This is a genomic window from Kocuria sp. HMSC066H03, from assembly GCF_001812045.1.
Classification (GTDB): Bacteria; Actinomycetota; Actinomycetes; order Actinomycetales; family Micrococcaceae; genus Kocuria; species Kocuria rhizophila.
In genome coordinates this window covers 1,186,659-1,227,354 of the sequence record NZ_KV807506.1, presented here as the reverse complement: position 1 = coordinate 1,227,354, position 40,696 = coordinate 1,186,659, and the positions used below count along the sequence as shown (strand labels likewise).

The window sequence follows — 40,696 nt, the reverse complement described above, 5'->3', positions numbered from 1 at the left end:
GACACACTATTGAGTTGACAAACAACACACCACATCTAAACCCTGATCCAGGGCTTCGGATTGGAAGTTTGCGTTGCCGTGATTCGGAAGCTCTCGTGCTGTCCTGTTGGCAACTCGACTAGCTTATCCGTTCCTCATCCGGTCCGCAACTCGACGTTCTCACGCGGTTGGTTCCTGTGGAGGAAGGGGGCTGGTCGACCGTCCAGGCCAGCTCTCGGCTGTCCGTCCTTGCGGCGACTCGGAATACATTACACACGGCCGCTGACCTGTGCAAAACGGCGTTTGCCCTGCCCAGTGGGGCTCCCTCGCTGGGGCGCAACCTCCCCCGCCGGCGCGTGGTCCCGTGCCAGCGGCACTGGGGCCGCCAAGTTCGTCAGTTGCGCAGCAAGTTCTTGCGTACCTTGCCCGTGGCCGTGCGGGGCAGCTCGTCGCTGAAGGTCACGGTGTCCGGCACTTTGAATCCGCTGAGCTGCGAGCGCACGTGCTCACGCAGCTCGTCCTCCGTGACCTGGGAGCCGCCTGCCCGCACCACGTGGGCCACAGGTCGTTCCCCCCACTTCTCGTGGGCCACCCCCACCACGGCCACGTCCAGAACGTCCGGGTGGGAGTAGAGCGCCTGCTCCACCTCGATCGAGGAGATGTTCTCGCCTCCGGAGATGATCACGTCCTTCGCGCGATCCGTGAGCTGGATGTACCCGTTCGGGTGCATCACCCCGAGGTCCCCGGTGTGGAACCAGCCGCCCCGGAACGCCTCGCGTGTGGTCTCTGGATCCCTGTAGTAGCCGATCATCACGTTGTTGCCCCGGAGCACGACCTCCCCGAGCGTCTCCCCGTCTGCGGGGACGTCCTGCATGTCGGGATCCACGATCCGAGCAGATTCCGCCTGGATCATGGCAACTCCCTGCCGGGACATCTGCCGCGCCCGGTCTGACGCGGACAGGGACCGCCACTGCTCCTGGGGCTCGCAGATGGTGATGGGGCCGAACACCTCGGTGAGCCCGTACACGTGGACCACCTCGAAACCGGCGGTCTCCAGGCGCTCGATGATGCTCGGCGCGGGCGGGGCTCCCGCCGTGGTGATGCGGATGGGATGTTCCAGGGGGTGCGCCTGTTCCGCATCCACGATCACCGAGCACACCGCCGGGGCGCCGCACAGGTGGGTGATGCCCTCCTGGTCGAATGCCTGCCAGATGGCGTCCGGGCGCACCGCTCGCAGACACACGTGCGTACCGCCGGCGGCCGTCACGGCCCACGTGGTGCACCACCCGTTGCAGTGGAACATGGGCAGGGTCCACAGGTACCGGGTCTCGCCCGTGAAGCCGTTGTGGAACACCTCACCCAGACTGTTCAGGTACGCCCCCCGGTGGGAGTACAGCACTCCCTTGGGCCTGCCCGTGGTGCCCGAGGTGTAGTTCAGGGTGATGGGCGTGTTCTCGTCCGCCACGGCCCAGCGCACTGCCCCGCCGGCGGTGCCCTCGGTCTGGGGCGGAGCCGATGGCGTGCCGTCCAGGAACTCCTCGAGCGTGGGCACGCCCGCTCCCACCCCGTCCCGCACGGCCGGCAGGCCCGCCTGGTCGTCGGGAATCTGCACCAGTGCGACCCCGGGACGGTTCGCGAGCGCCTCGGCCACGGTCTCCAGCGCTGAGACGTCCGCGAGGACCACGCGGGCCCCGCAGTGCTCGAGGATGTAGTTCAGTTCCCGAGCGCTCAACCGCGGGTTGAGCGGCACCAGCACGGCCCCGGCCGCGGGCACCGCGTAGTGCGCCATGAGCGCGGCAGGCACATTGGGGGCCACCATGGCCACGGTGGGCCAGTCCCGCTCCAGAAGATCCACCCCCTGGAACTCCTCGCTGGTCGACGACGCCGCTCGGGACGTTCCCTCCGCCGGGTCCTCCTCCCGGCGGTACCCCTCGGGTCCGGGGGATTGCGCCCCGGCCACCAGAGGCAGCAGCGCCGTGGCGAAGCGGTGCACGTCCCGTTGGAACTCCCGGTAGGTCCACTCCCGGGACCCGTGCACGACCGCACGGCGATCAGGGAAGACCTCCGCGCTGCGCTCCAGGAAGCGCAGGGGAGTCATGGGCTCGGTGTTGGCGAACATGGTGCTCCTGAGGAGTCGGCGGTCGGGGCACACCCCGCCGGGTCACTTGTAGGCGGAGATCCCCGTGACGGACTTGCCGATGATGAGCGCCTGGACCGTCTCGGTGCCCTCGTACGTGTGGATGGCCTCGATGTCCGCGAAGTGCCGTGCCACACGGTTCTCCATGAGGATGCCGTTGCCGCCCAGCAGGTCCCGGGCGTTCATGGCCACCTGGCGCGCGGTGCGCGTGGCGGTGTACTTGGCCAGCGAGGCCTGCGGACCGCTGAGCGTCCCGGCCTCCTCCTTGCGGGCCATGGCCATCACGAGGGTCTGGATCTGGGTGAGCTCGCTGAGCATGCGGGTGAGCCGTTCCTGCACGATCTGCGATGCGGCCAGCGGGCGCCCGAACTGGTGGCGCTGCTTGGCGTAGTGCACCGCGGTCTCGTAGCACGCCTGGGCGTGGCCCACCGCGGCCCAGGCCACCCCGATGCGGGTGGCGAACAGCACAGCGGAGGTGTCCCGGAAGCTCTTGGCGTGCGGCAGGACGTTCTCCGTGGGCACGAAGACGTTCTCGAGCGTGATCTCAGCCTGGTGGATGGCCCGCAGGGCCAGCTTGGCCTTCATGGTGGTGCCCGTGTAGCCCTCCGACTCCTGGGGGACCACGAACCCGTGGACGGCGCCGTCCTCGTCGCTGCGTGCCCACACCACGGTGATCCCGCCCATGGATCCGTTGCCGATCCACTTCTTGGCGCCGTTGAGGATGTATCCGCCCTCCACCGGGGTGGCCTTGCTCTCGAGCCCGATGGAGTCGGAGCCGTGGGCCGGCTCGGTCAGCGCGAACGCACCGAGGAGCTTGCCAGTGGCCATGTCCGGCAGCCAGCGCTGCTTCTGCTCGTCGCTGCCGCACAGGGCGATCGAGCGCATGGCCAGCCCGCCCTGGACACCGGACACCGTGGAGATGGAGCCGTCACCGCGCGAGAGCTCCATGGCCACCAGGCCGGCGGCCATCTTGGACATGGGGGGCATGCCGGGCACGTCCACGCCGTCGCGGAGCAGGTCGAGCTCGCCCATGCGGCGCACGAGGTCGAGGTTGTACTCGCCGCGGTCCCAGTACTCGGCGATGACGGGCAGGACGTCCTCCTGCACAAAGGTCCTGGCCCGCAGCTGGTGCGCGCGGTCCTCCTCCGTGATGCCCTCGAAGATCCCGGCCTCGTCCGTGGCCAGGGGCTCGTTCAGGTCGTAGTGCGGCTCCAGGGTGCCCGTGGGGAAGTCCTCCGGGTGGCTGATGGTGATGCCAGTGGTCTCCGTGCTGTCCTTGCTCATGGTGACTCCTCAGTCCTTCTGGAAAGTGCTACTGCTGGGCGGCGTCGAACCGGGCGCCCCGGACACGCTCGGCGGCGCCGCAGCGGTCCAGGTACGGGGTGATGCCACCCAGGTGGAACGGGTAGTTGGCCCCCAGGATCATGCAGAGGTCGATGTCCCGGGCGGTGGCGACAACGCCCTCGTCCAACATGTGGCCGATCTCGTCCGCGAGGGCATCCTGCACGCGCGTGAGCAGCTCGCCGTCCGCGCCGTCACCGGACTGTGCGGCGACGCCGCTGTCCCGGCGGGTGCGCTCGAGGGCCTCGTTCGCACCCTCGGAGAGGTAGGTCTCGGACGTCTCGCCGCGCGTCGGCAGGGTGTTCTTGAGGCCGGCGTCCGCCACGGCGTCGAGCCACGGGGAGAGGGTGAACCGGTCCGGGTAGGCGTCGTTCATGGTGTGGGTGATGTGCACCAGCACCGCGGGACCCACGAAGTCCAGCAGCTGCAGCGGGGTCATGGGCAGACCCATGGGATCCAGGGCGTGGTCCACGGCCTGCGGGTCTCCCCCGGCATCCATGGCGCGGCCGATCTCGTCGAACATGCGGGTGAGCACGCGGTTGACCACGAAGCTCGGGGCGTCCTCCACCCGAACCGCGATCCGTCGCAGCTTGGCGGCGAGGTCGAACGCGGTGGCCAGGGTGGAGTCGTCGGTCTTCTCGCCCGCAACGATCTCGAGCAGCGGGGTGACCTCCACCGGATTGAACACGTGGAAGCCCACGAGCCGCTCGGGGTGCTGGAGGTCCCGGCCCATGGCCGTGATGGACAGCGAGGAGGTGTTCGTGGCGAGGATCGCGTCCTCCTTGATGACGGGCTCCCACTGCGCGAAGACCTGGCGCTTGACGTCCAGCTCCTCGAAGACCGCCTCGATGACGAAGTCCGCGTCCGCGAGGTCCTCCGGGCTCCGGGCGCCCGTGATGAGCGCGCCGAGCTGCTCGGCCTGCTCCTCCGTCATGCGACCCTTCTTGGCCTGGGCCGTGAACCGGTCCCGGGTGCGCTGCACACCGGCGGCCAGCCGCTCGTCGTCCAGGTCCGTCATGACCACCGGAATGCGGGCACCCTGCGCGATGAGGGACGCCAGCTGACCCGCCATGAGACCCGCGCCGATCACGGCTGCCTTCTTGATCTCCCGCACGGGAGCGTCCGGGACGTTGGCGGCCTGCTTGCTGCGGGCGCTCACGAGCTCGAACGCGTAGAGAGAGGCACGCGCGGGCTCCGACTGCACGATGGTCTTGAACGCCTCGACCGCGGCCTCCGCGTTCTCCAGGCGGGAGTCGGTGCGGGCGCGGCCCACGAGCTCGATGGCGGCCACGGGGCCGGGAGCGGCGCCGTGCCAGGCCTGCTCCGCCTTGGCGGCCGCCTTCTGCACCGCGGCGTCCCAGGTCTGGGCGTCCTCCGTGGTGCGGCGGGGCTCGTGCTTGCCCTCGAGGACCTCGACCACCCAGTTCTGCCAGGACGTGTCCCACTGCTCCGAGCCGGGAGCGCCCTCGAGCACGGCGTCCACGAGCCCGATCTCCGCGGCCTTGGCCGGGTTGAGGTTCTTGCCGCGCATGGAGTCGGTCACGATGATGTTCAGCGCGGCCTCCGCTCCCACGAGGTGGGGCAGGAGGTGGACACCGCCCCAGCCCGGGAAGAAGCCCAGGTGGCACTCCGGCAGACCCATGGGGGCCTTGCCGGAGATGGAGAGACGGTAGTCGGTGTGCAGCGCGAGCTCCAAGCCGCCACCCAGGGCCACTCCCGTGATGAGGGAGAACGTGGGCACGTCCATCTCCGCGAGCACCCCGAAGGCGTCGTGGCCGGAGCCGACGTACTCGTCCGAGGTGCCGCTCAGCTGCGCCGCACGGATCTCCTTGAGGTTGGCACCGGCCCCGAAGGACTTCTGGTTGCCCGTGACGACCACGGCCTCCACCTGCGTGGTGTCGATCGCGGAGAGCTCCCGCTGCAGATCGCGCATGGCCTGGGAGCCCCAGATCACGAGACCGTTGGGGTCCGTGGAGTCCAGGCTGACCAGGGCGATGGGCTTCTCACGTCCCGGCAGCACCGGGGTGGTCACGGCGATGGTCACGGTGGACGGGAAGGACTGTTCGCTCACGCGGGGCTCCTGTGTCAGGTCGAGGGGTGGTGTGCACCACAGTGTTTGAGTGTCAGTGTGCCCTGAGACGCAGTCTCACGTCAAGACATTTCGTGCCACTCGCACCCACCCCGACACCCCGCCCCTCACAACGTGGGAGAGCCACCCGTGGGGTGGCCGGTCGACCTGGGCTACGCGGTCCCGGGGTTCGCCCACCCTGCGGACTGTCCGCCCAGGGCCTCGTAGACCGAGCGCGCGGTGCGCTCGGCCACGGCGGCCGGGTCCTCGCCCTGCGGTACGACCACGACGACCGGCGCCGGTGCCGGGGGTGGCGGCGCCGCGGCGTCGTCGAACCGCACGGTGAGATCCGGCGGTAGGAAGGTGAGGTCCACGGGATGCGCCACGAAGGCACGACCCACCCCGAACACACCGCACAGCCACGCGATCCGCTGACTCAGGACCCCCACCAGCTGCTCGCCGTGCGCCGGGCGGGGAGCACGCAGCCAGGTGCGCAGGCAGGCGTTGTGCACCGCCACCGTGGCCGCGGCGAGCGCCACCGCGGTGACTCTGCGGTCCGGGGACTGGGGCAGCACCCGGCGCAGGAACGCGTGGAAGACGCGTTCGTAGCGGGAGGACATGGCGATCTCCCGGTCCCGGAGGGATTCCACGCGCTGCAGCAGGTCGTGCCGAGCCACAGCGCGGTCCCGGTGGTCGAGGTGGTGGCGGAACACCAGCTGTGCGCCCTCCGTGAGGCCGGCCTGGAGCGACTGCCCCGGGCGGCGCAGCAGCAGCTCCAGCTGCTGCAGGGTGGCGGCGTGGTCCGCGAAGACCATGTCCTCCTTGCTGCCGTACTTGCGGAAGAACGTGGCCCGGCTGATGCCCGCCGCTTGGGCAAGCTGCTCCACGGTGGTCTCCGTGTACCCGTGATCCGCCAGCATGCGGATGGAGCGCGTGACCACATCCACCCCCGCTCCGTGCGTCTCGCTCATCTGGGCCTCCTCGGCAGCACCATGGGTCTTCTGGCACGAGACTAGCGGCAATGAGACGGAGTCGCACGGGAGCACGACGCCGCACGGCCGGCTCCGGCGCGCACCGGACCCCGGCCGCATGACACCTTCTGCCTGCCCCGGCCCCGCGAGGAGTGGGTGAGGAGCCCTGACCTCAGCAGCGGTGCTCTCGACCCATCCGCGCCCTGCCGCGACCCTGCTCCCGCCACGCCGCCGCGGCAGGTGCGGGACGCGCGCGGTGGCCCGACACGCCGGGGCCGCGCGCGGATCCGTCGCGCCCCGTCCAGCCTGGGCGCCGGGCCGGGGGGCACGGCCGCGACACCCGTGGGGTGCGAACCCCCTGGAACGTCCCGCGTGGCGAGTGACCTGGGCTATACTTCCGAGTGTTCCGAGCCACAAGATCGGCAACCTGACCACCGGACGTCGGCACATCCATCCGTACTCCCGGAAGCTGGTTTCATCGGCTCTCGTCTTGTTCTATTTCGCTTTCGAGGAGGCGAGATGCGCATCTCCCGCATTTCCAAAACTCTCGGTGTCGCCGCAGCTGCGACCCTGGCCCTGACCGCCTGCGGCGGCGGCGGCGACTCCAACAGCTCCGGCGAGGCCGGCGACGGCAACGCGATCATCACCGCGGACTCCGTGGAGCCCCAGAACCCGCTGGTTCCCACCAACACCACCGAGACCGGCGGTGGCGTGGTCGTCCAGCAGATCTTCAACGGCCTGGTGACCTACGACTCCGAGGGCAAGACCCAGAACGACCTCGCCGAGTCCATCGAGTCCGAGGACAAGCAGACCTGGACCATCAAGATCAAGCCGGACATGAAGTTCACCAACGGTGAGGCCATCACTGCCCAGAGCTTCGTGGACTCCTGGAACTACGGCGCCGCGGCCAAGAACGCCCAGGGCACCTCGAGCTTCTTCGAGCCGATCGAGGGCTACGAGAAGGTCTCCGCCGAGGGCAGCAAGGACGACAAGATGTCCGGGCTGAAGGTCGTGGACGACACCACCTTCACCGTCAAGCTGGTCTCCCCGCAGTCGGACTTCGAGCAGCGCCTGGGTTACACCGCCTTCGCCCCGATGCCCTCCTCCGCCTTCAAGGACATGAAGGCCTTCGGCGAGAACCCCGTGGGCTACGGCCCGTACAAGATGGCCAAGGACGGCGCCTGGCAGCACAACTCCGCCATCGAGCTGGTGAAGAACGAGGACTACAAGGGCCCGGAGGCCGCCAAGAACGGCGGCATCACCTTCAAGCTCTACCAGAACCCGGACACGGCCTACCAGGACCTGATCTCCAACAACCTGGACGTGCTGCAGCAGGTGCCCACCGGGGCACTGGGCAACTACAAGTCCGACCTGGGCGACCGCTACTCCGACAAGCCCTACGCCGGCATCCAGACCATCGCCGTTCCGGAGTACCAGGACAACTGGAAGGGCGAGGCCGGCAAGCTGCGCCGCCAGGCCCTCTCCATGTCCATCAACCGTGAAGAGATCACCAAGGTGATCTTCAACGAGACGCGCCTGCCCGCCACCGACTTCACCGCCCCCACCATCGAGGGCTACCAGGAGGACCTGCCGAACTCGGAGAACACCAAGTTCGACGCGGAGAAGGCCAAGGAGCTCTGGGCCAAGGCCGAGAAGATCCAGCCCTACAACAAGTCCCAGAAGCTGACCATCGCCTACAACGCCGATGCCGGCGGACACAAGGAGTGGGTTGACGCGGTCGCCAACCAGATCAAGAACAACCTGGGCATCGAGGTGGAGGGCAAGTCCTACTCCACCTTCAAGGAGCTGCGCACGGACGCCAAGGCCGGGAAGCTGACCGGCGCCACCCGCTCGGGCTGGCAGGCCGACTACCCGTCCATGTACAACTTCATGGGCCCCACCTTCTCCAAGGGCGCATCCTCCAACGACTCCCGCTACGACAACCCGGAGTTCGAGGCCAAGCTGAACGAGGGTCTCGAGGCCAAGAGCACCGAGGACGGGGTGAAGAAGTTCCAGGAGGCCGACTCCATGCTGCTGGAGGACCTCCCCTCGATCCCGCTCTGGTACAACCAGGCCAACACCGCGTGGTCCGAGAACGTCTCGGGCGTGGGCACCGGCTGGGACGGCGTTCCCGAGTACTACAAGGTCGAGAAGACCGCGAACTGATCTTCTGACCCCCTAAAGCACACGGAGCAGGGAGGCGCGTGACCTTGGCGCCTCCCTGTCCCCGTGTTCCAGAGAGGAGCGACTCTTGGCCTGGTATCTGGTCAAAAGACTTCTGCAGCTGATCCCCGTGTTCTTCGGAGCCACGCTGCTGGTCTACTTCCTGGTCTTCATGACCCCCGGTGATCCGCTGGACGCGCTGTGCGGGGACAAGGGCTGCACGCCCGGTGTCGCCGCCGCGCTGACCGAGCAGTACCACCTGAACGACCCGTTCTTCGTCCAGTACTTCAGCTACATCGGCGGTCTGCTGACCGGTGACCTGGGCGTGAACTTCTCCGGACGCGAGATCAGTGAGGTGCTCGCGGACGCGTTCCCGGCGACCGTCCGACTCGCGATCATCGCGCTGGTCTTCGAGGCCATCTTCGGCATCACCTTCGGCCTCTACGCCGGACTGAAGAAGGGCGGCTGGTTCGACTCGACCGTCCTGGTGGTCTCGCTGATCGTCATCGCCGTCCCGATCTTCGTGCTCGGCTTCGTGATGCAGTACTTCGTGGGCGTCAAGTGGGGGCTCGCGAAACCCACGGTCTCCGGCGCCGCGGACTGGAGCGACCTGATCTTGCCGGGCATCGTGCTGGGCCTGGTCTCCTTCGCCCAGGTGCTGCGCCTGACCCGCACCGCCGTGGCGGAGAACGCCAGCGCGGACTACGTGCGCACCGCAACGGCCAAGGGCCTGACCCGCGGCCGTGTGATCCGGGTGCACATCCTGCGCAACTCGATGATCCCCGTGGCCACCTTCCTGGGCATGGACCTGGGAGCTCTGATGGGCGGCGCGATCGTCACCGAGGGCATCTTCAACGTCCCCGGCATCGGCAATCAGCTGTACAAGGCCCTGACCCTCGGGGACGCACCCATGGTCGTCTCCGTGGTGTCCGTGATGGTCATCATCTTCTGCGTGGCCAATCTGCTGGTTGACCTCCTCTACGCCTGGCTCGACCCGAGGATCCGTTATGCCTGAGAACAACTTCGAGAACAACGACTCCGCGGGCCGGGACCTGAACCCCGAGGCCCGCTCCCACGAGGCCGCCGCCCGGGAGATCCGGGAGACCGCCGACGCCCCGGCCGGCTCCCACCAGAAGGACCTGGGTGGGCTGAGCACCGGCGTCATGATGGAGCACTTCGTCGCGGACGTGGCACAGACTCCCGTGGCGGCCACGGACTCCCGCTCGGCCGAGGGCGCGCCCGTGAGCCTGTGGCGCGATGCCTGGCGGCAGCTGCGGAAGAAGCCCACCTTCATCATCGCGGCGCTGCTGATCGTCCTGGTGATCGTGGTGGCCCTCTTCCCGCAGCTGTTCTGGACCGAGGACCCCTCCGCGGCCTCGACCCAGTGCCTGCTCGAGAACTCCAACGGCAAGGCCACCCCGGGACACCCCATGGGCTTCACCGCCCAGGGCTGCGACGTGTACTCGCGCGTGATCGCCGGAACCCGGGCCTCGCTGATGGTGGGCCTGTTCACGACCATCGGTGTGGTCATCATCGGCGGCATCATCGGTGCCCTGGCCGGCTACTTCGGCGGCTGGCTCGACGCGATCCTCGCGCGACTGGGTGACATCTTCTTCGCCCTGCCCCTGATCCTGGGGGCACTCGTGGTCATGCAGCTGCCGTTCTTCAAGGCCAACCGCGGGGTCTGGACCCTGGTGGTGGTGCTGGTGCTCTTCGGCTGGCCACAGATCGCGCGCATCATGCGCGGGGCGGTGGTCGAGGTGCGCAACGCGGACTACGTGGTCAGCGCCCGCTCCCTGGGCGTCTCCTCGTTCGGCATCCTGGTGCGCCACATCATCCCGAACGCCATGGCACCGGTGATCGTGATCGCCACGATCTCGCTGGGCACGTTCATCGTGGCCGAGTCCACCCTGTCCTACCTCGGCATCGGCCTCCCGGCCAGCACCATGAGCTGGGGCAACGACATCTCGGACGCGAAGGACGCCTTCCGCTCGAACCCGATGCCCGTATTTTGGCCCGGCCTGGCACTCTCGCTGACCGTCCTGAGCTTCATCATGCTCGGGGACGCGCTGCGTGACGCGCTGGATCCCAAGGCCCGGAAGAAGTGATGAACATGTCTGAGGAGAAGAACCGTCCCCTGCTGGAGGTCCGCGATCTCGGGATCGCGTTCACCACCGCCACGGGCGAGGTGCAGGCCGTCGAGGACTCGAACTTCACCGTGATGCCCGGGGAGACCGTGGCCATCGTGGGTGAGTCCGGCTCGGGCAAGTCCACGTCGGCCCTGGCCGCGATCGGGCTGCTGCCCGCCAACGGCCGCGTGAACTCGGGTCAGATCATCTTCGACGGCGAGGACATCACGCACGCCAGCGAGAAGCGCAAGGTCAAGCTGCGCGGCAGCCAGATCGGCATGGTCCCGCAGGATCCGATGTCCAACCTCAACCCCGTGTGGAAGGTGGGCTTCCAGGTCCGGGAGACGCTCAAGGCCAACGGGCTGCCCGCGAAGGACGAGGACGTCGCCCGGGTGCTGAGCCAGGCCGGTCTGCCGGACGCGGAGAAGCGCGCGAAGCAGTACCCGCACGAGTTCTCCGGTGGCATGCGCCAGCGAGCCCTGATCTCGATCGGGCTCTCGTGCCAGCCGAGGCTGCTGATCGCGGACGAGCCCACCTCGGCCCTGGACGTCACGGTGCAGCGCACCATCCTGGACCACCTCCAGACCATGACGGACAAGCTGGGCACCGCGGTGCTGCTGATCACCCACGACCTGGGCCTCGCCGCGGAGCGCGCCCAGAAGGTCGTGGTGATGTACAAGGGCCGCGTGGTGGAGGCGGGCCCGGCGCTGCAGCTGCTGCGCACCCCGCGCCACCCCTACACCCAGAAGCTCGTGGACTCCGCGCCCTCGCTGGCGTCCCGGCGCATCGAGGTGGCCCGCACCCGCGGGGAGGAGTCCGAGGACCTGCTCGCGGAGCGCCCGCAGACGGCCATGCAGACCGCGCTGCGACAGGACTTCGTCCAGGTCAAGGATCTGACGAAGGTCTACAAGCTGCGCGGGTCCTGGGGCCGGTCCGAGGACTTCACGGCGGTGGACAAGGTGTCCTTCGACATTCCCCGCGGCACCACCACCGCGGTGGTGGGTGAATCCGGTTCCGGCAAGTCCACCGTGGCCAAGATGATGCTCGGCCTGGAGCCGATCACCTCCGGGTCGATCGTCTTCGACGGCCAGGACGTGGCGCGACTCAAGGGCAAGGAGATGTTCGCTTTCCGGCGCCGGGTGCAGCCGATCTTCCAGGACCCCTACGGTTCCCTGGACCCGATGTACAACATCTACCGCACGATCGAGGAGCCGCTGAAGGTCCACGGCGTGGGGACGTCCAAGGAACGGGAGAACAAGGTCCGGGAGCTCATGGACCAGGTCTCCCTGCCCCAGTCCATGCTCGCCCGGTACCCCAACGAGCTCTCGGGTGGCCAGCGCCAGCGCGTGGCGATCGCCCGCGCCCTCGCGCTCAACCCGGAGCTCGTGGTCTGCGACGAGGCCGTCTCCGCCCTGGACGTGCTGGTGCAGGCGCAGATCCTCAACCTGCTGGCCGAGCTGCAGCACGAGCTGGGTCTCACGTACCTGTTCATCACGCACGACCTCGCGGTGGTCCGCCAGATCGCGGACAACGTGTGCGTCATGCAGAAGGGTTCACTGGTCGAGCGGGGTTCCACCGACTCCGTGTTCGAGAATCCCCAGACGGAGTACACCCGCCAGCTGCTGGCGGCGATCCCCGGAGCGGGTCTGCTCACGGCCGGCTGAGCGGGGACCGGTCCCGCGGGCAGCTCCGCAGGGCCGGACGGAACGGACGAGCGCCCGGTGCCACGATCCACGTGGCACCGGGCGCTTCGTCATTCGGGGCGCCGTCTCGAGCGGGGCACCCCACACGGTGCGGCTGGGAGACCCGGCACCGGGATGACAGCTCGGAACCGCCGTCCTCCCTTCGCCCGGCGCCACAGTGCCCCGCCGAGCCGCGGGGCACGTGACAGGGGGCTCAGCCCCCGAACGCCGCGGTGACCTGCCCGGGGACGGCCACGCGCACGGCGTAGAGCGAGCCCGCAGTGGGCTGGACGTGGTCCGGGAGGTTCTCACGCGACGTCGTGATGTAGAGCGTGCGCAGGTCCTCGCCGCCCAGGGCGCACGCGGTGGTCTGCTTGGCGCCCACCGTGACCACGGTGTCCAGGGTGCCGTCCGGGAGGTAGCGGTGCACCTGGCCCGCGCCGTTGAGGGCCACCCACACGGCGCCCTCGGAGTCCACGGTGAGACCGTCCGGGCTCACGGACACGCTGCCCGGCTCGTAGGTCTCCTCCGGGTCCGTGGCGGCCGCGGCCGCGTGCTCGTCCAGCACGGGAGCCACGAACGTGCGACGGTTGCGCAGCCCGCCCTCAGCGCTCCAGTCGAACACGGAGACCTCGTGGGTGGGGGTGTCGTTGTAGTAGGCCAGCGTGCCGTCCGGGGACCACGCGATCCCGTTGGAGATGCTCACGCCCTCGAGCACGGGCTCCCACGTGAGGTCCGTGGCCACGCGGTACAGGGTGGCGGCGCCCTCGGCCTGGTCGTACGCCATGGAGCCCACGTAGAAGGAGCCGTCCGGGGCCACACCGCCCTCGTTCATGCGGATGTCCGGGGTCTCCCACAGGCCGATCTCGCGCTCCACCGTTGCGGTGGCATCCGTGAGGACGATCCCCCGTTCCACGGCGACGATCTGCCCGCCGCCCGCCCGGGGACGCACGCACGCGGCCACGTCCCCCACGTGCTGCCGGCGCGGCTGGTCCTCCGGGGTGAACGTCATGACGTCCCCGGCGAGCATGTCCACCCAGGCCAGCCCGCCCCACGTCCGGCTCCAGCACGGCCCCTCGGCGTGGTGCATCCAGGACGGGGTGATCCTCTGCGCTGTCAGCTGGTTCACGGTTGCGGCCTCCTCGGGCTGGTGGGTGCGGGAATACGGTCACGGTCGTAGGTGATCTCCGTGTAGCCGTGCGGCACGGGCTCGCCGTTCTCGTCCAGGCTCACGAACACGATCTTGTCGATGCTCAGGATCAGCTCGCGCGTGATCATGTTGCGCACCTGAGCGCGCATGGTCAGGGACGTGCGCCCGAACCGGGTGGCCGTGAGGCCCATCTCGATGAGGTCCCCCTCCACGGCGGAGGACACGAACTCGATCTCCGACATGTACTTGGTGACCGCCCGCCGGTTGCCCAGCTGCACGATCGCGTAGATCGCAGCCTCCTCGTCGATCCACCGCAGCAGCGAACCCCCGAACAGGGTGCCGTTGGCGTTGAGGTCCTCGGGCTTGACCCACTTGCGTGTGCGGAACGAGATGTCGCCGGGCTGTCTCATGCGCCCCAGCCTATGCGGGCGGGCTCGGGGCCGCGCAACGACGACGCCGCTCCGCAGCCCCCGCACGCCGCGTACCGGGTCCTGTCCGGCCGTCCGCCCCTGGCAGGAGCGCCGGTCTCCCCCGCACACGCACCAGCCCACCGCAGACACACCAGCCCACCGCACGCGCACCAACCCGCCGCCCGGGCTCCCGCACGCTGCGCACCACTGCCGACGCGCGTCCGGTGCGGGCGGCACGGTGGCGCGCGGCGGCGTCGTCCGCGATGATGCGGTCATGAGTGCCACCACGCGGGCCGCGAGCGCCGAGCGGCAGGACCCCGGGCCGGGATTCCAGCGCCGGGTGCTGACCGTGCTCGCGCTGGGTCAGATCCTGGGCGGGCTCGGCACCGGGGCCACGCTGGCCCTGGGGGCGCTGCTGATCACGGAGGTCTCCGGCAACAGTGCCCTGTCCGGCATGGCGTCCACCATGAACACCCTGGGTGCGGCACTGGAGGCCATCCCGCTGGCGCGGCTCGCGCAGCGCCGGGGCCGCCGGGTGTCGCTGACCACCGGGGCCCTCGTGGCGGTCCTGGGGGCGGCCGTCATCGTGGTGGCCTCGACCCTGAACGTGCTCCCGGCGCTGCTCGTGGGCATGGGGCTGCTGGGTGCGGGCACCGCCCTGAACCTGCAGTCCCGCTTCGCGGCCACGGACGCGGCCGCCCCCCGCACGCGGGCGCGGGACCTCTCCCTGGTGGTGTGGTCCACCACCGTGGGAGCCGTGGTGGGCCCCAACCTCTTCGGTCCCGGCGAGGCGATCGGCCGCGCGCTGGGGCTGCCGCCGTTCACGGGCGGGTTCGTGATCGCCCTGTGCGCGCAGTGCCTGGGTGCCGCGGTGTACTTCGTGGGGCTGCGCCCGGACCCCCTGGCCGTGGCCCTGGCCCGGGGCGGGTCCGTGGCGAACAGGCCGGACCCCGCGGGCGGGTTCACCCTGCTGCGCACCGTGCCCGCCGCGCGGCGAGCCGTGCTGGTGGTCGCACTGTCCCACGCGGTGATGGTGAGCGTGATGTCCATGACCCCGGTGCACCTGACCAGCCACGGCGCCACGCTGTCCGTGGTGGGTCTGACCATCTCCCTGCACGTGGCCGGGATGTACGCGCTCTCGCCGGTGTTCGGATGGCTCGCGGACGCGATCGGGCGTGTGAGCACGGTGCTGCTGGGGCAGGGGCTTCTCGTGGCGGCACTGGTGCTCACCTGGCTGGGCCCGGACCAGCACGGGTTCGTGCTCGCCGCACTCGTCCTGCTGGGGCTCGGCTGGTCCGTGTCCACCGTGGCCGGTTCCACCATGGTCACCGAGTCCGTGGCGACCCACGACCGGCCCGGGCTTCAGGGCACCTCGGACCTCGTGATGAACCTGTGCGGCGCGGCCGGCGGGGCCCTTGCCGGTCCCGTGCTAGCCGCAGTGGGCTTCTCGGGGCTGGGTGTGGCCGCCATGCTGCTCGTGGCCCTCACGACCGCCACGGCGCTGCGGGGCCGGTGAGCGCGTCCCCCGCTGGACCCCACGGATGGCGACGCCGCCCCGGAGCGGCCGGGGCGGCGTCGTCGACCGCGAGGGACGGGGCGGCGTCCTCCGACGAGGGGGACGGGGCGGCTACTGCCGGTCCGCGTCCCCGGGGCGCCCGGTACGACGGGCGGCGCGGCGTCGTTCGCTCTCCGCACCCGGAGTCCCCACGACCACGGGGAACGCGCCCGTGTAGCCCTCGCGCTCGGCCGCGATGGCCCGCACGCGCTTGCGCACCATGAACCAGCCGACGATCAGGATGGGGATCACGAGCGCCATCGAGGCGACCGTGAGGGTGCCCAGCGGGTAGTCGAAGGCCACGAGGACCAGCACGCCCACCAGGAACACCATGGTGAGCCAGTTGGTCCAGGGCGCGAACGGTGAGCGGTAGGCCGGACGCTCGTAGTGGCCCTGCCGGGCGAGGCGCACGAACTTCTGGTGCGGGAGCGTAATGGCCGCCCAGCCCACCAGGATGCCGATCGCGGAGATGTTCAGCACGATGCTGAAGGCGTCCTCCGGGACGTAGTAGTTGAGGATCACACCGAGCGCTCCCACGCCCACCGTGAGCAGGATGCCGCCCGCGGGAACACCCGAGCGCGTCATCCTGCCGGTGAATCTGGGCGCGGAGCCGGCCATGGCCATGGAGTGCACGATGCGCCCCGTGGAGTAGAGCCCCGCGTTGAGGGATGACAGCGCCGCGGTGATGACCACGAGCTGCATGATGGGCGCAATGCCCTGGATCCCGATGGAGTCGAAGAACGTGACGAACGGGGACTCGTCCGCGGAGTACGCCGTGTAGGGCAGCAGCAGCGTGAGCAGCAGGACGGACCCCACGTAGAACAGCGCGATGCGCAGGATCACCGTGTTGATCGCCTTGGGAATGGTCTTGCGCGGGTCCTTGGTCTCACCCGCGGTGATGCCCACGAGCTCGATGCCCGAGTACGCGAAGACCACACCCTGCGAGACCACGAGCGCGGGCAGCAGACCGTTGGGGAGGAAGCCCCCGTTCTCGCTGATCAGGGAGAACCCGGTGGGTGCGCCCGTGGGGGTCCCGAAGAGCACGAAGCAGATGCCCACGATCAGGAACACCACCAGCGCGGAGACCTTCACCACCGCGAACCAGAACTCCATCTCCCCGAAGACCTTCACGGAGATCAGGTTGGTGGCCATGACCACCACGAGCACCACCGCGGCCAGCAGCCACTGCGGCAGGTCCGCGATGAACTGGCTGTACTGCCCGAACCACTTCACGTAGATGGCCATGGCGGTGGCGTCCACCACCGTGGTGGAGGCCCAGGAGAGCCAGTACATCCACCCCACGAAGTACGCGCTCTTCTCCCCGTAGAACTCACGGGTGTAGGACACGAAGGAGCCGGAGGACGGCCGGTGCATCACCAGCTCGCCGAGCTGCCGCAGGATCAGGTAGCCGAAGAACCCGGCCACCGCGTAGAGGATGAACAGGGCGGGACCGGCCGAGGCCAGCCCGCCACCGGCACCCAGGAACAGACCCGTGCCGATCGAGCTGCCGATCGCGATCATGTTGATCTGCCGCGTGGTGAGCCCCTTGCTGTACCCCTCCTGCTCGGCCACGAACTGGGCGCGCGTCTCCGGCCCGCCGGAAGGCTGGGTGTCGGAAGGGTGCGAGGCCATGGATGTACACCTTTTCTCGGTTGCGAGGATGACGCACTCCGCACAGGACCCGCGAGGTGCACAGAGGAAGCCTAAGCGCTGCGCCGCCCGATCGTGTCGTGCGGCTCACCATTTCGCGCCATTCGTCAGCCCCTCGGAGGTGCCGCCCAGGCGGGGACGACGCCGCCCGCGCGCCCGCCTGGAACGGCATCACCGCTGGTCAGCGGGCAGAATGTGCGACGCAGGACCCACTCGGACCCGGCGGCGTCTCGCGCCTGAACCGCAACTGGGGCCGCCGGAACGGACGCCCCGGTGTCAGCGCCCGGTGCGCTCCCGGTGCTTGCAGCCGGGCCAGCAGCACGGGCGGCGCTTGCCCTCGTGCATCTCCTCGCCCGTGCGGCGGATGCGGCGGGCGCGGGTCTCGGGCTTCTTGGCGTCCTCCACCCAGCACACGAACTCGTTGCGGCCCAGGGGCGTCAGCCCGCGCCACAGCTCGGCGGTCTCCGGCTCCGTCAGCAGGACCTCGGCGAGGTCCGCGGGCAGCTCGTGGACCACGCCGCCGGGCAGCTCGGGGGTCTGCTCAGGGGCCGACGCCGCGGCACCGGGCGCGCTGCCGGGCGCGGGCGTCGTCGTCTGCGGTGTTTTGCTCACGGTGCTCTCCCTGCCGTGCTCATGGGTGAGGTTCGTCCTCATCACCGGCAGTGTGCCACGGGGACGGGATGGGGGCCAGACACTCCCCGGTAGTCGCACGAGGTTCTGCACTGCACATCTGCCCCGGGCGCGGTGAGGACAGGCCCCACTCGTCGAGCAGTCCGGCGAGCACTGCACATCTGCCCCGGGGGCAGTGACTTCCCGGCCCATGGCCCGCAACGGTTGGTTCTACAAGAATGGCGCTTAGTGGGAAAATGGGGGCGAATTGTCTCACTAAGCGGCTTAATGGGACGATCCGCGGATCTTTTCTGAGAAGGGTCTGTCATGACGTCCTCGAGCTGGCCCGCCGTCGGACGGGAAACCCACCGCTGGCTCCACCGTGATCCCGTGGCATCGCGCCGCACCCTCCTGGAGAACAGAGGAGATTTCACCGCCGCAGTGGTGCCGGAGATCGCCCGTCTCACCCCCGCTCTCTCCGGAGCTGCGGCCGCGAGAGCACAGGAGGCGACGCGTGCCATGACAGCCTTCGGGGTGACGTCCGACCGCATGGCTGCCCTGCCGTTCTCCGCAGTCCTCCTTCGTGGCGAATCCGCCACCAGCTCGCAGATCGAGAACCTCACGGTGCACGCCAGGAAGCTCTCCCTCGCGGCGGTGGGGGCGCACGTGGGCGGCAACGCCGAGCTGGTCGCCCCACGGCCATTGTCGAGTGCTTCTCCGATGCCTCCATGGCCTCACTCGCCAACGCGTCGATCCTGATGGCTGACGTCGAAGCGTTCCACGACAGGGTTCTTGACTCCCGCCGACGAGTGACGGCGTCCTTGCGCGCGGTCGCGCGGTTCTGCTGCTCCGAACCCGCTTTCACCGCGGGGATGCTGGAGAGCATCGGCGGAGTACCCAAGGCCACTGCCTACCGCACCGTGGACGAGCTCACCACGGTGGGACTGATCCGCCACGAGCGGTCGGTCAAGGTGAAGGGGCAAAAAGTCTGGGTGGTTCCAGCGGTCCTCACCGCGCTGGACGAATTCGCCGAGCGCGCGGGCCGCCGTACCTACGGTCCCAGTGAGTGAACACCCCGTCAGCCGGGGCCATGACCGCGCAGCCGGTACGGGGGTTGCGCCCACGGCATCCGTGGCAACATGAGGTCATGGCACTGACCCTGCGACGCCCCGCTCCCGAGGACGAGTCTGCGGTCCGCGCACTGCACGAGCAGCTGCTGCGCGACGACTTCTCGTTCGTCCTGGACGAGGGGACGTGGCCCGAGGTCCTGGCGGCCGTGGACCGCGCGTCCCAGGGAGAGGACCTGGCCCCGGGGTTCGTCCGAGCGGAGTACCTTCTCGCGGAGGTGGATGGCGAGATCGTGGGCCGAACCTCCATCCGCTACGAGCTCAACGACCACCTGCGCCGCGTGGGCGGGCACGTGGGATACGGCGTGGGCCCCGCGTTCCGGCGGCGCGGGTACGCCACGGAAATCCTGCGGCAGTCGGTGGAACGCCTGAGTGCGGCCGGTGTGGAGCGGGTGCTCGTCACGTGCGCCGACGACAACGCGGCCTCCGCCGCAACCATCGAGGCCTGCGGCGGGGTGCTGGAGAACGTGGTTCCGGACGGGAACGGCCGCCCCACCCGCCGCTACTGGATCGGCTGACCGCCGCCACACCGGCACCCGTCCACGGTGACCGCGCCGCCCGTGGTGCTGCGCCGCGCCCGCACTACCGACGTTCCGGAGCGCTCCGCCCCTCCCCCAGCCCCCGCGCCAGGCGAGCCATGATGTCTCCCAGCCGGGCGACGTCGTCCTGCGTGAGCGCGGTGAAGAAGAGCTCCTCCACGTCCCGCGCGTGCTCCGGGCGCAGCCGCCGGAACGCCTGCGCGCCCTCGGCGGTCAGCGCGGCCTCCCAGCCGCGGCCGTCACCGGGCGCACGACGCCGCTGCACCCAGCCTCGCTCCCCCAGCACCTTGACCTGGTAGTTCAGCCGCGACGGCGAGAACACCAGGCGGCGGGCCAGCTCCCCCATGCGCAGGCAGCGCCCGGGGGCCTCGTGGAGCAGCAGGAGCAGCTGGTACTCCATGAGCGAGCAGCCCTGGTCCTTGAGCCGTTCCTCGACCCGGGACGTCAGCAGCGCGGTGGTCTCGAAGTAGAGCCGCCACGTGTCCCAGCGGTCGGACTCCTCCGCGCCGGTGGCCGGCCCCGGGTTGGACGCCCCCGGGGTGGTCGCCCCCGCGGCGCTCGGTTCGGAACGGTCCTCGGGCTGGCGCGGTTCAGGGGACATGGAGCTCATCCTCGCACCGCCGCCAGCAGGTCCTCGAAGTTCGGCACCGCGGCGAACTCGTCCCGTGCAAGACGCTCCAGGCGCGGCGGCGCGTTCCGCCGGGCCCCCACGGACTCCATGGAGGCATCGACTGTGGCGGAACCGCCGTCCCCCGTGGCCCCGGATCCGGTGCCGTCCGCGGGACCCGGCCCGGCGGCGTCGTGCCCCGGCGCCCCGGCTCCGAGCATGCCGGCGAGCGCCGCCCCGGCCCGCTCGATGCGCGCCTGCAGGGACGCGTCCGCCCAGTCCTCGGTGGCCGCGTACACCCCGATGGGCAGGGTGAGCGCCTTGAGGTGGCTGAACAGCGGGCGCAGGGCGGTGTCCAGGACCAGCGAGTGCCGCGGGGAGCCGCCGGTCGCGGCCACCACGGTGGGCAGGTTCTCCAGGGCGCCCTCGTCGAAGAGGTCGAAGAACGCCTTGAACAGCCCGGAGTAGCTCGCCTTGTAGGTGGGCGTGGCCGCGATCAGCCCGTCCGCGGCGAGCACGGCGTCCAGCGCGTCCTGCACCGCGGCGGGAGCCGTCCCGGTCAGCATGGCGTCCGTGATCCCGTGGGCGATCTCCCGCAGGGCCACCACGCGCACCTCGGGCTCCTCACCACCGCGGGCGACGACGCCGCTCGCGGCCCGCGCGATCGCCCGCGCCAGGCGCGTGGTGGACGCGTCCTCGGACAGGCCCGCGGTCACCACGGCAATGCTCTGTCGCTCGGTCATCTCGAGTCTCCTGACTGCTCCGTGTTTCTGACTGCTCGGTGCTTGTGACTGCCCTGGACTTCTCGTCGCTGCGGCGCAGGTGCCGCCCCGCGCGGGGCGGCACCTGCGGGACGGGCTACGCAGTGGGCTCCTGCGCCGCCCCGGCGTTTCCGCGGGTGGCGCCCTCCGCCTTGGCAGCCCGGTCCCTGGCCGCCTGCGAGTCCGGCCCGCCGCCCGGGACAGGATCCTCCCCCGCCGCGCGGCGCGCCACGAGGGACGCGTGGGTGGGGGCCTCCGGCACGTGGGCCGGCCGGGCGGCGTCGAACTCCTTGCGCAGCACCGGGAAGACCTCCTCTCCCAGGAAGTCCATCTGCTCCAGGACGTCCTTGAGCGGCAGGCCCGCGTGGTCCACCAGGAACAGCTGGCGCTGGTAGTCGCCCGCGTACTCCCGGAAGGAGAGGGTGCGCTCGATGACCTGCTGGGGCGAGCCCACGGTCAGCGGCGTCTGCTCCATGAAGGACTCCAGCGAGGGCCCGTGGCCGTACACCGGCGCGTTGTCGAAGTAGGGCCGGAACCGGCGCACCGCGTCCTGCGAGTTCCTGGCCATGAACACCTGCCCGCCCAGGCCCACGATCGCCTGGTCCGCGGAGCCGTGGCCGTAGTACTCGTAGCGCTGGCGGTAGAACGCCACCATGCGCTCGGTGTGCTCCTTGTTCCAGAAGATGTTGTTGTGGAAGAACCCGTCCCCGTAGAACGCCGCCTGCTCCGGGATCTCCGGGGAGCGGATGGAGCCGTGCCACACGAACGGCGGGACGTCGTCCAGGGGCCGCGGAGTGGACGTGAAGCCCTGCAGCGGTGTGCGGAAGCGCCCGGAGAAGTTCACGCCCTCCTCGCGCCACAGCCGGTGCAGCAGCTGGTAGTTCTCCACGGCCAGCGGGATGCCCTGACGGATGTCCTTGCCGAACCACGGGTAGACCGGGCCGGTGTTGCCGCGTCCCATGGTGAGGTCCACGCGGCCGTCCGCGAGGTGCTGCAGGTACGCGTAGTCCTCCGCGATCCGCACGGGGTCCGTGGTGGTGATCAGCGTGGTGGCCGTGGACAGCTGGATCCGCTCGGTCTGCGCCGCCACCGCCGCCAGCAGCACGGGCGGGTTCGCGGGAGCCACGAACGGCGGGTTGTGGTGCTGGCCGGTGGCGAACACGTCCATCCCCAGCTCCTCGGCCTTGCGGGCCATGGCCACCGTGGCCTTGATGCGCTCGTTCTCGGTGGGGGTGCGGCCCGTGGTGGGGTCCCGGGTGACGTCCCCGATGGTGAAGACTCCGAGTTGCATGGTGCCTGCCTCCTTCGCGGCGGGACCGTCCCCGCCCTGATGCTTCAAATTTGAACTACCTCTGTAATGCGGCGTCCCGGAGAAATATTCCGGGGTGGATTGTTGAACAATCTGCGGCCCATCGGGCATGCTGGGGGGTCACACCCGATGAGACGGAGGTCACGCATGACGGTCATGGATCTGAACAGCGACGTGGGCGAGTCGTTCGGCGCCTGGCGCATGGGGGACGACGCCGCCATCTTGCGCTCCGTCTCCAGCGCCAACGTGGCCTGCGGCTTCCACGCCGGAGACCCCTCCGTGATGGCGCAGACCTGCCGGGACGCCGTGGCCGCCGGGGTCACCGTGGGAGCGCACGTGGCCTACCGGGACCTCGCGGGCTTCGGCCGTCGTTTCCTGGACTGCTCCCCCACCGAGCTCGCGGACGACGTCCTGTACCAGATGGGCGCGCTCGAGGCCGTGGCCCGAGCCGCGGGCACCACCGTGCGCTACGTCAAGCCCCACGGCGCCCTCTACAACACGATCGTGCACCACGAGGCCCACGCCCAGGCCGTGGTGGACGCCGTGAAGGCCTTCGGCGGGGACCTCCCCCTCCTCCTGCTGCCCGGCTCCGTGGCCCTGCGCACGGCGGAGAAGGCCGGGCTGCGGGCCGTGCCGGAGGCGTTCGCGGACCGCGGCTACACCCCCGAGGGCACGCTGGTCTCCCGGCGGGACCCGGGTGCGGTGCTGCACGACGCCGCCCAGGTCACCGAGCGCATGGTGCGCCTGGCCGAGGACGGCACGCTCACCGCGGTGGACGGCTCCACCGTGCAGATCCACGCGGAGAGCATCTGCGTGCACGGGGACACCCCCGGCGCCGCCGCGATGGCCGCCGAGGTCCGCGCGGGCCTCGACCGCGCCGGGATCACCGTCCGGTCCTTCGCATGAGCGCGCCCCGCCCCCGGCAGACACCCCGCGCCGCGCAGGGACCGGGCGCCCAGCAGACGGGCCGCCCTGGCACGACGGGAACGGTTCCCTCCTCGTCCGCCGAGGTCCGCCCGGCCCCGGAGCTGCGCTGGGCCGGAACCCACGCGTTCCTGCTCGACTGCGGCGAGCTCGCCGACGTCGTGCGCTGGCACGCGCACCTCACCGCGCACCCGTTCGCCGGGCAGACGGACGTGATTGCCGCCGCCCGCACCGTGCTGGTGACCTTCACGGACGCACGGTCGGCGCGGAAGGCCGCGAGCGGCGTCGCCACCGCCCAACCCCGCGAGAAGCGGGAGGCCGGGGGCAAGACCGTGGAGATCCCCGTGGTCTACGACGGCGCCGACCTCGCCGAGGTCGCCCGGCTCACCGGGCTCAGCGAGCAGGGCGTGGTGAACACCCACACCGGCGCGGAGTGGACCGCCGCGTTCGGCGGCTTCGCCCCCGGCTTCGCGTACCTCAGCGCACCGGGCAACCCCCTGGACGTCCCCCGCCGGGACACCCCCCGCACCGCCGTGCCCGCGGGGTCCGTGGCGCTCGCGGGCGTCTTCTCCGCGATCTACCCCCAGCGCTCACCGGGCGGGTGGCAGCTGATCGGGCGCACGGACGCCGTCCTGTGGGACACCCACCGGGACTCCCCCGCGCTGATCCGCCCCGGGGACACCGTGCGCTTCCGTGCCGTTCGCGACCTCGTCACGGTGACCGACGACACCGCCCCCGAGCTGCGCGGCGACCCGCAGCTCCCCGGGGACTCCGCTCCCGCCATTCAGTCGGGGGACGGCCCGGGCCAGAACACCGCGGGTCCGGGCTGCGACACGTCCGGCCGTGAGCACGCCGACGGTCTGGAACCCATCAGCGCGGCGGATGGCTCCCTCGCTGACCACGGTGGGCACGCCCTGGTGGTCGAGGACCCCGGGATGCAGACCCTGGTCCAGGACCTGGGCCGTCCCGCGCTGGGGGACCTGGGCGTGGTGGCGTCCGGTGCGGCGGACCGCGCCTCCGCGATGCAAGCCAATCGGATCGTGGGCAATGCCAGCTCGGACGCGGTCCTCGAGGTCACCATGGGCGGGCTGCGGCTCACGGCCCGGGGCCACCACGTGCTCGCCCTCACCGGGGCGCCCGTGGGCGCCCGGATCACCGGCGGAGAGACCGAGCGCGCCGCCCCGTTCTGCACGCCGTTCGCCCTGTACGACGGCGAGCAGCTCGCCCTGGACACCCCGAGCGCGGGGCTGCGCAGCTACCTCGCGGTCTCCGGAGGTCTCGACACGACCCCGGTGCTCGGCAGCCGTGCCACGGACGTGATGTCCGGGATCGGGCCCGCTCCCCTGGCCGCTGGTGACATGCTGCCGGTGCTCCCAGCCGCGCCGGGCCGAGCCGTGGGCCACCCCGAGGAACCGGCGGTGCACGTTCCCACCGCGGCGGAGACCACCGTGCTCCGCGTGCTCCCGGGCCCCCGTGAGGACTGGTTCAGCCCCGAGGCCCTCTCCGCGCTGCGCGAGCGGACGTGGCGTGTCAGCAGTGACTCCAACCGCGTGGGCGTGCGCTTCGAGACACCACCGGAGGGCGGTCTCGCGCGCAGCCGAAAGGACGAACTGGCCAGCGAGGGCGTGGTGGCCGGTTCCCTGCAGGTGCCCCACTCCGGTGTGCCGGTGCTCTTCCTCGCGGATCACCCCGTGACCGGGGGCTATCCCGTGATCGCGGTGGTGCTGCCGCAGGACCTGCCGCTCGCGGCGCAGCTGCTCCCCGGTTCTGCGGTGCGGTTCCACCCGGTCCCGCACCCACCCGGGGACGCGGCGCTCGCGAGCCCTCAGGGCGGTGCGCAGAGCCACGGGATGATGCAGCGCACCCGTCCCACCTCGACGCCCCCAGCGGGCATTCGCGGCATCCGGGAACGGGCGACGAGGCCACCGGAGGGCGCACCGCCCCACGGGGCGGCACCGGCACCCAGCACCGCCTCCGCATCCCACACGACCGAGCGCGGAATGCCGCAACCCGCAACGGCGCCCATCCCCACCGCGACCGTCCCCGCGGAGCAGCCCACGTCAGGAGACACCGCATGAAGAAGGTTCTGATCGCCAACCGCGGGGAGATCGCCGTGCGCGTGGCCCGCGCGTGCTCGGACGCCGGGCTCAGCTCGGTGGCCGTGTACTCCGAGCCGGACGCGGACGCGATGCACGTCCACATGGCCGACGAAGCATATGCCCTCCCCGGCTCCGCCTCCGCCGACACCTACCTCAGCATCCCCGCCGTGCTGGCCGTGGCGGAACGCTGCGGGGCGGACGCCGTGCACCCGGGCTACGGGTTCCTGTCGGAGAACGCGGACTTCGCGCGCGCCGTCGTGGCCGCCGGCCTCACGTGGATCGGCCCGAGCGCGGACGTGATCGAGGCGCTCGGCAACAAGGTCACCGCGCGGGAGATCGCCGTGCGCGCCGGGGCCCCGCTCGTGCCGGGCACGGACGGTCCCGTGGCCGACGCCGCCGAGGCCAGCGCGTTCGCGGAGGAGCACGGCCTGCCGATCGCCATCAAGGCGGCCTTCGGCGGGGGCGGACGCGGCATGCGCATTGCCCGGGAGCTCGCGGACGTGGAGTCCGCGTTCGACGCCGCCGTACGCGAGGCCACCACCGCGTTCGGACGCGGGGAGTGCTTCGTGGAGCGGTTCCTGGACCGCCCGCGCCACGTGGAGGCCCAGGTGGTGGCGGACACCCACGGCAACGTGGTGGTCATGGGCACGCGCGACTGCTCGCTGCAGCGCCGTCACCAGAAGCTCGTGGAGGAGGGCCCGGCGCCGTTCCTCACGGACGAGCAGCGCACCACGCTGCACGAGTCTGCCCGGGCCATCTGCCGCGAGGCCGGGTACACCGGTGCCGGCACGGTGGAGTACCTCGTGGCACCGGACGGGCTGATCTCCTTCCTGGAGGTCAACACGCGTCTGCAGGTGGAGCACCCCGTGACCGAGGCGACCGCCGGAGTGGACCTGGTGCGCGAGCAGTTCCGAGTCGCGGAGGGCCTGCCGCTGAGCACCACCGAGGACCCCGCCCCGCACGGCCACGCGATCGAGTTCCGGCTCAACGCGGAGGACCCCGCCCTGGGCTTCCTGCCCACCCCGGGCACCGTGGAGGCGTTCGAGGCCCCCACGGGCGCGGGGGTGCGCGTGGACACCGGTGTGCGCTCCGGCTCCGTGGTCCCCGCCGAGTACGACTCGCTGCTGGCCAAGCTCATCGTGTGGGGCGAGGACCGGGCCCAGACCGTGGTGCGCTCCCGCGCCGCTCTGCGCGAGCTCTCGATCCGCGGGCTGCCCACCGTGGTGCCCTTCCACCGCGCCGTGCTGGACGAGCCCGCGTTCACCTCCCCCGATCAGCTGGGCGTCTACACCACCTGGATCGAGGACGAGTTCGCGCAGGACCTCGAGACCTCCCCCCACCTCGATCCCGAGGCCGCCCAGCGCACCACGTTCACGCTCGAGGTGGACGGGCGCGCAGTGCGGGTGGGCCTGCCCGCGCGCCTTGCCCAGGCCCTGGTCCGCGGCGGCGCCGGGGTTCAGGGCGAGCCGGGGCAGGACGGTGCGGCACCGGCGTCGGACGCGCAGAACGAGACAGCCCTGACCGCGCCCATGAACGGCACGGTGGTCACGTGGCTCGCGCAGGACGGTGAGGAGGTCACGGAGGGTCAGCCCGTGCTGGTGGTGGAGGCCATGAAGATGGAGACCCCCGTGAAGGCCCACCGCGCTGGAACCCTCCGCCGTGGAGACGTGTCCGAGGGCGACGCCGTGCGCACGGGTCAGAAGATCGCGGAGATCGCGTGAGCGGCCCGTCCGCCGCGCCCGAGCCGCAGGAGGAGGCCCAGGCCGGCGCCCACGCCGCCGCCCGGCTGCGGGCCCTGATCGCCGACGGCGCGCTGTCTCCGGGTGCCAAACTGTCCGAGCACGCCGTGGCCGCCGAGCTCGGGATCTCCCGCAACACCCTGCGGGAGTGCTTCGCCATGCTCGCGGCGGAGGGTCTGGTGCTGCGGATCCCCCACCGGGGCGTGTTCGTGGCGCAACCCACCGCAGAGGACGTCCGGGACCTCTATGCCGCTCGGGGCATCCTCGAGTCCGGGGCGGTGCTGTGGGGCGCCGTGGACGCGGGACGGCTGGAGCGGCTCCGCTCGATCGTGGCCGCGGCCCTGACGGCGCGGGACGGCGCGGACGTGGCCGGCATGGCGGACGCGAACCAGCGGTTCCACCGGAGCCTGGTGGAGGCCGTCGGCTCGCGGGCGCTGCTCGCGGACATGGACCGCGCCCTGGCCAGGATGCGCCTGGTGTTCCACGCGATGCTCGAGGACCGGGGGTTCCACGCGCGCTACGCCGTGCGCAACGCCGAGGTGCTCACCGCGCTGGAGTCCGGCGACCGGAGCCGCGCCGTCGAGCTGCTGCGGGACTCCCTGGGTGACGCGCGGGACGAGATCCTCGACCAGCTGGGGTGAGACCGGTGGGGACGAGACCGGCTGCGGTGTCGGACCACGCGCCGGTCTGTGCGCCCGGGGCGGCCGGGGACGACCAGGCGGGCGACCGGGCGTGGTCAGGGCACCTGGTAGTCGGCGTCCCGGGCATCGGTGACGAGCATGTGCCCCGGTGCGTGGGTGATCGCGAACGGCGGAGCCGATTCCATCACCGCGGCCTGCGGCGTGACCCCGCACGCCCAGAACACGGGAATCTCGCCGGGGGCGATCCGCACGGCGTCGCCGAAGTCCGGTGAGCCCAGGTCCGTGATCCCCAGTGCCCCGGGGTCCCCCACGTGCACGGGCGCGCCGTGGACGGCCGGGTAGCGGGAGGTGATCCGCACGGCGTCCGCCACCTGCGACGCCGGAACCGGCCGCATGGAGACCACGAGCGGCCCGGACAGCCGCCCCGCCGGCTCGCAGCGCCGCGAGGTGCGGTACATCGGGACGTTCACGCCCTGGTCGATGTGGGCCAGGCGGATGCCGTGCGCCTGCAGCGCGTCCTCGAACGTGAACGAGCAGCCCAGCATCACCGTGACCAGGTCCTCACGCCAGTACGGGGTGATGTCAGCGGGGCGGGCCACCTCCACGCCGTTCTCCCAGACCACGTACTGCGGCACGTCCGTGCGGATGTCGCCGCCGGCCAGCAGCGGGCCCGTGGTCTCCCCCGCGTCCAGGACACCCAGCACGGGGCACGGCTTGGGGTTGCGCTGTGCGAAGAGCAGCACGTCGAACGCCAGCTCGCGCGGCACGATGACGAGGTTCGCCTGGGCATGCCCGGGAGCCATCCCCGCGGTGGGGCACACGAGCCCCGCACGGAATCGCCGTCGGGCCCGATGCGGCGTCGGCGTGGTCTCGTCCATGGGGTGTCCTTTCGTGGCTGCGCGGGGGCGGGTCGGGAGGCGCCGATGGGAACGTGCCGTGCGACGTCGTCCGCCTGGGGAACGACGCCGCCGCTCGGCTCCCGGCGCACCGGGGCCGAGCGGGCGCTCAGGCCCAGAGCTTGGACAGCCCCGCCAGGGAGTTGACGGCCAGGAACACGGAGAACAGCCACGCGATCACGCCCACCACGAGCAGCCACCCGGGATAGCGGTAGCCCTGGAGCAGGTCCCGGCGGCGCCAACCCACCCAGAGCAGGATCGCGAAGCCGAACGGGAGGATGAGGCCGTTGAACGCGCCCGCGAAGACCAGCAGCGTCTGCGGCGCCTGCCCCAGGACCAGGTAGATCACTCCGCACACCATGATGAAGCCCACCGTGAGCAGGTTGCGCGTGCGGGGACTGCCCGCGGAGGAGGTGACGAAGGAGATGGAGGTGAACGCGGCGCCGATCACGGAGGTCAGAGCGGCGGCCCACAGCACCACTCCGAAGATCCGCACGCCGATCTCCCCGGCGGCGGCCCGGAAGGCGTCCGCGGCCATGGTGTCCCCGGCCAGCGCCACACCGCTCGCGACTACCCCGAAGATCGCCAGGAACAGCAGCGCACGCATGACGCACGTGACCAGGATGCCCAGCACGGACGTGCGGGTGATCTCGCGGACACTGTCCACCCCGGTGACCCCGGAGTCGATCATGCGGTGGGCGCCCGAGTAGGTGATGTACCCGCCCACGGTGCCGCCGATGAGCGTGGTGATGACCAGGAAGTCGACCTCCTCCGGCATCACGGTGTTCTTGAGCGCCTCGCCCACCGGCGGTGCCGCCACGATGGCCACGTACAGCATCATGAGGATCATCACGGCGCCCAGCGCCACCACGATCCGGTCCAGGGCGAGTCCCGCGCGCTTGGACAGGAAGACCAGGATGGCGATCACCGCCGAGATGGCCCCGCCCAGCTTGGGTTCCATGCCCAGCATGGCATTCAGGCCCAGCCCCGTGCCCGCGATGTTGCCGATGTTGAACACCGCGCCACCCAGGAACACGAGCGCCGCCAGGACGTACCCGGCCCCGGGGAGCACCTGGTTCGCCAGCTCCTGGGCCCGCATCCCCGAGACTCCGATGACCCGCCACACGTTCAGCTGCACGGCGATGTCCACCAGGATGGAGACCAGGATCGCGAAGGCGAACGCGGCACCCAGCTGCACCGTGAACACGGTGGTCTGGGTGATGAACCCGGGGCCGATCGCGCTGGTGGCCATGAGGAACATGGCACCCAGCAGGGCGCTGCGGTGGCCGGAGTTCTTGGGGGCACCCTGCGCGGCCGTGGCACCCGGGGCCGTCGTCTCGAGGTCGGGGTGCGACACGGAATCGCGGCGGGGCGCGGAGTCGTGCGGCACGGGGTCGTGCGGCTGTGGTGAGGCAGAGGCCATGGATCCATCCCTGGGTCGGTGTGAGCAGAGCCACACGGCGGCTGACCACTGCACACTACAGGTTGTTCAACAATCTGCCCAGGGGTGGGTTCCACACACGCACGAACCGCCCGGAGAAGCCGTGTCGGCTCCCGCCCGGGCGGTTCGTGGTGGAGGGGACGGTCGCGCCCGGGGTGAGCGGGCGGCGTCGTCGGATCAGCGCAGGATGGGCAGCTGCATGGGGTAGCGGTAGACGTCCCCGCGGCTGGCCTTGACCGCGGCCATGATGTGGCACACGAAGAGCATGACCCAGTAGACCGCGATCAGCAGGATGCCGATCGGCGCCAGGATCACCGTGAACAGCAGGATCCAGCCCACCAGGTTGACGAGCCACATGGTCACGTTGAAGTTGAACGCTCCCGCGGCGGCCGACCGCAGGAACGGGCTCTTGTCCTTGTAGATGAACCACACGATGAGCGGGCCCAGGAAGCCGAGCCAGCCCACGGAGACGATGGCGGCGATCGGGCCCGCGAGGTGGGTCAGCACGGCCACGGTGCGCTCGTCGTCCCGGGGCCCCGAGGAGCCCGTGCGGTAGCCGTCCGGGCCCGGGGCGTACGGCCCGCCCTGGGTGTACGGCCCGCCCTGCGCGTACTGCTGGCCGTGGGGGCCCTGCCCGTAGCCGCCGCCCTGCGGGGGCTGCTGACCGCGGGGGTCGGGCCCACCGCGGCAGGTGGGGCCCTGCGAGCGGTAGTCGGGACGCGGTTGCTGCGGTTCGTAGCTCATGTCATCTCCGTGGTGTTCGAGCCGGGGAGGCTCTCCGGTCGTGTCCTGACTCCAGCCTAGGCGGACGCGCCGTCCGGCACGGAGGGGTTATCCGCAGTCTTGGAGAGGGGTTTCTCCGCGGAGGCCACCGCGACGTCCGCGCTGTGCTTGGCCGGGCCGTCGGCACCGCGCAGCCCCACCCGCTTGTCGTACGCCCAGCCGCCGAGCAGACCCACCAGAAGGGCGACCACCAGCATGATGGACAGCCCGATCACGCCCGTGGTCAGGCCCGCCTCCGGGATCGCGTCGAAGAACAGCGCGGAGCGCACGGACGTGAAGATGTGGTGCAGCGGCTCGAACGGGGCGATGGCCCGGAAGAAGCCCGGCACCGCCTCGAGCGGGACCACGGCGCCCGCGGAGGGCAGGCCCATGAACACCAGGTACACGAGGCACAGCAGCATGCCCACGCTGCCACCCACGGAGATCAGTGCCAGCACGATCGCGGAGACCGTGGACATCGCGAGCCACCCGAGCAGGAACACCAGGAAGCCGTGGGGCACGGGCATGCCCACGGCGGACGCCACCCACATCATGAGCGCGGACGCGGGCAGGGCGGCCACCACGAAGGTCAGCCACTTCATGAGGTAGCCCACCGGACGGGGCAGGACCGCGCGGGGGTAGTCCTTGAAGAAGGGGCCCATCTCGAAGGGCGCCATGCCCATCCGGCCGTCCATGAGCAGGTTCAGCGCCACGGAGCCGGAGAAGCCCACCACCAGGAGCAGGATGGAGTAGTAGAACGCGCTCATGCCCAGGGCCGTGCCGTCCGGGAGGTCGTTGTAGGCCTTGGACACCATGTTCACGGGGTCCTTGAGGGTGTCCTTGGCCACCGAGCTGACGGTGGGGGCGAGCTCCTGGGCGATCTGCTCGGCAGAGCCCTCCTGGGACTTCTGCACCTGCTGCGCGAACTGCTGCACCTCGGGACCACCCTGGGCGGCCTGGCGGGAGAGCTGCTCGGACTGCTCCTTCTGGCTCTGCTGCAGCTGCTGCAGCACCTTGTTGTAGGCCGCGTCCTCGGCGGGAGCCACGGACTCCGTGAGCTGCTCGCCGAGCGCCTTGCTGGCCTCCTGCACCCCGGGTTCGACGGCGCCTGTGGCCAGTCGCGTGCCCAGGGAGCCGGCCTGCGGGTCGGTGTAGACCGTGACCTCGGGGCGCGCGGCGTTGCCCTCGGTGAGGGAGCCCTCGATCAGGCTCACCGTGTCCTCGGAGAAGCTCTCGGGTACCACCACGGCGGCGTAGAGCTCACCGCGGTCCAGCTGCTCCTGGACCTCCTCCATGCTCAGCTCGCGCAGGTCGATCTTGTCGTCCTCCGCGGCCTTGTCCACGAACTCGCTCACGAGATCCGCGCCCAGGTTCTCCTGGGTGGTCTTGCCGTTCGCCTGGGGCACCTCAGCGCCCTGGTCCTGGTTGACCACGGCGATGGGGAACTCCTTGAAGTTCTTGTCGGGGCTGGACAGCCCGCCCAGGTACAGGGCGGTGCCGATCACTCCCACCGCGATGATGGCGAGCATGGGCAGCAGCCAGAACCCGACCTGGCCGAACGGACGGCCGAGCCGAGCCCGGAACGAGTGGGCGGGTGCGTGTTTAGGGGTCACCGGTTTCTCCTGGCACAGAGGGATACACGAATGTCTTGGGATTGGTGAACACGATACACTGATGTATCGAGAAGGGGAGATGAATCGAGGGACACGTGAGCAATCAGACAGAAGAACCCGCCGTACCCGCTGCCGGTCTCGGGCGGGACGGCCAGCCCCTCTTGAGCGAGCCTGTCACACCCGGGGCCGCGCCGGACAGGCGTTCCCGCAGTGCGACACGGCTCAAACTGATCCGCAGCGCCCCGGCCGTGTTTGCCCAGCAGGGCATCGACGGCGCCTCCGTGAGCGACCTGTGCGCGGCCGCTGGGTTCACGCGCGGGGCGTTCTACTCCAACTTCGAGTCCAAGCGGGAGCTCGCGATCCTCGCGTTCGACGACCTCGCCACCCAGCTGGAGGAGACTCTGGGGTCGCAGCTGGACCACTGGCTGGGCTCGGGCCTGGACGTGGACCAGGTGGTCACCCGCATCATCGAGGGCGTCACGGACCAGGTGGCGAACGTGAACCAGCAGGCCCTGCGGGTGGAGCTGTCCATCGCGGCGTTCCGCTCGCCGGAGGCGCGAGAACGCATGGCTCCCATCCGGGACCGGGTGTACCGGGCCATCGAGCAGGCGCTCGTGCGGGTGGCCGACACCCAGCGCCTCGAGTTCACCGTGCCCCCGGGGGACGTGGCCCGCATGCTGCTCACCAGCTACTCCGGCCAGCTCACGGACCACATGGCCATGGGCGGGACGGGGCGCGGTGCCCAGCAGGTCATCCCCACCATGTGGTTGGCCTTCACCCGTCCCGCCTGAGCGCGGCCGTCCCGCGCCACGTCCCGGGGACGACGCCGCCGGGCCACCTCGAGCGGCCGGGCGCGGTCCCGGCGCGGGGCGGGTCCCACCGTGCACCGAGAGGGGGCGAGGGCCGCACCCACCGCAGACCGGCGGCGGGCGTGGAACCCGGACGTGCGGCGTCGTGGTGGCTCAGACCACGTAGGGCAGCACGAAGAGCATGGTCAGGGACCAGATCAGGTGGGTGACGATGCCGGGGACGAGTGAGCGGGTGCGCTCGCGCAGGTAGCCCACGAACGCACCGAGCGCGGCGGCCGCGAGGGCGAGCAGCGGGATGCCCGCGAGCGAGGTCACGGCTGTGTAGGCGATGGTGGTCACGAGGATCCGCCGGCCCCGTGGCAGGATCCGCCACAGCGCCCCGCGGTAGTAGACCTCTTCGGCCACACCGTTGACCGCGGTGGTGAGGGCCACCATGACCAGGCTTCCCACCCGGGCGTGGTTGAGCAGCTCGTGCACCGGTTCGCTCAGGAACGGGATGAAACGGACCATGAAACCGCCGGCGATGAACACCACCGCGAGCACCACACCACCCACCACCGCGTCCCGCATGCCCCGCGGGGTGACCCGCCAGGGCAGACGTTCGCCCGTCATGCGGATCGCGATCGAGCTGCCCGCGATGTAGACCCCCGCGAGGATGAACGTGGCGGGGTAGAACCACGGGTCCCCCGCGGGAATGCGCAGCGACCATGCGAGGCACGCGGCTGCGACCAGGCCGGTGCCGATGACCACCCACACCGTGCGCTTGCGCGTGGCCGCCGTGGTGTCCCCGTAGGGGCTGACCCGATGTTCCGTCACCGAGGTTCCTTTCCGCCCGGCGGTGCGATCCGTCGGGGATGTTCGAGACCCGCCGCCCGGGACTGCCCGGGCCCGTGCGGGCCGCGCGGCAGACCGGGCCGCGGGCTACTTGCGGCGCGGGTTCAGCACGCTGATGGTGGTGGAGAGCACGGAGGCGAACGCGGTCCACCCGGCGTAGGGGCTCAGGACCACACCCTTCTCCGGGGACACCTTGGCGCTGCGGCGCACCAGGTCCGCGCTGCTCACCGCGAGCAGCACGGACTCCACGGCCGCGGCCCGCAGCTTCTTGCGGTGGAAGAACAGGATGCTCCACCCGGCGTTGAGCGCCAGGTTCACGCCGAGCGCGGCGATGTAGGCCCGCTGCTCGTCGGTGCGGCCCTCCTCCCCCAGGTCCGCGATGGACAGCGAACCCATGGCGGCGATGTCCGCGTAGAGCGCGGTCCACGCCACGGGGAACGCCCAGCCCGGGGGCTGGAAGCGCGGCTTGCGCAGCTTCTCGTACCACCGGGAGCCGGGATCGCTCGCGAGCGTGCCCACCGTGGCCGTGGCCGCGACGGCCGCCGTGGTGGACAGGAAGACCCGCCGCCAGCGGTTGAGGTCCAGGTCCGTGACCGCGGCGCGCACCGCGTCCGCGAAGGGGGTGTGCCCGCCCGGGGGCGCCCCGATGTAGTCGTCCAGGTCCCGCTCGTGGATCACGGTGTCGTGCTGCAGGCTGCCCACCAGGGGCCGGGCCAGCTTGGTGTCGATGGGTGTCACGAGCCCGATCCAGTTGGCCGCGAGCTCCGCGGTGGTCACGGGAGCGGTGATCATGAACCGCGGGCCCTTGCCCACGGCGCGGGAGTACTGGTCCAGCATGTCCGCGTACTCGATGGCCTCGGGCCCACCCACATCGAACGTGCGGTTCACGTCCGCGGGCAGGTCCGCCGCTCCCACCAGGTAGTGCACCACGTCCGCCACGGCAATGGGCTGGATGCGGTTGCGCACCCACCGGGGGGCGATGGCACCGGGCAGCCGCTCCGCGAGGTGGCGGATCATGATGAAGGACGAGGACTCGTCCCCGATCACCACGCCGGTCTGCAGGGCCGCGGTGGGCACCCCGGAGTCCATGAGCGCCCGGCCCACCTCCACGCGGGAGCGCAGGTGGTCGGAGAGCTGGTCCACGGGCTCGTCGTCCGGGTGCAGCCCGCCCAGGTAGACGATGCGCTGCACGTGGGCGTCGTGCGCGGCGGTGCCGAAGGTCTCGGCCATCTCCACTTCCTCGCGCACGAAGTCGTCCGAGTCCCCCATGGAGTGCAGCAGGTACCACGCGACGTCCACGTCCCGCAGGGCGCGTGCGACGTCCGCAGCCTCGGAGGCGTTGCCCTCCACCACCTCGGCCTCACCGGGGCCGGCGGAGCGGCCCTCGGCGACGACGCTGTCCCCCCAGGGCAGGTTGCGGACCTTCTCGGCGCTGCGGCTCAGCAGGCGAACCCGCCAGCCGCGGCGCAGCAGCTCCTGGGCCACCTGGCCGCCGATGTAGCCCGTGGCGCCCGTGACTAGTGCCAGCCGTGCGTTCTCACTCATGTGTCGTCCCCGCATCGTCCGTGTCGTGGCCGGGTGGGTGACCCGGAGGCGGTGCCGCACCGCCGTTGTCGGTGCCAGTATGTCAGCGTGCTGAGGGGCTGGGCCACGGACTCCGCTCAGGGCGAGACACCCCCGGGCTCAGCCACCCACGTCCACGTCCTCGAAGATCAGGAACGTCTGGGTGTCCACCACCTCGGGCATGGGCTGGATGCGCTCGAAGATCACGTCCCGCAGCTCCCCTGTGCCCCGGGCCCGCACGAGCAGCATCACGTCGAACGTGCCACCCACGAGCGCCACGTGCTGCACCTGCGGGATCCGGCGGAGCTTGGGCCCCAGGGTGTCCCACGTGTTCTGCTTCAGGCGCAGCGTCACGTAGGCGGAGGCCTCCAGGCCCGCCTTGGCGGGGTCGATCACCGCGGTGTAGCGCAGCACCACGCCCTGCTCGTGCAGCCGGCGGATGCGCTCGTACGCGTGGGCGCGGGAGATGTGCACCGTGGCCGCGAGCGCCGTGACGGACTGCCGTGCGTCCCGCGTGAGCTCGTCCAGGATCCGCCGGTCCGTCTCGTCCAGCTCCACGCGCTTGCTCTGCGCCATCCGCTCCACCTTTCCCGCCGTCTGCGGACCCTGTCTCGGCGCCGCCGTGGCTGGCAGCACCGCACGCCGTCGCCCCCTGCCGCGGTCCTCGCCGCAGCACCCGCCGACGACGCCGCACCACCCGTTCCCGGGGCCGCTCGCGTCGGCCCGCCGCCGCCCCGGGGCCGGTGCGCGCGGGGCGGCACCTCGGGATCGGCAGTCCCGGTGTGACGTGCAAGACATTTCCGCATGGCGCCCGTCACTCACGAGCAATTCGTCCACGGGAAACCCCTTCGAGGAGTCTACCGTCCACGGATTCCCCCCGGTGTGGAGACGGAGTGCCCCGATTGCCCATACTGACCGGACGACGTGTCCGACGCGTTGCCGCTCGATCCTGCCCGCGGCCGTCGCGGCACCACCGAGTTCCACCCAGAGAAGAAAGGGACGCACCATGAGCGAGCCCATCCCCGCCGGTGGCGAGTCCGCCACCCGGGAGCCCACCCCGCCCGTGAATCCGGCGGTGGAGGCCTCCAAGAACTTCGGGATCACGCCCGAGCAGTACATGCTGCCCGCCAGCTCCGAGATCCGTCTGCTCAACCCGGACGGCACCGCCGTCCCCGAGTCCGAGCAGGGCCAGGAGCCCGGCCACGAGTACCCCATGCCGGACACCGAGCGACTGCTCAACGCCTACGAGAAGCTCGTGGTGGGCCGTCGCATCAACGACCAGAACATGGCGCTGGTGCGCCAGGGCCGCATGGCCGTGTACCCGTCCAGCCACGGCCAGGAGGCGTGCCAGGTGGCTGCCGCCCTGTGCCTCGAGGACGACGACTGGCTGTTCCCCACCTACCGCGACTCCGTGGCCGTGATGTCCCGCGGCGTGGACCCGCTGGAGGTCATGAGCACCTACCGCGGTGACTGGCACGGCGGCTACGACCCCAAGCAGTACAAGGTCTCCATCCAGGCCACCCCGCTCACCACGCAGCTGCTGCACGCGGTGGGCGTGGCCCACGCCGCCAAGCTGCGCGGCGAGAACACGGTGACGCTGGCCATGTGCGGTGACGGGGCGACGTCGGAGGGGGACTTCCACGAGGCCCTGAACTTCGCCGCCGTGTTCCAGCTGCCCGTGCTGTTCCTGGTGCAGAACAACGGCTACGCGATCTCCGTGCCGCTGTCCTCCCAGACGCGCGCGCCCTCCCTGGCCCACAAGGGCGTGGGCTACGGCATGGCCAGTGAGCGCGTGGACGGCAACGACCTCGCGGCCATGCTCTCCGTGCTGGGGCGCGGCATCGAGCTGTGCCGCCAGGGCGGCGGTCCGCTGCTCGTGGAGGCCATGACCTACCGCATGCAGGCGCACACCAACGCGGACGACGACACCCGCTACCGCGAGCGCGACGAGGTCAGCGAGTGGGTGGCCAAGGACCCGATCACCCGCATGCAGCGCTACCTGCAGGACCAGGGCGCGCTGGACGAGGACGTCACCGGCAAGATTTCCGAGCACGCCGAGGCCATGGCCAAGCGGCTGCGCGAGGCGATGTCCTCCAAGCCGGAGCTGGACCCGCAGGACCTGTTCCGCTTCGTGTACCACGAACCCACCACCCAGCTGCGCGAGCAGGGCGCCCAGCTCGCGGACGAGCTCTCCCGAGAGGAGGCGTGATGAGCGCTTCGAAAACCAGTTTCGCCAAGGCGCTGAACACCGCACTCGCGGACGCCATGGAGGCCTCCCGGGAGGTCGTGGTCTTCGGTGAGGACGTGGGCACCCTCGGTGGCGTCTTCCGCATCACCGACGGCCTGACCGCGCGCTTCGGCCGCGAGCGCTGCTTCGACACCCCGCTCGCGGAGTCCGGGATCATCGGCACCGCGGTGGGCATGGCCATGAACGGCATGCGCCCCGTGGCCGAGATGCAGTTCGACGCGTTCGCGTACCCGGCGTTCGAGCAGGTGGGCTCCCACGTGGCCAAGATGCACAACCGCACCCGGGGCAAGCTGAGCATGCCCCTGGTCATCCGCATCCCCTACGGCGGCGGCGTGGGCGGCGTGGAGCACCACTGCGACTCCTCCGAGTCCTACTACGCGCACACCCCCGGGCTGAAGGTCTTCACCCCGGCGTCCGTGACGGACGCGTACGTGATGCTGCGCGAGGCCATCGACTCCCCGGACCCCGTGGTGTTCTTCGAGCCCAAGCGGCTGTACTGGTCCACCGCGCAGGTGGACCTGGACGAGCTGCGCGAGCAGTACGAGAACGGGAACCTGCCCAAGCGCGAGGGCCACGCCGTCGTCGCCCGTGAGGGATCCGACGCGACCCTGATCTCCTACGGCCCGTCCGTGCCGGTGTGCCTGGCCGCGGCCGAGGAGGCCGCGAAGGACGGCATGTCCGTGGAGGTCATCGACCTCGGCTCCGTGGTCCCCTACGACGACGAGACCGTGGCCGCCTCCGTGCGCCGCACCGGGCGCGCCGTGGTGGTGGCCGAGTCCCAGGGCTTCGCGTCCGTGGCCTCGGAGATCGCCGCGCGCACCCAGGAGCGCTGCTTCCACTCGCTCGCCGCGCCGGTGCTGCGGGTCACGGGATTCGACATCCCCTACCCCTCACCGTCCTTCGAGCACCACCACATCCCGAGTTCCGAGCGCATCCTGGACGCGCTGGACGACCTGCAGTGGGAGGACTGACCCGTGAGCATCAATGTGTTCAACCTGCCCGACCTGGGCGAAGGGCTCACCGAGGCGGACATCCTCCGCTGGCTCGTGGCCGAGGGTGACACCGTCACCATGGACCAGCCCATCGTGGAGGTGGAGACCGCCAAGTCCGCCGTGGAGGTGCCCACCCCGTTCGAGGGCGTGGTCCACAAGCTGCACGGCGCGGAGGGCGACACCATGCTGGTGGACCAGCCGCTGATCTCCATCTCCGACGGCGTGGAGTCCCCCGAGGCCCCCGCCGGCTCCGGGACGGACGCGGACGCTCCCGGCGCCGAGCACGGCGCGAGCTACCGCGAGGAGGAGCTCGCGGGCACCACACCCTCGGCCGAGCTGTCCGTGGACGAGGCCGATCCCACCGCCGGCGAGGACGAGGAGTCCTCCGGCAACGTGCTGATCGGCTACGGCACCTCCGCCGCATCCTCGTCCCGCCGACGCCGCCGCAAGCGGGGTGCCGGTGCCGACGCCGCCGGGCAGGCCCACGAGGCGCTCGCCGAGGCGCCGCGGCTGGCTCCCACCGTGATCTCCCCGCTCGTGCGCAAGCTCGCCCGGGAGCACGGCGTGGACATCGCCGCCCTGCAGGGCAGCGGCCCCGGTGGTCTGATCATGCGCAAGGACGTCCTCGCGGCCATCGAGCAGGTGGACGACCAGCGGATGCGCGCCGACGCCGCCGGGCCGGCCCCCACGGGCCTGTCCGCCGCGGAGCCCGCGGCCCCCGCCCCCACCGGCCTGGCCGCCACGGGAGGTGCGGCACCCCGGGGTGGTGGCGCGGCGGCGTCGTCCCCGGCGGCCGCCGGGACCGACTCCCGCACCGGGCTGCCGATCGCGTCGCAGGAGCCCGTCAAGGGTGTGCGCAAGACCATTGCGGACGCCATGACCCGCTCCCGCACGGAGATCCCCGAGGCCACCGTGTGGGTGGACGTGGACGCCACCGAGCTGCTGAAGCTGCGCTCCGAGCTCAAGGCCAAGGACCCGGAGAACACGCCGAGCCTGCTCGCGCTGATCGCCCGGTTCACCGTGGCCGGGCTGCGGAAGTTCCCGCAGCTCAACGCCCGCGTGGACACCGCCGAGGACGGCTCCCGGACCATCACGCGCCTGCAGGGCGTGAACCTGGGCCTCGCGGTGGAGTCCGAGCGCGGACTCATGGTGCCGAACCTGCGCAACGCTGACCAGCTCAGCGCCATGGAGCTGACCGGCGCCATGCGGGAGATCATCCAGGTGGCCCGCTCCGGCAAGGCCAGCCCGGCCCAGCTGAGCGGATCCACGTTCACGCTGAACAACTACGGCGTGTTCGGCACGGACGGCGCCACCCCGATCATCAACCACCCCGAGGCCGCGATCCTGGGCATCGGGCGGATCATCGACAAGCCGTGGGTGGTGGACGGTGAACTGGCCGTCCGCAAGGTCACCACCGTGACCATCGCGTTCGACCACCGCGTGTGCGACGGCGGCGCGGCGGGCGGCTTCATCCGCTTCGTGGCGGACTGCATCGAGAACCCGGTGCGGGCGCTCACGCAGATCTGACCCGCACCGGGGCGCTCCGCCCCGGCAGGACCACGACGGCGCTCGGGCTTCGGCCCGGGCGCCGTCGGCGTTCGTAGGGTTCAGCGCTGGGGGGAGCCCAGTTCACGCTCGGCCCACGCCCGCAGGCGCTCCACCAGGGCCGGGGGCAGGTCCCCGCCAGCCATGGCGTGCTCGGAGCGTGTACGGGCGGTGCCCATCATGCGTTCGACGGCGCGCACGGAGCCGGAGCGCTCGAGCAGCTCGTGGGCGTGAGCGGCGTCGTCGTCCGTGAGAGTGCCCGCCGCAGCGCGCTCGCACAGGGAGCGCCACGCGGGGCCGTGGGGGCCGGAGGCCACGAACGTGCCCAGCACCGTGGGGCGGTCCGCGCGCAGCAGCTCACGCGCGCCGTGGCCACGGTCCGTGTGCCCGGCCAGGCGCAGCT

At 70.9% G+C, this 40,696-nt stretch carries 34 protein-coding genes (1 of these 34 running past the window's edge); 15 read left to right on the top strand and 19 right to left on the bottom strand.

Annotated features, from left to right (window positions below):
- Window positions 1-373: 373 nt before the first annotated feature.
- The 4 genes from HMPREF2833_RS08890 to HMPREF2833_RS12545 form a co-directional block, all read right to left on the bottom strand.
- On the bottom strand, window positions 374-2,098 hold the full coding sequence (locus tag HMPREF2833_RS08890; protein WP_019310759.1) for an AMP-binding protein: 1,725 nt from the start codon (window positions 2,096-2,098) through the stop codon (window positions 374-376).
- A gap of 42 nt (window positions 2,099-2,140) precedes the next feature.
- Complete coding sequence (locus HMPREF2833_RS08885) at window positions 2,141-3,400, bottom strand: acyl-CoA dehydrogenase family protein (RefSeq protein ID WP_039100637.1); 1,260 nt, start codon at window positions 3,398-3,400, stop codon at window positions 2,141-2,143.
- 28 nt (window positions 3,401-3,428) lie between these two features.
- Complete coding sequence (locus HMPREF2833_RS08880) at window positions 3,429-5,528, bottom strand: 3-hydroxyacyl-CoA dehydrogenase NAD-binding domain-containing protein (protein WP_070637518.1); 2,100 nt, start codon at window positions 5,526-5,528, stop codon at window positions 3,429-3,431.
- 170 nt (window positions 5,529-5,698) lie between these two features.
- Window positions 5,699-6,496 (bottom strand): TetR/AcrR family transcriptional regulator, encoded by a 798-nt coding sequence (locus HMPREF2833_RS12545; RefSeq protein ID WP_019310762.1) that lies wholly within the window; start codon window positions 6,494-6,496, stop codon window positions 5,699-5,701.
- Window positions 6,497-7,015: 519 nt separating this feature from the next.
- Here HMPREF2833_RS12545 and HMPREF2833_RS08870 point away from each other — a divergent pair.
- The 4 genes from HMPREF2833_RS08870 to HMPREF2833_RS08855 all read left to right on the top strand — a co-directional run bounded on the left by HMPREF2833_RS08870 (window position 7,016) and on the right by HMPREF2833_RS08855 (window position 12,452).
- Window positions 7,016-8,662: a peptide ABC transporter substrate-binding protein gene (locus HMPREF2833_RS08870; protein WP_039100639.1), complete on the top strand. Its 1,647-nt coding sequence runs from the start codon at window positions 7,016-7,018 to the stop codon at window positions 8,660-8,662.
- Between the two features lie 85 nt (window positions 8,663-8,747).
- Window positions 8,748-9,674, top strand: coding sequence for an ABC transporter permease (locus HMPREF2833_RS08865; protein ID WP_070637516.1), 927 nt, complete (start codon window positions 8,748-8,750; stop codon window positions 9,672-9,674).
- The gene (locus HMPREF2833_RS08860; RefSeq protein WP_019310765.1) at window positions 9,667-10,767 is read left to right on the top strand and encodes an ABC transporter permease; all 1,101 of its coding nucleotides are present in this window, start codon (window positions 9,667-9,669) and stop codon (window positions 10,765-10,767) included. Before HMPREF2833_RS08865 ends, HMPREF2833_RS08860 begins: the two co-directional genes overlap by 8 nt.
- Window positions 10,768-10,772: 5 nt before the next feature.
- Window positions 10,773-12,452 carry a dipeptide ABC transporter ATP-binding protein gene (locus tag HMPREF2833_RS08855; RefSeq protein WP_371441075.1) on the top strand — a complete coding sequence of 560 codons (1,680 nt, stop codon included), beginning with the start codon at window positions 10,773-10,775 and terminating at the stop codon, window positions 12,450-12,452.
- Window positions 12,453-12,684: 232 nt separating this feature from the next.
- Here the strand turns inward: HMPREF2833_RS08855 and HMPREF2833_RS08850 are convergent, their stop codons facing one another.
- Both HMPREF2833_RS08850 and HMPREF2833_RS08845 read right to left on the bottom strand, forming a co-directional pair.
- Window positions 12,685-13,599, bottom strand: coding sequence for an SMP-30/gluconolactonase/LRE family protein (locus tag HMPREF2833_RS08850; protein ID WP_070637513.1), 915 nt, complete (start codon window positions 13,597-13,599; stop codon window positions 12,685-12,687).
- Window positions 13,596-14,030 (bottom strand): acyl-CoA thioesterase, encoded by a 435-nt coding sequence (locus HMPREF2833_RS08845; protein WP_082142091.1) that lies wholly within the window; start codon window positions 14,028-14,030, stop codon window positions 13,596-13,598. Before HMPREF2833_RS08845 ends, HMPREF2833_RS08850 begins: the two co-directional genes overlap by 4 nt.
- A 274-nt stretch (window positions 14,031-14,304) precedes the next feature.
- Between HMPREF2833_RS08845 and HMPREF2833_RS08840 the strand changes: the two genes are divergently transcribed.
- Window positions 14,305-15,546, top strand: a complete 1,242-nt coding sequence (locus tag HMPREF2833_RS08840) for an MFS transporter (protein ID WP_070637511.1) — start codon at window positions 14,305-14,307, stop codon at window positions 15,544-15,546.
- Window positions 15,547-15,657: 111 nt separating this feature from the next.
- Here the strand turns inward: HMPREF2833_RS08840 and HMPREF2833_RS08835 are convergent, their stop codons facing one another.
- Together HMPREF2833_RS08835 and HMPREF2833_RS08830 are read right to left on the bottom strand one after the other, a co-directional pair.
- The gene (locus HMPREF2833_RS08835) at window positions 15,658-17,217 is read right to left on the bottom strand and encodes an amino acid permease (protein WP_070637509.1); all 1,560 of its coding nucleotides are present in this window, start codon (window positions 17,215-17,217) and stop codon (window positions 15,658-15,660) included.
- Window positions 17,218-17,511: 294 nt separating this feature from the next.
- A complete protein-coding gene (locus HMPREF2833_RS08830) occupies window positions 17,512-17,847 on the bottom strand; it encodes a YdeI/OmpD-associated family protein (protein ID WP_101888111.1) in 336 nt (111 codons plus the stop codon).
- 725 nt (window positions 17,848-18,572) lie between these two features.
- Between HMPREF2833_RS08830 and HMPREF2833_RS12730 the strand changes: the two genes are divergently transcribed.
- Complete coding sequence (locus HMPREF2833_RS12730; RefSeq protein WP_070637507.1) at window positions 18,573-18,914, top strand: hypothetical protein; 342 nt, start codon at window positions 18,573-18,575, stop codon at window positions 18,912-18,914.
- A gap of 77 nt (window positions 18,915-18,991) precedes the next feature.
- Window positions 18,992-19,489 (top strand): GNAT family N-acetyltransferase, encoded by a 498-nt coding sequence (locus tag HMPREF2833_RS08820; protein ID WP_070637505.1) that lies wholly within the window; start codon window positions 18,992-18,994, stop codon window positions 19,487-19,489.
- Between the two features lie 64 nt (window positions 19,490-19,553).
- Here the strand turns inward: HMPREF2833_RS08820 and HMPREF2833_RS08815 are convergent, their stop codons facing one another.
- The 3 genes from HMPREF2833_RS08815 to HMPREF2833_RS08805 form a co-directional block, all read right to left on the bottom strand.
- Complete coding sequence (locus HMPREF2833_RS08815; RefSeq protein WP_246829105.1) at window positions 19,554-20,111, bottom strand: MarR family winged helix-turn-helix transcriptional regulator; 558 nt, start codon at window positions 20,109-20,111, stop codon at window positions 19,554-19,556.
- A 5-nt stretch (window positions 20,112-20,116) separates the two neighbouring features.
- Complete coding sequence (locus HMPREF2833_RS08810) at window positions 20,117-20,860, bottom strand: CE1759 family FMN reductase (RefSeq protein WP_070637503.1); 744 nt, start codon at window positions 20,858-20,860, stop codon at window positions 20,117-20,119.
- 115 nt (window positions 20,861-20,975) lie between these two features.
- Entirely contained in the window at window positions 20,976-22,169 is a 1,194-nt protein-coding gene (locus tag HMPREF2833_RS08805) for an LLM class flavin-dependent oxidoreductase (protein WP_070637501.1), read from the bottom strand.
- A gap of 165 nt (window positions 22,170-22,334) precedes the next feature.
- Between HMPREF2833_RS08805 and HMPREF2833_RS08800 the strand changes: the two genes are divergently transcribed.
- The 4 genes from HMPREF2833_RS08800 to HMPREF2833_RS08785 are packed head-to-tail and all read left to right on the top strand — an operon-like array spanning window position 22,335 to window position 27,590.
- Entirely contained in the window at window positions 22,335-23,093 is a 759-nt protein-coding gene (locus HMPREF2833_RS08800; protein ID WP_070637499.1) for a LamB/YcsF family protein, read from the top strand.
- On the top strand, window positions 23,090-25,189 hold the full coding sequence (locus HMPREF2833_RS08795) for a 5-oxoprolinase subunit B/C family protein (RefSeq protein ID WP_070637497.1): 2,100 nt from the start codon (window positions 23,090-23,092) through the stop codon (window positions 25,187-25,189). The genes HMPREF2833_RS08800 and HMPREF2833_RS08795 overlap by 4 nt, the downstream gene beginning before the upstream one ends.
- The gene (locus HMPREF2833_RS08790) at window positions 25,186-26,931 is read left to right on the top strand and encodes an acetyl/propionyl/methylcrotonyl-CoA carboxylase subunit alpha (protein WP_070637495.1); all 1,746 of its coding nucleotides are present in this window, start codon (window positions 25,186-25,188) and stop codon (window positions 26,929-26,931) included. The genes HMPREF2833_RS08795 and HMPREF2833_RS08790 overlap by 4 nt, the downstream gene beginning before the upstream one ends.
- Window positions 26,928-27,590, top strand: a complete 663-nt coding sequence (locus HMPREF2833_RS08785; protein ID WP_070637493.1) for a GntR family transcriptional regulator — start codon at window positions 26,928-26,930, stop codon at window positions 27,588-27,590. The genes HMPREF2833_RS08790 and HMPREF2833_RS08785 overlap by 4 nt, the downstream gene beginning before the upstream one ends.
- 95 nt (window positions 27,591-27,685) lie before the next feature.
- Here HMPREF2833_RS08785 and HMPREF2833_RS08780 read toward each other — a convergent pair whose 3' ends face one another.
- The 4 genes from HMPREF2833_RS08780 to HMPREF2833_RS08765 all read right to left on the bottom strand — a co-directional run bounded on the left by HMPREF2833_RS08780 (window position 27,686) and on the right by HMPREF2833_RS08765 (window position 32,302).
- A complete protein-coding gene (locus tag HMPREF2833_RS08780; RefSeq protein WP_070637491.1) occupies window positions 27,686-28,468 on the bottom strand; it encodes a putative hydro-lyase in 783 nt (260 codons plus the stop codon).
- Between the two features lie 127 nt (window positions 28,469-28,595).
- Window positions 28,596-29,909, bottom strand: a complete 1,314-nt coding sequence (locus HMPREF2833_RS08775; RefSeq protein WP_180956142.1) for an NRAMP family divalent metal transporter — start codon at window positions 29,907-29,909, stop codon at window positions 28,596-28,598.
- A gap of 195 nt (window positions 29,910-30,104) precedes the next feature.
- Window positions 30,105-30,671 (bottom strand): DUF4870 domain-containing protein, encoded by a 567-nt coding sequence (locus HMPREF2833_RS08770; protein WP_070637487.1) that lies wholly within the window; start codon window positions 30,669-30,671, stop codon window positions 30,105-30,107.
- A 56-nt stretch (window positions 30,672-30,727) separates the two neighbouring features.
- Entirely contained in the window at window positions 30,728-32,302 is a 1,575-nt protein-coding gene (locus HMPREF2833_RS08765; RefSeq protein ID WP_070637485.1) for a DUF3533 domain-containing protein, read from the bottom strand.
- 161 nt (window positions 32,303-32,463) lie between these two features.
- On the opposite strand from HMPREF2833_RS08765, the gene HMPREF2833_RS08760 reads away from it, so the two are divergent.
- Window positions 32,464-33,093, top strand: coding sequence for a TetR/AcrR family transcriptional regulator (locus HMPREF2833_RS08760; protein WP_244246333.1), 630 nt, complete (start codon window positions 32,464-32,466; stop codon window positions 33,091-33,093).
- A 171-nt stretch (window positions 33,094-33,264) separates the two neighbouring features.
- Here the strand turns inward: HMPREF2833_RS08760 and HMPREF2833_RS08755 are convergent, their stop codons facing one another.
- The 3 genes from HMPREF2833_RS08755 to HMPREF2833_RS08745 form a co-directional block, all read right to left on the bottom strand.
- Window positions 33,265-33,927 carry a CPBP family intramembrane glutamic endopeptidase gene (locus HMPREF2833_RS08755; protein WP_059281568.1) on the bottom strand — a complete coding sequence of 221 codons (663 nt, stop codon included), beginning with the start codon at window positions 33,925-33,927 and terminating at the stop codon, window positions 33,265-33,267.
- Between the two features lie 105 nt (window positions 33,928-34,032).
- Window positions 34,033-35,490 (bottom strand): tryptophan-rich sensory protein, encoded by a 1,458-nt coding sequence (locus HMPREF2833_RS08750; RefSeq protein ID WP_070637480.1) that lies wholly within the window; start codon window positions 35,488-35,490, stop codon window positions 34,033-34,035.
- A gap of 138 nt (window positions 35,491-35,628) precedes the next feature.
- On the bottom strand, window positions 35,629-36,084 hold the full coding sequence (locus HMPREF2833_RS08745; RefSeq protein WP_019310788.1) for an Lrp/AsnC family transcriptional regulator: 456 nt from the start codon (window positions 36,082-36,084) through the stop codon (window positions 35,629-35,631).
- Window positions 36,085-36,514: 430 nt separating this feature from the next.
- Between HMPREF2833_RS08745 and HMPREF2833_RS08740 the strand changes: the two genes are divergently transcribed.
- The 3 genes from HMPREF2833_RS08740 to HMPREF2833_RS08730 are packed head-to-tail and all read left to right on the top strand — an operon-like array spanning window position 36,515 to window position 40,275.
- Complete coding sequence (locus HMPREF2833_RS08740; protein ID WP_070637478.1) at window positions 36,515-37,717, top strand: thiamine pyrophosphate-dependent dehydrogenase E1 component subunit alpha; 1,203 nt, start codon at window positions 36,515-36,517, stop codon at window positions 37,715-37,717.
- Entirely contained in the window at window positions 37,717-38,727 is a 1,011-nt protein-coding gene (locus HMPREF2833_RS08735; protein ID WP_070637475.1) for an alpha-ketoacid dehydrogenase subunit beta, read from the top strand. Before HMPREF2833_RS08740 ends, HMPREF2833_RS08735 begins: the two co-directional genes overlap by 1 nt.
- 3 nt (window positions 38,728-38,730) lie before the next feature.
- Window positions 38,731-40,275: a dihydrolipoamide acetyltransferase family protein gene (locus HMPREF2833_RS08730; protein WP_070637473.1), complete on the top strand. Its 1,545-nt coding sequence runs from the start codon at window positions 38,731-38,733 to the stop codon at window positions 40,273-40,275.
- A gap of 80 nt (window positions 40,276-40,355) precedes the next feature.
- On the opposite strand, the gene HMPREF2833_RS08725 is transcribed toward HMPREF2833_RS08730, so the two are convergent.
- Window positions 40,356-40,696, bottom strand: partial view of a polyprenyl synthetase family protein gene (locus HMPREF2833_RS08725; RefSeq protein ID WP_070637471.1) — the 3' end only. 757 nt of this gene lie beyond the right edge of the window; 341 of the gene's 1,098 nt are visible here — the last part of the coding sequence; its start codon lies beyond the right edge, outside the window; its stop codon occupies window positions 40,356-40,358.

Coding starts and splice junctions, on each gene's coding strand:
- HMPREF2833_RS08745 (WP_019310788.1), bottom strand. CDS start 36,084: ATGGCGCAGAGCAAGCGCGTGGAGCTGGACGAGACGGACCGGCGGATC.
- HMPREF2833_RS08790 (WP_070637495.1), top strand. CDS start 25,186: ATGAAGAAGGTTCTGATCGCCAACCGCGGGGAGATCGCCGTGCGCGTG.
- HMPREF2833_RS08750 (WP_070637480.1), bottom strand. CDS start 35,490: ATGAGTGAGAACGCACGGCTGGCACTAGTCACGGGCGCCACGGGCTAC.
- HMPREF2833_RS08845 (WP_082142091.1), bottom strand. CDS start 14,030: ATGAGACAGCCCGGCGACATCTCGTTCCGCACACGCAAGTGGGTCAAG.
- HMPREF2833_RS08855 (WP_371441075.1), top strand. CDS start 10,773: ATGTCTGAGGAGAAGAACCGTCCCCTGCTGGAGGTCCGCGATCTCGGG.
- HMPREF2833_RS08770 (WP_070637487.1), bottom strand. CDS start 30,671: ATGAGCTACGAACCGCAGCAACCGCGTCCCGACTACCGCTCGCAGGGC.
- HMPREF2833_RS08815 (WP_246829105.1), bottom strand. CDS start 20,111: ATGTCCCCTGAACCGCGCCAGCCCGAGGACCGTTCCGAACCGAGCGCC.
- HMPREF2833_RS08805 (WP_070637501.1), bottom strand. CDS start 22,169: ATGCAACTCGGAGTCTTCACCATCGGGGACGTCACCCGGGACCCCACC.
- HMPREF2833_RS08870 (WP_039100639.1), top strand. CDS start 7,016: ATGCGCATCTCCCGCATTTCCAAAACTCTCGGTGTCGCCGCAGCTGCG.
- HMPREF2833_RS12730 (WP_070637507.1), top strand. CDS start 18,573: ATGGCCTCACTCGCCAACGCGTCGATCCTGATGGCTGACGTCGAAGCG.
- HMPREF2833_RS08800 (WP_070637499.1), top strand. CDS start 22,335: ATGACGGTCATGGATCTGAACAGCGACGTGGGCGAGTCGTTCGGCGCC.
- HMPREF2833_RS08840 (WP_070637511.1), top strand. CDS start 14,305: ATGAGTGCCACCACGCGGGCCGCGAGCGCCGAGCGGCAGGACCCCGGG.
- HMPREF2833_RS08775 (WP_180956142.1), bottom strand. CDS start 29,909: ATGGCCTCTGCCTCACCACAGCCGCACGACCCCGTGCCGCACGACTCC.
- HMPREF2833_RS08820 (WP_070637505.1), top strand. CDS start 18,992: ATGGCACTGACCCTGCGACGCCCCGCTCCCGAGGACGAGTCTGCGGTC.
- HMPREF2833_RS08740 (WP_070637478.1), top strand. CDS start 36,515: ATGAGCGAGCCCATCCCCGCCGGTGGCGAGTCCGCCACCCGGGAGCCC.
- HMPREF2833_RS08835 (WP_070637509.1), bottom strand. CDS start 17,217: ATGGCCTCGCACCCTTCCGACACCCAGCCTTCCGGCGGGCCGGAGACG.
- HMPREF2833_RS08890 (WP_019310759.1), bottom strand. CDS start 2,098: ATGTTCGCCAACACCGAGCCCATGACTCCCCTGCGCTTCCTGGAGCGC.
- HMPREF2833_RS08810 (WP_070637503.1), bottom strand. CDS start 20,860: ATGACCGAGCGACAGAGCATTGCCGTGGTGACCGCGGGCCTGTCCGAG.
- HMPREF2833_RS08885 (WP_039100637.1), bottom strand. CDS start 3,400: ATGAGCAAGGACAGCACGGAGACCACTGGCATCACCATCAGCCACCCG.
- HMPREF2833_RS08780 (WP_070637491.1), bottom strand. CDS start 28,468: ATGGACGAGACCACGCCGACGCCGCATCGGGCCCGACGGCGATTCCGT.
- HMPREF2833_RS08860 (WP_019310765.1), top strand. CDS start 9,667: ATGCCTGAGAACAACTTCGAGAACAACGACTCCGCGGGCCGGGACCTG.
- HMPREF2833_RS08795 (WP_070637497.1), top strand. CDS start 23,090: ATGAGCGCGCCCCGCCCCCGGCAGACACCCCGCGCCGCGCAGGGACCG.
- HMPREF2833_RS08735 (WP_070637475.1), top strand. CDS start 37,717: ATGAGCGCTTCGAAAACCAGTTTCGCCAAGGCGCTGAACACCGCACTC.
- HMPREF2833_RS12545 (WP_019310762.1), bottom strand. CDS start 6,496: ATGAGCGAGACGCACGGAGCGGGGGTGGATGTGGTCACGCGCTCCATC.